43 protein-coding genes and 2 tRNA genes are annotated in these 46,145 nt (G+C 38.0%); 23 read left to right on the top strand and 22 right to left on the bottom strand.

All coding sequences use genetic code 11. The features are described from left to right. Positions 1-228 precede the first annotated feature (228 nt). Positions 229-942 (bottom strand): DUF4294 domain-containing protein, encoded by a 714-nt coding sequence (locus tag ACN0TV_RS16150; protein ID WP_417364253.1) that lies wholly within the window; start codon positions 940-942, stop codon positions 229-231. Positions 943-1,290: 348 nt separating this feature from the next. On the opposite strand from ACN0TV_RS16150, the gene ACN0TV_RS16145 reads away from it, so the two are divergent. The 4 genes from ACN0TV_RS16145 (at position 1,291) to ACN0TV_RS16130 (ending at position 5,591) form a co-directional block, all read left to right on the top strand. Next, a complete protein-coding gene (locus tag ACN0TV_RS16145) occupies positions 1,291-2,379 on the top strand; it encodes a M42 family metallopeptidase (RefSeq protein WP_417364252.1) in 1,089 nt (362 codons plus the stop codon). Positions 2,380-2,385: 6 nt separating this feature from the next. After that, on the top strand, positions 2,386-2,937 hold the full coding sequence (locus ACN0TV_RS16140; RefSeq protein WP_417364250.1) for an NUDIX hydrolase: 552 nt from the start codon (positions 2,386-2,388) through the stop codon (positions 2,935-2,937). 63 nt (positions 2,938-3,000) lie between these two features. Continuing rightward, the gene (locus tag ACN0TV_RS16135; RefSeq protein WP_417364248.1) at positions 3,001-4,920 is read left to right on the top strand and encodes a DUF294 nucleotidyltransferase-like domain-containing protein; all 1,920 of its coding nucleotides are present in this window, start codon (positions 3,001-3,003) and stop codon (positions 4,918-4,920) included. Positions 4,921-4,925: 5 nt separating this feature from the next. Then, positions 4,926-5,591 carry a PolC-type DNA polymerase III gene (locus ACN0TV_RS16130; protein ID WP_417364246.1) on the top strand — a complete coding sequence of 222 codons (666 nt, stop codon included), beginning with the start codon at positions 4,926-4,928 and terminating at the stop codon, positions 5,589-5,591. A 92-nt stretch (positions 5,592-5,683) separates the two neighbouring features. Here the strand turns inward: ACN0TV_RS16130 and acs are convergent, their stop codons facing one another. Then, positions 5,684-7,594, bottom strand: coding sequence for an acetate--CoA ligase (gene acs / locus ACN0TV_RS16125; protein WP_417364244.1), 1,911 nt, complete (start codon positions 7,592-7,594; stop codon positions 5,684-5,686). Positions 7,595-8,131: 537 nt separating this feature from the next. Between acs and ACN0TV_RS16120 the strand changes: the two genes are divergently transcribed. Beyond that, positions 8,132-8,260, top strand: coding sequence for a 30S ribosomal protein THX (locus tag ACN0TV_RS16120; protein ID WP_417364242.1), 129 nt, complete (start codon positions 8,132-8,134; stop codon positions 8,258-8,260). Positions 8,261-8,342: 82 nt separating this feature from the next. Here the strand turns inward: ACN0TV_RS16120 and yaaA are convergent, their stop codons facing one another. From yaaA to ACN0TV_RS16105, 3 genes are all read right to left on the bottom strand, one after another. Further along, positions 8,343-9,104: a peroxide stress protein YaaA gene (gene yaaA / locus ACN0TV_RS16115; RefSeq protein WP_417364240.1), complete on the bottom strand. Its 762-nt coding sequence runs from the start codon at positions 9,102-9,104 to the stop codon at positions 8,343-8,345. A 101-nt stretch (positions 9,105-9,205) separates the two neighbouring features. After that, positions 9,206-10,237, bottom strand: a complete 1,032-nt coding sequence (locus ACN0TV_RS16110) for an RluA family pseudouridine synthase (protein WP_417364239.1) — start codon at positions 10,235-10,237, stop codon at positions 9,206-9,208. A 15-nt stretch (positions 10,238-10,252) separates the two neighbouring features. Continuing rightward, positions 10,253-10,822: a PASTA domain-containing protein gene (locus ACN0TV_RS16105; RefSeq protein ID WP_417364237.1), complete on the bottom strand. Its 570-nt coding sequence runs from the start codon at positions 10,820-10,822 to the stop codon at positions 10,253-10,255. A 1,242-nt stretch (positions 10,823-12,064) separates the two neighbouring features. Here ACN0TV_RS16105 and ACN0TV_RS16100 point away from each other — a divergent pair. From ACN0TV_RS16100 to ACN0TV_RS16080, 5 genes are all read left to right on the top strand, one after another. Beyond that, a complete protein-coding gene (locus ACN0TV_RS16100; protein WP_417364236.1) occupies positions 12,065-13,051 on the top strand; it encodes a D-alanine--D-alanine ligase in 987 nt (328 codons plus the stop codon). Between the two features lie 39 nt (positions 13,052-13,090). After that, on the top strand, positions 13,091-13,558 hold the full coding sequence (gene coaD / locus ACN0TV_RS16095) for a pantetheine-phosphate adenylyltransferase (RefSeq protein WP_417364234.1): 468 nt from the start codon (positions 13,091-13,093) through the stop codon (positions 13,556-13,558). 19 nt (positions 13,559-13,577) lie between these two features. Further along, on the top strand, positions 13,578-15,800 hold the full coding sequence (locus ACN0TV_RS16090; RefSeq protein ID WP_417364232.1) for a PAS domain S-box protein: 2,223 nt from the start codon (positions 13,578-13,580) through the stop codon (positions 15,798-15,800). Continuing rightward, entirely contained in the window at positions 15,787-16,194 is a 408-nt protein-coding gene (locus ACN0TV_RS16085) for a response regulator (protein ID WP_417364231.1), read from the top strand. The genes ACN0TV_RS16090 and ACN0TV_RS16085 overlap by 14 nt, the downstream gene beginning before the upstream one ends. Positions 16,195-16,367: 173 nt before the next feature. After that, positions 16,368-18,101, top strand: coding sequence for a M14 family metallopeptidase (locus ACN0TV_RS16080; RefSeq protein ID WP_417364230.1), 1,734 nt, complete (start codon positions 16,368-16,370; stop codon positions 18,099-18,101). 13 nt (positions 18,102-18,114) lie between these two features. Here ACN0TV_RS16080 and ACN0TV_RS16075 read toward each other — a convergent pair whose 3' ends face one another. After that, on the bottom strand, positions 18,115-18,696 hold the full coding sequence (locus ACN0TV_RS16075) for an NUDIX hydrolase (RefSeq protein ID WP_417364229.1): 582 nt from the start codon (positions 18,694-18,696) through the stop codon (positions 18,115-18,117). Between the two features lie 7 nt (positions 18,697-18,703). Here ACN0TV_RS16075 and pyrE point away from each other — a divergent pair, with 7 nt between their 5' ends. Further along, a complete protein-coding gene (gene pyrE / locus ACN0TV_RS16070; protein ID WP_417364227.1) occupies positions 18,704-19,342 on the top strand; it encodes an orotate phosphoribosyltransferase in 639 nt (212 codons plus the stop codon). Between the two features lie 10 nt (positions 19,343-19,352). Then, the gene (locus tag ACN0TV_RS16065; RefSeq protein ID WP_417364225.1) at positions 19,353-19,748 is read left to right on the top strand and encodes an SRPBCC family protein; all 396 of its coding nucleotides are present in this window, start codon (positions 19,353-19,355) and stop codon (positions 19,746-19,748) included. Positions 19,749-19,834: 86 nt separating this feature from the next. Here ACN0TV_RS16065 and ACN0TV_RS16060 read toward each other — a convergent pair whose 3' ends face one another. The 9 genes from ACN0TV_RS16060 to porV form a co-directional block, all read right to left on the bottom strand. Further along, positions 19,835-21,304, bottom strand: a complete 1,470-nt coding sequence (locus ACN0TV_RS16060; protein ID WP_417364223.1) for a DUF389 domain-containing protein — start codon at positions 21,302-21,304, stop codon at positions 19,835-19,837. 16 nt (positions 21,305-21,320) lie between these two features. Beyond that, positions 21,321-22,382, bottom strand: coding sequence for a mannose-1-phosphate guanylyltransferase (locus ACN0TV_RS16055; RefSeq protein WP_417364221.1), 1,062 nt, complete (start codon positions 22,380-22,382; stop codon positions 21,321-21,323). 3 nt (positions 22,383-22,385) lie between these two features. Continuing rightward, on the bottom strand, positions 22,386-22,985 hold the full coding sequence (locus ACN0TV_RS16050) for a SprT-like domain-containing protein (RefSeq protein ID WP_417364220.1): 600 nt from the start codon (positions 22,983-22,985) through the stop codon (positions 22,386-22,388). 11 nt (positions 22,986-22,996) lie between these two features. Next, entirely contained in the window at positions 22,997-23,680 is a 684-nt protein-coding gene (locus ACN0TV_RS16045) for an SDR family NAD(P)-dependent oxidoreductase (RefSeq protein ID WP_417364218.1), read from the bottom strand. Positions 23,681-23,683: 3 nt separating this feature from the next. Next, the gene (locus ACN0TV_RS16040; RefSeq protein WP_417364216.1) at positions 23,684-24,637 is read right to left on the bottom strand and encodes a M28 family metallopeptidase; all 954 of its coding nucleotides are present in this window, start codon (positions 24,635-24,637) and stop codon (positions 23,684-23,686) included. An 81-nt stretch (positions 24,638-24,718) separates the two neighbouring features. Next, a complete protein-coding gene (locus tag ACN0TV_RS16035; RefSeq protein ID WP_417364214.1) occupies positions 24,719-26,362 on the bottom strand; it encodes a pyruvate dehydrogenase complex dihydrolipoamide acetyltransferase in 1,644 nt (547 codons plus the stop codon). 5 nt (positions 26,363-26,367) lie between these two features. Further along, positions 26,368-27,366: a pyruvate dehydrogenase (acetyl-transferring) E1 component subunit alpha gene (gene pdhA / locus ACN0TV_RS16030; RefSeq protein ID WP_417364212.1), complete on the bottom strand. Its 999-nt coding sequence runs from the start codon at positions 27,364-27,366 to the stop codon at positions 26,368-26,370. A gap of 149 nt (positions 27,367-27,515) precedes the next feature. Further along, positions 27,516-28,007 carry a cytidine deaminase gene (locus ACN0TV_RS16025; RefSeq protein ID WP_417364210.1) on the bottom strand — a complete coding sequence of 164 codons (492 nt, stop codon included), beginning with the start codon at positions 28,005-28,007 and terminating at the stop codon, positions 27,516-27,518. 48 nt (positions 28,008-28,055) lie between these two features. Continuing rightward, positions 28,056-29,213 carry a type IX secretion system outer membrane channel protein PorV gene (gene porV, locus ACN0TV_RS16020; RefSeq protein ID WP_417364208.1) on the bottom strand — a complete coding sequence of 386 codons (1,158 nt, stop codon included), beginning with the start codon at positions 29,211-29,213 and terminating at the stop codon, positions 28,056-28,058. 384 nt (positions 29,214-29,597) lie between these two features. On the opposite strand from porV, the gene gldJ reads away from it, so the two are divergent. Further along, complete coding sequence (gldJ, locus tag ACN0TV_RS16015) at positions 29,598-31,241, top strand: gliding motility lipoprotein GldJ (protein ID WP_417364206.1); 1,644 nt, start codon at positions 29,598-29,600, stop codon at positions 31,239-31,241. A gap of 65 nt (positions 31,242-31,306) precedes the next feature. Further along, on the top strand, positions 31,307-32,596 hold the full coding sequence (locus ACN0TV_RS16010; protein ID WP_417364204.1) for a UDP-N-acetylmuramoyl-tripeptide--D-alanyl-D-alanine ligase: 1,290 nt from the start codon (positions 31,307-31,309) through the stop codon (positions 32,594-32,596). 129 nt (positions 32,597-32,725) lie between these two features. On the opposite strand, the gene ACN0TV_RS16005 is transcribed toward ACN0TV_RS16010, so the two are convergent. Both ACN0TV_RS16005 and ACN0TV_RS16000 read right to left on the bottom strand, forming a co-directional pair. Then, on the bottom strand, positions 32,726-34,396 hold the full coding sequence (locus ACN0TV_RS16005; protein WP_417364202.1) for a SulP family inorganic anion transporter: 1,671 nt from the start codon (positions 34,394-34,396) through the stop codon (positions 32,726-32,728). A 257-nt stretch (positions 34,397-34,653) separates the two neighbouring features. Then, positions 34,654-34,727, bottom strand: a tRNA-Met gene (locus ACN0TV_RS16000). Between the two features lie 138 nt (positions 34,728-34,865). Between ACN0TV_RS16000 and ACN0TV_RS15995 the strand changes: the two genes are divergently transcribed. Together ACN0TV_RS15995 and ACN0TV_RS15990 are read left to right on the top strand one after the other, a co-directional pair. Beyond that, entirely contained in the window at positions 34,866-35,249 is a 384-nt protein-coding gene (locus ACN0TV_RS15995) for an START-like domain-containing protein (RefSeq protein WP_417364200.1), read from the top strand. A gap of 55 nt (positions 35,250-35,304) precedes the next feature. After that, positions 35,305-36,150, top strand: coding sequence for an aminotransferase class IV (locus tag ACN0TV_RS15990; protein ID WP_417364198.1), 846 nt, complete (start codon positions 35,305-35,307; stop codon positions 36,148-36,150). On the opposite strand, the gene ACN0TV_RS15985 is transcribed toward ACN0TV_RS15990, so the two are convergent. The 3 genes from ACN0TV_RS15985 to fmt form a co-directional block, all read right to left on the bottom strand. Continuing rightward, positions 36,147-36,707 (bottom strand): YqgE/AlgH family protein, encoded by a 561-nt coding sequence (locus ACN0TV_RS15985; RefSeq protein ID WP_417364196.1) that lies wholly within the window; start codon positions 36,705-36,707, stop codon positions 36,147-36,149. The two genes, ACN0TV_RS15990 and ACN0TV_RS15985, sit on opposite strands and share 4 nt — an antisense overlap. A gap of 135 nt (positions 36,708-36,842) precedes the next feature. Beyond that, on the bottom strand, positions 36,843-37,115 hold the full coding sequence (locus ACN0TV_RS15980) for an HU family DNA-binding protein (RefSeq protein WP_008990993.1): 273 nt from the start codon (positions 37,113-37,115) through the stop codon (positions 36,843-36,845). A gap of 187 nt (positions 37,116-37,302) precedes the next feature. Then, positions 37,303-38,256: a methionyl-tRNA formyltransferase gene (fmt, locus tag ACN0TV_RS15975; RefSeq protein ID WP_417364193.1), complete on the bottom strand. Its 954-nt coding sequence runs from the start codon at positions 38,254-38,256 to the stop codon at positions 37,303-37,305. Positions 38,257-38,521: 265 nt separating this feature from the next. Here fmt and ACN0TV_RS15970 point away from each other — a divergent pair, with 265 nt between their 5' ends. From ACN0TV_RS15970 to ACN0TV_RS15940, 7 genes are all read left to right on the top strand, one after another. Then, positions 38,522-39,748 (top strand): Glu/Leu/Phe/Val dehydrogenase dimerization domain-containing protein, encoded by a 1,227-nt coding sequence (locus ACN0TV_RS15970; RefSeq protein WP_417364191.1) that lies wholly within the window; start codon positions 38,522-38,524, stop codon positions 39,746-39,748. A 28-nt stretch (positions 39,749-39,776) separates the two neighbouring features. Continuing rightward, positions 39,777-41,150: a sodium:proton antiporter NhaD gene (nhaD, locus tag ACN0TV_RS15965; protein WP_417364189.1), complete on the top strand. Its 1,374-nt coding sequence runs from the start codon at positions 39,777-39,779 to the stop codon at positions 41,148-41,150. Positions 41,151-41,202: 52 nt separating this feature from the next. Continuing rightward, entirely contained in the window at positions 41,203-41,892 is a 690-nt protein-coding gene (locus ACN0TV_RS15960) for a MotA/TolQ/ExbB proton channel family protein (protein ID WP_417364187.1), read from the top strand. An 86-nt stretch (positions 41,893-41,978) separates the two neighbouring features. Beyond that, positions 41,979-42,365, top strand: coding sequence for an ExbD/TolR family protein (locus ACN0TV_RS15955; RefSeq protein WP_417364186.1), 387 nt, complete (start codon positions 41,979-41,981; stop codon positions 42,363-42,365). A 1-nt stretch (position 42,366) separates the two neighbouring features. Then, positions 42,367-43,293: a cell envelope integrity protein TolA gene (locus tag ACN0TV_RS15950; protein ID WP_417364185.1), complete on the top strand. Its 927-nt coding sequence runs from the start codon at positions 42,367-42,369 to the stop codon at positions 43,291-43,293. Between the two features lie 3 nt (positions 43,294-43,296). After that, positions 43,297-44,505 (top strand): bifunctional folylpolyglutamate synthase/dihydrofolate synthase, encoded by a 1,209-nt coding sequence (locus ACN0TV_RS15945; RefSeq protein WP_417364184.1) that lies wholly within the window; start codon positions 43,297-43,299, stop codon positions 44,503-44,505. 71 nt (positions 44,506-44,576) lie between these two features. Beyond that, a tRNA-Val gene (locus tag ACN0TV_RS15940) sits at positions 44,577-44,654 on the top strand. Between the two features lie 98 nt (positions 44,655-44,752). Here ACN0TV_RS15940 and ACN0TV_RS15935 read toward each other — a convergent pair. Together ACN0TV_RS15935 and ACN0TV_RS15930 are read right to left on the bottom strand one after the other, a co-directional pair. Further along, positions 44,753-45,739 (bottom strand): ISL3 family transposase, encoded by a 987-nt coding sequence (locus ACN0TV_RS15935; RefSeq protein WP_417364182.1) that lies wholly within the window; start codon positions 45,737-45,739, stop codon positions 44,753-44,755. After that, positions 45,720-46,079, bottom strand: coding sequence for a transposase (locus tag ACN0TV_RS15930; RefSeq protein ID WP_337900737.1), 360 nt, complete (start codon positions 46,077-46,079; stop codon positions 45,720-45,722). The genes ACN0TV_RS15935 and ACN0TV_RS15930 overlap by 20 nt, the downstream gene beginning before the upstream one ends. Positions 46,080-46,145 lie beyond the last annotated feature (66 nt).

Raw genomic sequence — 46,145 nt, 5'->3', positions numbered from 1 at the left:
TTCTACTCTATTCCAAATCTTTTTTGCCTTTATTTTTAAAGTATTTTTAATACGCTTGTAAACCAATCTATTACAACCCAAAATAATTCGAAAAAAGATGAAAATAGCCCTGTACACTATGAAAATCCCCTTATTCAATTGATGAAACACCTTCATGAAAGACTCAAAACCCCATAACTTCACCAGAAAAGGACGACTAAAATAGGTAAAAAAAGTGTTTCCTGCAACTTATTTATCTGGAAATGAGATACTCCCCCACTTATTAGTTAAAGCCGCGTAGTCAAAATCTAGGGCTGAGGGCTGATTCTCCAACGATCCATTAGCAAATGAACGCTGTAATATATCTTCAATCAAGTAATCTTCCAGTACACTTTCGGGATGGTATTCCTCTTTTAAACTAATATCAAACATGCTCGCTGTAGTATTATACCAAAAGGCACGCCACCCGCTTTTGAGTTCCTTGACCAGATCAAAAGTCGTTACTCCTGTTTGCCTGTGAATTAATTTAACCAAAATCTGTCCTTCAGTTCTAGTGAGCTTTTTCAACTCTGCAGTAAATTCTTCTTCTATATAGCGCTGAATAACTCTAGTGTATTTCCTTTTGTCGGACTTCCGTTTAATGGTAGCAAGGCGTTTATTGAGTTCAGTCAAACGCTCGGCTGCTAATTTGGAGTACGGATACACCTTTTTAGTTTTCCTCTTTAATATAGAATACAGAACTCTGTCCTTATAGGAATCAAAGCGCAATGGTTGGGCAATAACAACTGGTGCTAACTCAATAGCCTTTTTTGGAATTGAATCACCATCAAAAAAGTAGTAATACAACTCTGAGCTATCCACTACAGAATCCTTCTCTACCTTCAACGTATCCTTTTCTTTGGTTTGCGACCAAAGCACATTGATGCTTATGAGTAAAACTGCTGTTAAAATTCCTCTATTCACAACTCCTAATTCGATTCCTGTTTTAATTGGGTTTCTTTATCCTATATAATGGTTAACATAAACGAAATGTAGTAACAAATTATTTTACATCACTACACCAGCCCAAATTTAACGTGATATTAATGATACTCACAAACTAAATTGTCAAAATATCGTGTAGTAATTCAATGAACAGAGACTTAAACGCTGTATACAATATTAAGAATTTTAGGGTTAGTGACAACCCTTTCTACGCCAAGGTAAGCCATTAGGCTATGCGTTGTGCAGGAAGCTCACACATTTAGTGTGTGGGCAGTTCACAATATGAGTACGAATATTAGTATATTCGTAGACTTAAAAATTATGTCCATGGCAAACAAAAAAATAATGAATGACAAGTCCCTAAAATTTTTAGAGAACTATTTAAACAATGCATCGCCTACAGGTTATGAATGGGAAGGCCAAAAGATCTGGATGGAATATTTAAAGCCCTATGTGGATGAATTTATCACGGATACATACGGAACAGCTGTAGGAGTTATCAACCCCAAGGCAGAATATAAGGTTGTTATAGAAGGGCATTCTGATGAAATATCGTGGTATGTAAACTACATAACAGATAATGGTCTTATCTATGTGATCCGCAATGGTGGAAGTGATCATCAAATTGCTCCTTCTAAAGTTGTACATATACATACTAAAAAAGGTATTGTAAAAGGTGTTTTTGGATGGCCGGCTATCCACACGCGTTCCAATGAAAAAGAAGAGAGTCCTAAATTGGAAAACATTTTCGTAGATATAGGAGCTAAAGACAAAGAAGAGGTAGAAAAAATGGGTGTACACGTGGGATGTGTTATCACATATCCGGATGAATTCTTTATCATGAATAAGGATAAGTTTGTTTGTAGAGCTATTGATAATCGCGCAGGTGGATTTATGATTGCGGAAGTTGCCAGACTACTACATGAAAATAAACAGAAATTACCTTTTGGACTTTATATCACTAATTCTGTACAAGAAGAAATTGGTTTAAGAGGAGCCGAAATGATTACGCATACCATAAAACCTAATGTGGCTATTGTTACCGACGTTTGTCACGACACCAGCACACCAATGATTGATAAGAAAAAGCAAGGTCACACCGAAATCGGTAAAGGACCTGTTATCTCTTATGCTCCTGCTGTGCAGAACAAGCTTAGAGAATTGATTATCGACACTGCGGAAGAGAAGAAAATCCCATTTCAGCGAATGGCATCTTCCAGGTATACAGGAACTGACACGGATGCTTTTGCTTATAGTAACGGTGGAGTCGCTTCAGCTTTAATCTCATTACCACTTCGTTATATGCATACCACTGTAGAAATGGTTCATAAACAGGATGTGGAAAATGTGATTAGACTCATATACGAAACATTGCTAAAAATCAAGGAAAACGAAAACTTTAGCTATTTTAAATAACGTAACTTGGATGAACTCATAGACATACTTGACAAACAAGGCAATTCCACTGGGGATTCAATACTTAAATCGGAGGCTCATAAAAAAGGCTTATTCCACGCCACGGTGCATGTATGGGTATACAATCGAAATGGTGAAATTCTTATTCAAAAGAGAACGAGCTCCAAGGAAACCTATCCTGATAAATGGGATGTTTCCGTTGCAGGGCACATCAGCTCAGGTGAAGACCCAATCACTACGGCTATTCGAGAAACCAAGGAGGAAATCGGCCTAACTCTAAAGGAGTCTGATCTGTATAAGATTGGTCAGCACCGATCCACGGTTATCCATAATAAGGACATGATCGATTGTGAGTTCAACCATATTTTTTTGACAGAATTAAAGGTACCAATGAGTGATCTAAAGCTACAAGCTGAAGAAGTTGCTGCTGTAAAACTTATAGACATCAACATTTACAGAGAATCACTACGGGACTTTACATTATTAAAATCATATGTACCTCATCCACCAGACTATATTGACCTGGTGATTTCTGCTATTAGAAGGCAAACATTGTAACCATTTAAAAGCCTCTGAAATTCAGAGGCTTTTCTGTACCTTAGTAAATCAATTCCGATACAAATGAAAAACACCATAGCCGAACGCATTGCGGATTTTTTAAAACGCTTCCCTCCTTTTGAGTTATTAAAACCTCATCAATTGTTAGAGGTAGCTCAACAGGTAAAGGTTATCTATAAACAAAAAGGCGAATATGTTTTTGAGCAAGGCACCCATGGACATCAACAGTTTTATGTAGTTCAAAAAGGTGCTATAGCCATTGAAAAAACAGAAAACAACCAGGTCATAACATTGGATAAATGTGATGAAGGTGATGCTTTTGGTTTGCGCCCACTCTTTGCCAATGAAAATTATAAGATTAGTGCTGTAGCCGAGGAGGAATCTGTTTTATATGCCATTCCTATTGAAGTTTTCAAACCACTCATCAAGAGAAATTACCGTGTCGGCCAGTTTTTAATAGAAAGTTTTGCATCCAACACCAGAAACCCATACTCTAGAGAACATAGAGGATCGCTATATACGGAAGAGGATGGACTAGAAGAAACTACCCCTGAGCTTTTTGAACTTCAGCCCGTTAAATACGTAAAGAATATCGTAGGGTGTCGTAAAGAGGATCCCGTATCCGAAGTGGCTAAGTTGATGTCCCAAAAGAGGGTTGGATCTATACTTGTACTTGAGAATCAAATCCCAGTAGGCGTAGTGACAGATAAGGATATTAGAAACACCATTGCAGTAGGCAAATACCCTATTGACATTGAAGTTGAAAAAATCATGACTTCTCCTGTGATATGCTATCCTAAAGGACTCACCATTGCACAAGCTCAAGTCGCGATGATCAAACATAACATTAGCCACCTATGTCTCACCAAAGATGGTACGCCCAACACCAAAGCCATTGGAATAGTATCTGAACACGACATTATAGTAAGTCAAGGGCATAACCCTGCAGCGCTTATTAAGGCTATCAAACGTGCAAATAAAAGCAAATCCCTCAGAGCAATTCGCGAACGCGTGATGCACCTGCTCAATGGCTACATCGGACAAAATATTCCAATGACCCATGTTTCAAAAATAATTTTCGAACTCAACGACGCTACCATAAAAAGGGTTATTGAGCGAAGTTTGCAAAAAATGGATCGGGAACCACCAGTGAAATTTGCATGGATGTCCCTAGGCAGCCAAGGAAGAAAGGAACAACTACTCCATACCGACCAAGACAATGCAATCATATTTGAGGATGTTTCGGACAGTGAACTAGAGGCTACCAAAGCCTATTTTAGGGAGCTCGCTAAAATTGTAAACAAAGGCTTGTATGCCATTGGTTTTGATTATTGCCCTGCAGATATGATGGCAAGGAATCCAAGATGGTGTCTACCTTTGAGTCAGTGGAAAGATCAATTTGAGGACTGGATGATTAATCCGGAAAATGAAGACATCTTGCTTTGTTCTATTTTCTTTGACTATGATATCTCCTATGGGGATGTTCATCTGACCAATCAATTGGCTGATCATATTTTTCTACTCAGCGAGAACAATCAAATATTCTTGGCAGCCATGGCCTCGGTATCCCTAAGGAGCCCATCTCCACTAGGATTCTTCCGCCAATTCTTAATAGAAAGAAACGGTGAACACAAAGACTTTTTCGACCTTAAAAAGAGAGCCTTAATGCCAATTACCGATGCCGGGCGTGTATTAATCTTACAGCACAAAATTAAAAACATCAACAATACAGCGGAGAGGTTTGAAAAATTAGCTTCCATAGAACCACAGAACAGTGAGCTTTATCTCTCATGCTCCTATACAGCCAAGGCCTTATTAAAATTTAGGACCAAACAAGGGCTAATGCATAAGGATACCGGTCGTTTTATTTCCTTAGATACCCTTTCAAAAGAGGAGCGAATGAAACTCAAACGCTGTTTTAAAACCATCAGCGAGGTTCAAGAGTTAATCAAATTGCGTTTTAAAGTTTCAAGTTTCATTTAGCAGCTATGTTTTCATTATTTAAAAAAAAGAAGGAATATCCAGAGTTTTGGATGGATTACGAAAAGAAGTTTAAAGACAAAACTCCAGAGACCATTGATGAAAATTCCTTTGTCGTCTTTGACACAGAAACTACCGGATTGGACATAAAGAATGATCGCATACTAAGTATTGGTGCGCTTAAGGTGCAACACAAAAGCATTGAAGTTTCCGATGTATTTGAAAGGTATATCAATCAAAGTACTTTTAATCCGGAGACCGTAGCCATACATGGTATTATTAAAAACGATCTAAATCCAGACACCACAGAGGAAGCTGCCGTTATAGAATTCCTTTCCTATATCTCAAATTCTGTACTTGTGGCACACCATGTCACCTTCGATGTGGCAATGATCAATAAGGTGTTATACAGAATGGGACTGCCTAAATTAAAAAATAAGACTTTGGATACTATGCTGCTTTACAGAGCTAGCAGAATTAATTCCAATCTCATCGATAAGGAACGTAATTATTCCCTTGATGAAGTTGCAGAAAACCTAAATATCTCTGTTAAGGACAGACATACTTCTGCGGGGGATGCTTACATCACGGCCATAGCTTTCCTAAAGATAATCTCCAGAGTAAGTAAACAAAGAAATGGGAGGTTAAAAGATTTGTTCAGGCTTAATAGATAACTACGATCTCATACATTCCCTATTAAAAAAATATCAGGACAAGGGCAGAAGCTCAATCCTGATATTTTTTTATATAAAATCGTTAAAAGAACCTAATCTATTCGGCTTTCAATAACATGATCAATAATTTCCGGATTCAACAAGGTACTTGTGTCTCCCAGATTATTGAGTTCATTTGAGGCAATTTTACGCAATATCCTACGCATAATTTTACCACTTCTGGTTTTTGGAAGTCCACTAACAAATTGGATTTTATCCAATTTAGCTATAGGTCCGATATGATCTACAATCAGTTGATTGATTTCATTTCGTACATTTTCCCTATCTCTGGTTTCTCCAAATTCTTTTAGAATTACAAAACCATATAAGGCATTCCCTTTGATATCGTGTGGAAATCCTACAATAGCTGATTCCGCTACTGCTGGATGTTGATTGATCGCGTCCTCAATAGGTGCCGTTCCAAGGTTATGCCCGGAAACAATTACCACATCGTCAACCCTTCCGGTGATACGATAGTATCCTACGGCATCTCTAAAGGCACCATCACCGCTAAAATACATGTTTTCATAGGTGGAGAAATAGGTCTCTTTATAGCGCTTATGATCATTCCAAATGGTCCTTGCCATACCTGGCCATGGATGTTTCATACACAACCTTCCACTGACGAGATTCCCTTTCAACTCTACACCATCATCATCTACTAAAGCCGGTTCAACACCAGGAAGTGGCAAAGTAGCATAGGTTGGAATGGTAGGAGTCACATAAGGAATTGGAGAGAGCATAATTCCTCCCGTCTCTGTTTGCCACCAGGTATCAACAATAGGGCATTTTCCTTTTCCTACTAAATCATTATACCAATGCCAAGCCTCTTCATTAATAGGTTCACCAACAGAGCCTAATACTTTCAGTGAGGATAAGTCATATTTGGTAACAAATTCTGAGCTTCTTTTTGCCAAGGCTCTAATTGCTGTTGGCGCGGTATAGAATTGGTTGACTCTATGCTTTTCAATAACTTCCCAAAATCTTCCAAAGTCAGGATAAGAAGGTACACCCTCAAACATAATTGAGGTTGCGCCATTAGCTAGTGGCCCGTATATGATATAACTGTGCCCTGTAATCCAGCCGATATCCGCAGTACACCAATAAACATCATTCTCACGATACTGAAATATGTTTTTGAAGGTAAAGGCTGTGAAAACCATATATCCTCCTATGGTGTGCACCATACCTTTTGGCTTCCCGGTTGATCCAGAGGTATACAATATAAATAAGGGATCCTCAGCGTCCATGACTTCAGGCTCACAATCCTTAGATGCAGCATCTAATAATGGTTGCAACCATTGATCTCTTCCCTCCTTCATATTGACATCTCCATTGGTTCTCTTTGCTACCAAAACGCACTCGATACTATCGCAGTGTTCTAATGCCTCATCTGCAATCCCTTTAAGGTCTATTGATTTTTTACCTCTAAACGAACCGTCAGAGGTAATGAGCACCTTACAATCGGAATCGTTAATTCGCATGGAAAGTGCGGTGGATGAAAATCCTCCAAATACAACCGAATGTATTGCACCAATTCTGGCACAAGCCAAAATAGATATGGTTAACTCCGGTATCATTGGCAGGTATATACATACACGATCTCCTTTTCCAACACCCTTAGACTTGAGAACGTTTGCCAATTTACAAACTCGTTCATGCAAATTTTTGTAGGTGATATGTACTGCTGGTTCACTTGGGTCGTTAGGTTCCCATATAATTGCGGGTTTGTCCGCTCGAGTTCGAAGGTGACGATCAATACAATTCTCGGTTATATTGAGCTTTCCGCCCTCAAACCATTTGATCTCGGGCTTCTTAAAATCCCAACTTAGGACCTTATCCCATTTCTTTCTCCAGACAAAATGTTCCTCTGCGACTTCTCCCCAAAAATTTTCAGGATCGCGTACTGATTTTCTATAAACTTGAAAATACTCTTCTAAATGTTTAATGTGATAATTACTCATGCTTACTAAAGTACTTATTTTGATACAAATTACCTAATGTAAAAACTCTTGGCATAGAACCCCTTAGAGTCAATATTTAGGGCAATCTCAACTAATCCTCTGAAAGTCAATCAGAAATAATATTAACCAAAATCTTTACAAATCAGGTAGATTTCAGGCAACTTTTGTCGTTTGTATACACAAAGTGGCTGTTCATACCACTCCGACTGCCGTTTAGAGAATATCTAAATAAAAATACAAGGATATATATTGATCCACAAAATTTCGTACAAATAGTTATCAGATCATCAATAAAAGTAACAAAAATCAGAGTGGATAGCGATCTATTTAAACAACACAATATAATTACAATCCTAAAATGCTTTACTGATACAATTCGCGAAATTCCATAGTTACTATCCAAAATAACCTCAATGCGTTTAAGTTGCCGGTTCAGTCGATAAATAAGACATTGCTTTACGAACTCAAGATAGGATTGAAACTTGAATTTCACCGATAAATTCCTTATATTGAAGAAATTAAAAAATTCATACGTATATGGGAAAAGGAGATGTAAAAACAAGAAGAGGTAAAATTAGTCGTGGCAGCTATGGCGTGCTAAGAAGAAAGAAAATCAAAAAAAGAGCCCCTGTCGAAGAAAAAGTAAGTGTTGACACTAAAAAATAACAGGACACCTAAGTAGTTAATTTTAGCCTGAGGTCAAATTGTGCATCTCAGGCTAGAAAAGTTTATAATGCCACTTGCGCTGTTATCTGACAAAAACAGGTTGATCAGCCTTTAAGGTGTCTTGTTCACTGAATTGATATCCATCAGTATTAAATCCTTTAATAGCTTCCAAACTCTGAGCATTGGTATCTACAATATACCGAACCATTGCTCCTCTAGCTTTTTTAGCAAAGAAACTAATCACCTTGAGCTTGTCATTTTTCCAATCTTTAAATATGGGAGTGATCACCGGTACTTTTAAGCTTTTCTCGTCAATGGCACCAAAGTACTCATTACTGGCTAAGTTGATAAACAACTCATCATCCTCTAACTCCTCATTGAGCTTAGCTGTAATTTTTTTCTTCCAAAACGCATAAAGATCCTTATGAGATCCTACGCGAAGTTTGGTTCCCATTTCCAAGCGATAAGGTTGAATGAGATCAAGTGGTTTTAGCACACCATACAAACCGCTAAGTATTCTAAGTTGTTCTTGTAGTACATTGATTTTATCCTGATCCAGGCTATAGGCATCCAAACCAGTATACACATCACCATTAAAGGCATATACTGCAGGCCGAGCATTTTCCGGGGTAAACGGAAGCTTAAATTCTTGGTTCCTGGTCCAGTTCAACTCAGCCAGGTTGGCAGAAATCCCCATGAGATCCGAGAGTTTCTTTGGCGTTTTTTTCCGAAGTCCGGAATTGATCTTCAAAGATTGTTCTAAAAACTCAGGTTGACTATAATCTTTTACTGGAAGTGCACTTTCAAAATCAAGTGATTTTGCAGGTGAAATTACGATTTTCATTTTACTTAGTTTTTACACTAACAAACATACAACCTTCAGCAGAAATTAACCATTAAAAACGACCACTGTTTTTGATAGTCTGATAACTTTTCTCTATACTGTTAGAGCTCTTGATGTTTGGCATAATTTCGCCATTTTTCCAAACATTGCTCCATATCCTCCGGCAGGGGTGTTTCGAATCTCAAAAATTCACCACTAACAGGATGTTCAAACCCTAAAGTTTTGGCGTGCAGAGCCTGTCTTGGCAGTATTGAAAAGCAATTTTCTACGAATTGCTTATACTTGGTAAAAGTCGTTCCTTTCAAAATCCTTTCACCTCCATAACGTGCATCATTAAATAAAGTGTGACCAATAAATTTCATATGAACACGTATTTGGTGTGTCCTACCGGTTTCCAATCTACAAGAAACCAATGTTACATAGCCAAATCGTTCCAGCACCTTAAAATGTGTTATTGCCTCTTTCCCTTGATCTCCATCAGGAAAAACTGCCATCTGCAATCGGTTTTTTGGATGTCTGGCAATATTTCCTTCTACAACACCTTGATCGTCTTTTACATCCCCCCATACCAAGGCTAAATATTCGCGCTCGCTTGTCTTATGGAAAAATTGTTTGGATAGATGACTTAGTGCATGCTCAGTTTTGGCAACCACCAATAGCCCACTAGTATCCTTATCAATACGATGCACTAGTCCCGGTCTTTCGTCACTGTTTAGAGGAAGGTTTTCAAAATGATAGATCAGTGCATTGATAAGTGTTCCTGAATAGTTTCCATGCCCCGGATGCACGACCATTCCAGCCGGTTTGTTTACCACTAAAAGTTGGTCGTCCTCAAAGACAATATCCAATGGAATATTCTCAGGAGTTAGCAAATATTCATGAGGCGGATGCTCAAAGAGTACCTTCACTTGATCATTTGCTTTGACTTTGTGATTGGATTTAACCGTCTGGCCATTGACAAAGATGTTCCCACCTTTTGCGGCCTGTTGGATTTTATTTCTTGTCGCGTTCTCAATAAAGTTCATTAAGAACTTGTCCACTCTTAGCGGTTCCTGTCCTTTTCCGGCAGTAAAGCTATAATGTTCAAAGAGTTCGTCTTGTTGATTGAAATCATCTTGCTGATCTTCTAACATGCATTCCACATTTGTTTATTCTACTACAACTCCGGCCTTATTACCATTTCCGCAAACCAATTCCACCTCCGTGGTTTTTGGTAGCTGAAAACCTGGAAGTATATTTTCATTTTCATATCGGACATAGTAAACCATGTCCTTGCCGATCTCATTAATATAAGTCACCTTACCTACATTCAGACCAACGGCCTTTAACATAGACTCAGCATTTCTACGGGTCACTTGTATAACATTGGGAACGCTTACCTTTCTATATCCGGAAGGGTTGATGGTCAGGTATATTTTTCTTCCTTGCTTAACTTCCTTATCCGCTTTAGGACTCTGTTCTATAACAGAGTACCTTGGGTAATCAGGATTGTAGTTTGTTGAGTCCAGCACAACATATTGCAAATTGACCTTATCCAAGGTTTCTTCTACCTCACGTAGTGATTTTTTGGACAGATCAGGAACTAACACAAACTCACCATGGCTAGTGATCATCTTTAGAACTTGTAATGCCAATAGCACCAAAATAATTAGAGCCACTATGGCCAAGACAATCTGTTTTAGAAAGGTTTTGCTAGTCAAAAATTTTATCAAGCTCATCTGTTATTTTTTTGGAAGTATAAACTAAAAATCAGTCTTTATACCTCATTATGGATTATTAAGAACTTCAACACCTACTGCGTTCTAATTTAGTTATAATCAAACGTAAAACCAGAGCCGAACTCCTTAAGACCTATACTCTTTGCAGGTTTTAAATCATAATAACGCTGACAAATATACAACTAATTTCGAGTTAGAATAGTATTTGTACTGCAAGCAAAATTCAAACATTTTTCACCGCTTAAACATAATTCGGTCCGAATATTCAATGGAGAGACATATGATTATATACAGATATATTTAACGACAAAGGCAACTTTTTCAAAAACCTAACCTTTGTTTCATATGTTGAGAACACGCTCAAATTCCTTAACTGTGAAGGTTATTTTTAATATGTTTCTCTAGCTGTGTTTTCAGGTTGGTTAGTAATGTTGTTTCATTTGAGATACTCACTTTATGGTATCCAATGACTAAAAACTGATCAATCTACTGCCCTCCAATTACGTGTTCTGATTATGTACCCATTTATTTTTGATTATAAAATTTGGTGTTTAGAATAGGTCTTTTGAGATACATAATGATTTCGTATTTTCGCACCGAGTTCATTTCTCATTTGAGAAAAGGAAATCTAAAAACGCAAGCCACAGAAGCGATGCGTTTTTTGCTTTTATTAGGCTTCGCCTTATACTCCCTAAATAACATGTAACAAGATTATCCTTAGGGATTTAGGGCTTTACTCTAGCTATTCAATTTGCTCTTCCATGGCAAGCACTTTCTTGTTAAACAAGGCTAATAATATTTGGGAATTAGCAAAGATAACAAGGATCATAAAGCAAAAGACACACCCTGGGACGCTGTTCTTATGGGTAGCGTGGTGTGTACTGTTACTTCAAATATATCTATTTTATACCAGATTTTACCATAAATTAAAATTTAACAGCCAATGTCGTTTAGTAAAGGAGTGTGTTGAATCCCTTTTTGGGGCTTGTTACTTTGGTGAGATTTGACCAGTTTCTTGAATCTTGACCTATTTAGTTTTGAGAATATTTGTGAAAACAACGTTATATTTACCAGCAGATAAAGTTTTTTTAAACGCTTAAGATGCTATTGGTTTTGTAAAGATTATCAACGATTTTTATGTCGCGTTTCAAATACTAATATTTTTCAATCTTACAGCAATTTTAACGCAGTTTGCAACCCATAATTTAACTAATTTTACAAGTCGATAAACATTATAAGTCCATGAAGAAAAATATAGGAATAGCCATGGGAGGATATTCTTCTGAATATCAAATTTCCTTGAAAAGCGGAAAGGTGGTGTGTGACCATCTCAACCCAGAATTGTACAATATTTTCCCACTGCATATCTTAAAAGAAAAATGGGTCTGTGTGGTTGACGGTAAAGAATACCCTATCAACAAAGGGGATTTCACCGTTGAGATCAACAAGCAAACCATCACATTTGACTGTATCTTTAATGCCATTCATGGAACTCCGGGAGAAGATGGACACTTGCAAGGCTATTTGTCCATGTTAAACATCCCACACACCTCCTGCCCTATGTATCAGGCAGCACTCACCTTTAACAAAAGAGATTTATTGGCAACCTTAAAACCGTTTGGGATTAAATCAGCTACTTCATTTTACGTAAACAAAGGACAGCAAATAGACACTAAAATCATCTGTGAAAAGGTAGGTCTACCTTGTTTTGTAAAAGCCAATAAGGCGGGGTCAAGTTTTGGGGTATCAAAAGTATATAAGGAAGAAGAACTACAGCAAGCAATCGATATTTCGTTTAAGGAAGATGACGAAATTATCATCGAATCGTTTTTAGATGGAACTGAAGTTTCTGTCGGAGTGATTCGCTATCATGGCCAGGTAAGGGTTTTACCTATTACAGAAATCGTATCGGAAAATGACTTTTTCGATTACCAAGCAAAATACGAGGGTAGGTCTAAGGAAATCACCCCTGCCAGAATTAGCGAACAAATGAAAAATACCATCAATGCTATTGCTAAAAACATCTATGAAATCCTTAAAATGGAAGGCTTTAGCAGAAGTGAATTTATAATTGTAGACGGGATCCCTTATCTCCTGGAAATGAACACTATCCCAGGGCTTACCACAGAAAGTATTTTACCACAACAAGCTGCAAAAGCAGGTATTTCCCTAAATGATTTATTTGGCAATGCTGTTGAAGAAGCATTAAAAACAGATAGAAAATTCTAATTTGCTATATTTACATTTTAACTCTTAAAATTAACGCAGATGCGTAAGGCCATTTTCCCCGGATCCTTTGATCCCATTACCTTAGGACACTACGATATTATTACCCGTGGTATTACGCTATTCGATGAAGTTGTAATTGCCATTGGAATCAATGCAGAGAAAAAATATATGTTTTCACTTGAACAACGCAAGGAGTTTATTAAAAAAGCATTTATTCATGAACCTAGAATAAAGGTAATGACCTATCAGGGTTTGACCGTTGATTTTTGTAAAAAAGTGGGGGCACAATTTATACTGAGAGGATTGCGTAATCCCGGAGATTTTGAATTTGAGAAAGCCATTGCGCATACCAATAGAAAACTATCTGAAATTGAAACCGTTTTCTTGCTCACTTCCTCAGGAAAAAGTTATATTTCATCATCCATTGTCCGTGATGTAATTCGCAACAATGGTGATTATACAGGCCTAGTCCCAGATACCGTTCAATTTAAAACTAATCCTAAATAAGAATAAACGTACCTACCATATGATTAACCTACCTTTGGTTGAACACTGCCCAACCCCAATGGCCGTGCTCAATAAGAATAAAGAACTCCTTGTGACCTCAAGAGGTTGGGATGTTTTGTTTAAACATCCGATAGTGGTGAATTCTAATGAAATTCATTTTTCACACCTCCTCCCTCCTTCATTGGAACATACTCGTAGCGCATTGCTCAATTATATCCCTGGCCAGAAACTTAATGGAGAAGACTCTTATGTGGATCAACAGGGCTGTCTTAAATGGATCTCATATCAAATTTATGACACCCCGGAACAAATCATCCTAAACTTACAGGACATAAGCCTTCAAAAAGAAAATCAAAACAATCAATACTTTAGAGACATTCTTGAAAAGAATGCTCAAATAGGTTCCTGGCAGTACGACATAGAAAACGATGTGCTGCAGTGGTCACCAATTACCAAATCCATTTTTGAAGTTGCTCAAGACTATAGACCTAGCTTGGAAGAGAGCTTTTTATTCTTCAAACAGGGTCAACATCTTGAACAAGCACTTAATGCCATCAACCAAATCATTTCAACAGGGGAACCATTTGAATTGGAGTTACAAATTAGAACCAACACCGAAAGAGAAAAATGGGTATGCTTCTCCGGGGGAAAAGCCAAGCATTACTCAGAATCCAACATCATTTACGGTACGATACAAGATATCAACAAGCAAAAGAATACTGCGCTTAGGATTGCGCTTCAAGAAAAGCAATTAAAAAGCACCAAGCGTTCGATGCAGGAAAACAAACGCTTATTTACGAGTATATTTAATTCTACATTTCAATTTACCGGTTTTTTGAATCTCAAAGGTCGCCTTATTGACGTGAATGAACCTGCCTTAAAGTTTGCTGGAATTGAACTTGAAGACGCTCTTAATAAATATTTCTGGGACACCTACTGGTGGCAAAACTCAAAGAAGGAACGCAACAAGCTGAAGAAGAATATCGCCAAGGCTGCCAAAGGAAAGTTCGTACGCTATGAAGCCAAGATATTAGACAAAAATCAAATTCCGATTTATATCGATTTTTCACTAAAACCAGTGTTGGACGAGAACAAACAAGTTGTCTTTTTGATATCTGAAGGGCGAGTCATTCAAGAAATGGTCGAGGCGAGAAAAAAATTAAGTGAGAGTGAAAAGTTACATCGTATGCTATTGGAACTCTCTCCAACCGGACTTGTTTTAAACGATGCCATGTCCGGGGAATTCATGGAAATGAATGGTTCCTTTAAAAGAAGTATCGGATATATTGAAAAGGAGTTCAGAGCTTTAAGGCATCCCGATGTAATTCCTAAGGCTCATAAAACAAAAGAACTTCGTGTTTTAAAGGAGGTGCTTGAAAATGGAATATGTGGCCCCTACCAAGGAGAATATCTCCACAAAAGTGGAGCGAGTGTTCCCTCCCTAATCACTAGAGTGCTAATCACCAATCACGACGGTAGAAAACTTATCTGGTCCGTAGTTCAAGACATTACCCAACTACAAGAAAAAGAGGCTGAACTTCTAGAACTTATCAATGTTGCTAGCGAACAGAATAACAGACTACTTAATTTTGCACATATTGTTTCCCACAATTTAAGATCACATGCCTCAAACTTCTCCATGCTCATTGAGCTTTTAGGTATTGAAGAGGATATCTTCAAAAAAGTAGAAATTATGGAGATGCTCAATACAGCATCTAAAAACATGTTAGATACCATTGCAAACCTCAATGAAATTATTGCAATAAACACCAATTTGAACATCAAAACTGAGGTGGTCAATATACGCCATGAGATTAATGAGGCATTTACCAATATAAGTGAACTCACCAAAAGTGCTTTTGCTGAAATCGAGATTAATGTTCCTGAACAAGTTCAAATTAATGTGGTCAAAGCGTATTTAGAAAGTATATTATTAAATATCTTTACCAACGCCATTAAATATAAGTCCCCTAAGCGTTATCCCAAAATTACCATTGATTATGAAAACACTAAAGGATACTCTATAATCACTATATCGGATAACGGCATTGGAATTGATTTAAAAAAACATGGCCACAAACTCTTTGGTATGTACAAAACCTTTCATGGGAACAGAGACGCCAGAGGAATAGGTCTTTTCATTACAAAAAACCAAATTGAAGCGATGAAAGGAAAAATTGAGGTTGAAAGCAATGTGGACCAGGGGACTAAATTTAAAATTTATTTTTATGAGAACTATTAATTCAATATGTCTAATCGATGATGATCCCATCACTATATTTAGTGTAAAAAAACTCATAGAAATTACCCAGATCACCCAGACCGTTCATTCGTTTCACAACGGGCAGGAGGCGCTAGAACATTTCAATACCATTGACAACCAAAATCATCCGGAGCTAATTTTATTGGATTTAAACATGCCCATTGTAGATGGCTGGGAGTTTATGGACGCCTATTGTAAATTGAATATAAATAACAATGTTGTCATCTATGTTATGACCTCCTCCATAAATCCTTCTGATGCCAATAAGGTCATAGCTTACAATCAAAAATTCCCTTTCGAAGTAAGACATTTAATTAAGCCTATCACTAAGGATAAATTATTAACCGTGGCCAAGGAATACGCTTCATCTTGACAATAAGAATTGTATTTTAATATCTTTTAAGGTTTACACATTCTAGGTTTTTTACTAAGTTTGGGAGCTTACTGTTACTAATTCGCAATTGCCTTGTGTGATATCGCTAAAGCAATGTCTTAAAATTAGCTCGGTAAAGCTTCACTTTAAGTAAAAAATTCATAGCAACCCACATGAAAAAATGTATTTGCCTAACCCTAAACTTTCTGTGCTTTGTAAGCCTTCTGGCTCAAAAGAACGAATTCTCCACAGTCTTCGAACAATCTAATGGAAGCAATACAGCAACCTATGCAGAGGTTATAGATTTTTACAAACGGCTTAGTGAGGCCTACCCCACGATTAAAGTAGTTGAAAAAGGTAATACGGATTCCGGCTTACCTCTACATGTTGTATTATTAAACCCCGATAATAATTTTAATATTGATCAGGTCAGACCTCATAAAGCAATATTACTTATCAACAATGGGATACATCCGGGAGAGCCAGATGGTATTGATGCCACTATGATGCTATTTAGGGATATTGCACAAGGAAAAATTAAAACACCTAAGCATACCCTACTAGCCACTATTCCGATCTATAATATTGGAGGGGCAATGAATCGCAACCGTGATAGCAGAACCAATCAAGATGGTCCCGAGGCTTACGGTTTTAGAGGAAATGCAAAAAATTATGATCTGAATCGTGACTTCATTAAAAGTGACTCAAAAAACGCCTTTTCGTTTGCCCAGATTTATCACGAATTAAAACCTGATGTATTTATTGACAACCACGTCAGTAACGGGGCAGACTATCAATATATACTCACCCATCTCTTCACCCAACACAATAAACTGGGAGGCCAAGCAGGGATCTATCTCAACGAGGAGTTAAAACCTGATTTGATCGCATCCCTAAAAGAAAAGAATTACGACATCACACCTTATGTTAATGTATTTAATCAAGTCCCTGAAAAAGGCTTTGTGCAATTCTTTGACTCACCTCGATATTCCACGGGATATACAAGTCTTTGGAATAGTTTGGGAATGATGGTGGAGACCCATATGTTGAAGTCATACGACAAACGCGTTTACGGCACCTACGCACTTCTCAGTAGCACCATCGCTATCATTGAAAGAGATTATCTAAAAATAAAAAAAGTAAGAGCAAAAAGCCAAGAACATTTTCAAAACAGTAAAAACTACGCACTTACTTGGAAAGTATCCAAAGATACCGCAACTGTATTGAACTTTAAAGGCTTTGAAGGCCGCTACATACCAAGCGAGCTAACAGGTAAAATACGCTTAAAATACGATCGTACAAAACCATTTACAAAAACCGTTAAACACTACAACACTTATGTGCCAATTAAAACTGTTAGCATCCCAGAGGCCTATTTGATTCCAAAAGCATGGGGAAATATAGTGGCACGATTAAAATCAAACCAGATCGAAATGCAACTCTTGGATACCTCCAAGAAACTAGAAGTAGAGGTCTATCACATCGATGACTACCAAAGCGCAAATTCACCCTATGAAGGTCACTATTTACATAAAAACACCACGGTGAGTACAACAAAAGAGCAGGTCACTATAGCGCCGAATACCTATTATAGAGTTCCAACAAATCAAGTCGGAATTCGCTATTTGTTAGAAACCTTAGAGCCGGAGGCGGTAGATTCATTTTTTAACTGGAATTTCTTCGATACAATTCTACAGCAGAAAGAAGGGTTCTCCCCTTACGTATGGGAGGATAAAGCGCTGGAATTCCTCAACGAAAACCCGAAAATTAAAGCGGACTTCGAGGCAAAAAGAAAAGCAGATACAACCTTTGCAAATAACTGGTATGCACAACTGGATTGGATTCATAAAAAATCACCCTACTATGAAAAAGCTCACCTACGCTACCCTATCTACAGAATACCATAGGCGCAACTAACTTTTAAAATAAGGCTTTTATATTTTCGTAAGAATTATTCAATAACTCTGGGATCTGGCTTTTCGGGCGCCATTCCGCCAAAGCGATATTCTCTTCAACTTGAGGCACCAATTTCCCTTGGTAGTTGGTATGCATCGAATACCAATAGGTTTCTTTCAATTTGTAGGTGCCATTTCTCTTAAAGATATGATAGGTCTTTTTTAACAGCGTATCGATTTTAAGATTTTTAACGCCCGTTTCTTCTTCGACCTCCCTAATAGCTGCGTGCTCTATGGCTTCTCCTTTATCCACCTTTCCCTTGGGCAAATCCCACTTATCATTTCTATAAATAAAGAGCGTATCCTCCTTCTTATTTGTTACCATACCGCCGGCAGCAACTACTAAGGGCACCTTTTTAGTGAATTTTTTTAATAGTGTAGATTCATCCTTATAATAAATGTGTGCACATTTTAACCTACCCTTATTGAGTTGCATAATAACATCATCAATATCAACCGTTTCCATAAGGAAGAGTTTAAAGCCGTCTTCTTTTAAGATTTTGTTGGTTAAAATAATACGATGTTCATTAACAAAAACTTCATACATTTGCATCATGGTTTTAGACAAAGATACCGCTAAGAAAACAGCAGAGCTTCTATTGCAAATTAATGCAATAAAGTTGAATCCAAAAAATCCATTTACATGGGCCTCTGGATGGAAATCACCAATTTATTGTGATAACCGCATTGTACTTTCGTTTCCACCGATACGAAATTACATCCGCGAACAAATGGCTCGCCAGTTGGAAGAGCATTATGGAAAACCTGATGTCATTGCAGGAGTGGCCACCGGAGCGATCGGAATTGGCATGCTCGTTGCGGAGTTCATGAGCCTACCATTTGTATACGTTCGGCCTGAGCCTAAAAAGCATGGGCGTGGAAATCAAATTGAAGGTTTCCTGGATCGTGGACAAAATGTAGTGGTTGTAGAAGATCTTATCAGTACTGGTATGAGTAGCTTAAATGCCGTGAAAGCATTAAAGGAACACGGTGCAGCTGTCAAGGGAATGATTGGGATATTCTCCTATGGTTTTGATCTTGCCGTTGAGAATTTTAAAACTCAAAACACCAACTTAATAACCTTGAGCAGTTACGAATACCTACTGCAACAAGCACTAGAGACAAGATACATTAGTGACTCGGAGTTGATTACCTTACAAGAGTGGAGAACAAGTCCAGATACCTGGAAATAAAAACAAGATTATGAGATTAGAAACCCCTAATAAAAACATAAACACATCTTCAGAAGATTTATTTCATTTCTTGGAAGATGTTAAAAACTTTGAGAAACTGATGCCTGAAAACATCAGCAAATTTGAGGTCTTGGGTGAGGATAAATTTCTCTTTGCACTTAAAGGTATGCCGGAGATCGTGTTAAAGATGAAGGAGAAAACGCCTTATGAGAAGCTAGTTTTAGCATCTGCAAGTGACAAAGTACCTTTTACTCTAACCGCTAATATCAACGAAGTTTCAGAGGGTACCTCTGAGGTGAATTTGATTTTTGAAGGAGAATTTAATGCTATGATGGGCATGATGATTAAAGGGCCTATCACAAACTTTATCAATACCCTTACAGAAAATATGGGGAAAGCCCTTTAATAAAATCGTATACGATAATTTAACTTCGAGTTGGTGCGTTCAAATTCTGTAGTACTCAATGCCAGATGTTTTTTGAAATATTTGGCCTAATTGAATTTGCGCACCTCAATCCTCTCACTCTCCATTCTCAAGCTGAGCCATTGCTTTAATTTTTTAAGCTCAGATTGTTGTTGATTCGCTGAAACACCTTTTTTCCACCTCACAAAGAAAACGGGTACCGTGTCGGTTTTGGTAAAGTCCGTTTTAATTTCGTTACCAAATCCTAATTCTGTTATATTGTCGTAATTGATTTTAATTTCTTTACTAATTTCATCAAAAGGAACGGCTTTAATAGAAAACTTACTGAGACGTTCCAATTCTTTTTCCAAAATTTCTATACGCTGATCTTTAGAAACAGTTTCTTTCTTCTTTTGCTCATAGAGTTCTGTAACGTATTGAAATTTATCCTCTGAATTGGAGTTCTCTCCTCCTTTAATTCTCAATTCAGTGGACTGAAGTTTAGGATATTTATCCATTTGAACCCTCCAGGTTTCGACAACGTTGTCTGGAATTGATTCATCTCCAATGATGACAAATTCAATAATAGAGTTCATCCCCTTATTATAATTTATACTATAAGATTTGTCTAAGACAAAACCACTCCCGGAAAATTGATAGGTCTTAATATTATCATTAATAAAATTCTCTGCCTGATTTTTAAATTTAGATTCCTGCAATACGTCATAAAAGGTCTTTCCTGCCGGGATCATTACTAATATACCTATTAGAGAAGCCAGTTGTGCTGTCCGTCTGCGTTTTTGCGAATTAGCATAACGAACCATAGGGAACTTTAAAAACTTTATAATTAGAAAGGTTGCCAATCCTATAAAAATCGTATTGATCATAAAGAGATACATGGCGCCAAAGAAATGATCCATATTCCAATTGGCCAAACTAAAACCAGCGGTACAAAGAGGCGGCATTAATGCCGTTGCAATAGCCACACCAAAAATAACACTAGCCACAGTTCCTCGTTTGGCTCTTGCAATTACAAGTGCAAGCCCCCCGAAAAATGCTATAAGCACATCACGTATATCTGGAGCTGTTCGCGCCAATAGCTCAGAAGATTCATCTCTAAGCGGGAAAAACTTAAAAAACAAGAAAGCCGTGAGTATGCTCAAAACGACCATTACCGCAAAGTTCTTTAATGATCTTCTAAGAGTATCGATATCATTGACCGCCAGGGAGAACCCCATACCTAATATAGGCCCCATCAGTGGAGATATTAACATGGCACCTATGACAACTGCTGTAGAGTTCGCATTTAAACCAACGGAGGCTATAAAGACAGAGCACATCAAAATCCATGATGTATGCCCCTTAAATGCAATATCATCAATGATACTCTCCTTGGTTGCTTTTTGATCCGTGTTGATTCGTATGTCCAAGAGATCCCCAAGAAATATTTTTAAGTTTCCTAGAAATCCACTTAAGTCGTTTTTCCCTTGATCACCGTTGGTGTTACCACCGAGTTGCGAATTGCCTTGCGTCGCGCCATTGCTATTTGTATTCTCCATGTATAACCTTTAAAGTCTATTTTGATTTACTAAACTTGTCAATTACGTTTTTAACCTCTTGCTCCTTTGCTTTAGGATAAATTAGTAGTTTGTCATCGCGATCAATGATAATATAATCATCCAAGTCGCGTACCACTACCAACTTTTCACCAGAGGTATGGATTATATTTCCATGGCTGTTTTCTAGTTTAGCCTGGGCTCCTACGACCACATTTTGCTGCTCGTCCTTGTCTAACTCTTGGTAGAGTGAACCCCAAGTACCAAGATCGTTCCAATCAAAATTCGCAGGCAATACATAAATGTTTTCTGAGCGCTCCATCACCGCGTAATCAATTGAAATTTTATCCAAATCCGGATAGGCCCGATCTATAAATTCTTTTTCCTTATCGGTATTCAATACCTTAATTCCTGCTTCCAATTGTTGATACATCTTTGGTTGGAATTTCAGAAATGCATTTAACACACTTTGCACATTCCAGATAAATATACCCGCGTTCCACAGAAAATTACCTTCGGCTAAAAACGATTTTGCAGTTTCATAATCAGGCTTTTCTCTAAATTGATCTACCTTCTTAATGGGATTATTCGATTTCTCATATTGAATATACCCAAAGCCTGTGTTGGGGAAGGTAGGTTTTATCCCTAAGGTCATTAGTACGTCCCTATCTTGACAATGATCAAAACATTGCTCCAGATCTCCTAAAAATTTTATTTCGTCTTCAATCCAATGATCACTTGGTGCTACCACCAAAACGGCGTTAGGATCCATTTTTTTTATTTTCATTGAAGCATACAAAATACAAGGTGCTGTATTGCGCATGGCTGGTTCTAATAGGAGCTGATGATCTTTTACGTCTTCTAATTGCTCTTTTACCAGTCCGCCGTACTGCGCATTGGTAAGTATAAAAATATTCTCACTTGGAATAATCTTTTTCAGACGCCTATAGGTAGTTTGGATAAGGGTCTCCCCTGTACCTAAAATATCGTGAAACTGTTTAGGTAATTCTGAGGTGCTTAATGGCCAAAATCTGGACCCTATACCTCCTGCCATTAATATTGCGTAGTAGTTACTATTCATCAATCAGTTACTAATTAATTCAACTTCAGCATTGGGCTGAAACAAATATACTTTCCCAGTCGCCATTTCAACACATTCGTAACGCTTTATGCGTTTGTTCCCTTTTTTAAAAATCTTTCCATTATACAATCTAAACACACTGCCAGTAGGGAGTTCAAATATATAATTTTTATCAGTACCCGGATCATATTCTTTTAATGCTACAGATAAATGAGCATCGGTATCACTGCTGGCCTTAGGGTTTTTAAAATGCCTGGCAAGCAGGGGTAATAAAGTAGCTGGAAACACACTTGGATTGATAAAGGGAAGCATTAGCTTTTGAAAGGTCATCTTCCACTCCACTCCATGTGGTTTTATACGGCGCCCGTAGGTTTCAAAAGCTGCCAAGTGCGCTATTTCATGAATAAGGGTGATCAAAAAACGATACTTGTTTAAGTTTGAATTCACCGTGATCTGATGGCTACCATCAGGATACCTCCTATAATCGCCATGTCGGGTTACACGCTCATTGACAATCTTCAAATGCACTTGATGCTGCTTGACAAGTTCAATACAAGGATCTACCGCTCGCTCAGGAAGGTATTTTAGTAAAACATCCCTCATAGAAATTATCTTTAGGGCGTACTATTACTCACTTGGAGTAATTTACCATTGTAAAGCTGATGTGCAGTGAGTGAAAATTCGGCGATATACTTTGCCATATCCACAGCAGAGGTGTCTACTTGATAACCTGGAAAGGCTTCCGCTAACATCTCTGTTTGCACTGCTCCGAGAGCCAACACATTAAAACTTGGACCTGATTCTTTATATTCTTCAGCCAAAAGCTCTGTAAGGGTAATCACGGCACCTTTTGATGAACTATATGCTGCCAAACCCGGGAACTTCATACTCCCTTGCACTCCTCCCATACTGCTTATACTTACCACATGTCCATGCTTTGGCATATAAGGTATTACGAGTTGAGTCACACTGGCCAGACCTATAATATTGACATCAAAAACCTTTTTAAAATCTGATCTACTAAGTTGGGCAAATGGTTTATTGATTAAAGCGCCTGCATTATTTATCAATACATCCACACTTGTCCATTGTTCTTTGATAAAGTTATCTAGGGTTTTTAAATCACCATCTTCACATAGGTCAAATTCAAAGGCTACAACTCCATCGAGACCTAGGGCATTTACTGGCTTAGAATTTCTTGACAATGCTAATACCTTATGTCCTCTAGAGGCTAAAGTTTTTACCAATTCTAATCCTATACCACGGCTACTCCCCGTAACAATAATATTTTTAACCATAAATTAATACTCTTTTGGATCATTAAACTTAATCTCGTGCTGTTCTGCATTGGTCATTTGCTTCAAAACAGGAAGGCTTGTATTAATCACAGTTGCCATATGGTTGAAATCCATCTCACTGATTTCGTCATCCACATGATGATAGTAGGGATAATTTTCAAAATCAAAGGTACATACCGTCTGTGCTGGAACTTTAAACTGCTCGTAAAATGGATAATTGTCAGAACGCTTAAAAAGGTTAAACTCAGCCGCCTTTGGCAAGAAGCCATATGCTTCTTTACCGGCATAGCCATTCATCACATCGGCCATGTTTGTCTCTTTATATCCAGTGATATAAGTAAGCTCTTCTCGTTGCATAGGTACCCCTATCATTTCAAAATTCAGCATAAAGTAAAGGTCCATACCTTGATCCTTTAATTTTTCAGCCAAATGTTTTGAACCTAACAGACCTTTTTCCTCTGCAGAAAACAATACAAACAACATACTTCGCTTGTTGGTTTTATGCGTGCCAAAATACTTGGCAAATTCAATTACTGCTGAAGTACCAGACGCGTTATCATTTGCCCCATTTGCCAAAGAATCTCCGTTTACTGGTTTTCCTTGACCAATATGATCGTAATGTGCACCAACAATAACAAATTCATTTTTCAACTTAGGATCATTCCCTTGAACCCAACCGACAACATTAAAAGCAGGTTGATCAAAATTAGTGAGGGTATCGCCATAAGTTTCAAAATAAGGCTTCACCCCATTGTTGCTAAAAATATCTTCAATATAAGCTGCCGATTCAGCGATTCCTTCACTTCCGGTATCCCTTCCTCCTCTTTCGTCAGAGGCTAAGAAATTTAAATGCTTGGCAACCTGTTCTGCGGTTACTCGGTAGTCTTTCTCAGACACAGCAGTCGTGCTTTTGCACCCTATAAGAAGTAGTGCAAGTACAATTATAATTTTATTCATCTGTAGTGTTCTTATGATTTAAATATACCAAAAATCCCGCATTAAGCGGGACTTTGTATCATTTATTAAAATGGTTCTCCATTAAGCCAGCATGGTCACTGGGTTCTCAATATAGGCTTGCAAGGTTTGCAAGAACTGAGCTCCAGTAGCACCGTCAACAGTTCTGTGATCACATGCCAAGGTTAATTTCATGGTATGACCTACAACAATTTCACCATTTTTCACCACTGGTTTTTCTACGATGGCACCTACTGATAAAATTGCTGAATTAGGTTGATTGATAATTGAGGTGAATTCCTGAATTCCAAACATACCTAGGTTAGAAACTGTAAAGGTACTACCCTCCATTTCTTGAGGAGTAATTTTTTTGTTTCTTGCCTTACCTGCCAATTCTCTAACGTTTCCGCCAATTTGGGTCAGGGACATTTGATCTGCGAATTTTAATACAGGTACTAAAAGTCCTTCTTCAACTGCCACGGCAACACCGACGTGTACATGAGAATTATATAAGGTAACATCATCCTTCCATGTAGTATTCACTTGTGGATGTTTTTTCAATGCCATTGCACAAGCCTTAACAACCATATCATTAAATGACACCTTAATATCAGGCAGTGCATTAATTTGAACTCTGGAAGCCATTGCATTGCTCATGTCAACCTCTATAGTAAGGTAATAATGTGGCGCTGTATATTTAGACTCACCCAAACGTCTTGCAATGGTTTTACGCATTTGAGAGTTTTTCTTCTCTTCAACATGCTCTTCTCCAGCAGGCACAAATGCCATAGGAGTTGCTGTCGCTGTACTTGATGTAGGAGCTTTCGCCTCAGGAGCTTTTGCAGCAGGAGTATAATTCTCTACGTCTTTTTTAACAATTCTTCCGTTTTCTCCACTTCCTTTAATTTGACTAAGTTCAATGCCTTTTTCTTCAGCAATTTTCTTAGCTAGCGGAGACACAAAAATTCTTCCTCCAGTGGAGCTGTCAGCGGCTACCTTTGGCTGTTCTTCTTTAACTTGTTCTGCTGGCTTATCAGCTGCTTTCTCAGTCTTGGGAGCAGCAGCAGCGCTACCACCTCCTTTAACTGAAGCAAGAACTGCATCTACATCAGTACCCTTAGGTCCTACTATAGCCAACACGTCATCAACTGGTGCAGATTGGCCTTCTTCAATTCCGATATACAATAAAGTACCATTGTAGAAGGATTCAAACTCCATAGTCGCTTTATCGGTCTCAATTTCTGCAAGGATATCTCCTTCTTCAACTTCATCTCCAACTTTCTTAAGCCATGAAGCTACTGTCCCCTCTTCCATGGTGTCACTTAAACGCGGCATGGTAACAACTTCAACACCTTCTGGTATCGCGCCAGCTGACGCCTGCGCCTCTTCTGAAGGAGCTTCTGTTGATACCTCTTTAGCAGCTTCTGCTGTAGCTTCCTGTTTTGGTGCTGCTGCAGCTCCTCCGGAGATTAGTGCTGAGATATCTTCTCCTTCCTCTCCGATAATAGCTAAAAGTGAATCTACCGGAGCACCATCTCCTTCTTGAATACCAATATGCAATAAGGTACCTTCATAAAAAGATTCAAACTCCATGGTCGCCTTATCGGTTTCTATTTCTGCGAGGATATCACCCTCTTCAATTTTGTCTCCTACGTTTTTCAACCACTTAGCAACAACACCTTCCTCCATGGTATCACTGAGTCGTGGCATATTAATTATTTCTGCCATTATTCTTAAAGTTTATGTGGTAAAAATGGATAATCTTCTTGTTCGTACACAGCGTCATACATCACGTTCTTTTCTGGGAACGGAGACTCTTCAGCGAACTTCTCACATTCACTAACTCTGTTTTTCACACTTTTATCAATCTCTTTTAAGTCTGCTTCAGAGGCATACTTCTTTTTCAGAATAACATCCTTAACCACTGTGATCGGGTCTATTTTTTTGTATTCCTCAACTTCTTCTTTTGTACGATAGTGTTGTGCATCACTCATGGAGTGTCCACGATATCTATAGGTCTTCATCTCCAAGAATGTTGGACCGCCACCTTTACGTGCTCTCTCAACAGCTTCGTGTATAGCTTCTGCAACTTTAACAGGATCCATACCATCAACCGGCCCACAAGGCATATCAAATCCTAGTCCTAGTTTCCAGATTTCTTGCTCTTTAGAAGTTCTTGCGACAGAAGTTCCCATGGCATACCCGTTATTCTCACAAATGAATACAACTGGTAAGTTCCACAACATAGCAAGGTTAAAGGTTTCGTGTAATGATCCTTGACGAACTGCTCCATCTCCCATGTAACACAAAGTAACTCCTTCTCTCTTAAAGTATTTATCAGCAAATGCAAGTCCAGCCCCTAGTGGTATTTGCCCTCCGACAATACCATGTCCACCATAAAAATTATGCTCCTTTGAAAAGATATGCATAGAACCACCCAACCCTTGTGAAGTCCCCGTTGCCTTTCCAAATAATTCAGCCATCACCCTTTTTGGATCTACACCCATTCCGATTGGTTGCACGTGATTCCTATAAGCCGTTATCAATTTGTCGGTTTTGGGATTAATGGCGTGTAAGGTACCAGCTAAAATAGCCTCTTGTCCATTATACAGATGAAGAAATCCTCGAACTTTTTGCTGAATGTATACAGCTGCTAATTTATCCTCAAACTTTCTCCAAAACAGCATATCCTCATACCATTTCAAGTAAACTTCTTTTGTAACTTTTTTCATTTATATTTTTCTTTTTGCAAAAACATGAATACTCCATAAATGGAGGTGAATCACTTTTAAATTAACATAGGTTTTTCAAAAGCACTACAAAAGTAGCGTTTTAAGTACAAAGAGTAAAAATGAATTCCCCCTTTTATCTAAGATTTTTGTTAAATAAGATTTAAAGTGGCTTTTCCGAAGGTAAGTGGAAGTAAATCTTTAATAGAATCCGCCTTTACAACCTTACCGGTTTCTCCCATAAAATAAATGGCAATAGGCTGATTTTGATTTTCTTCGTATTCAAAAATGGATTGACGGCAACCACCACAAGGTGGTGTCGGAGTCAACACTGTAAAATTATCAGAGGCCGCAGAAACGGACAAACTCACGATTTTAACTCCTGGATATAAGGTACCTGCCTGATTTATGGCCACGCGCTCGGCACACATTCCTGATGGAAACACTGCGTTCTCTTGGTTTGTCCCAAGTACGACCTCTCCATTTTCTAGTTCTATGGCTACACCTACTCTAAATTTGGAGTATGGAGCATAGGCTTTACCTCTAATATTCACTGCTTTGACCATTAGCTCTCGCTGATCAGCAGAAAGCTCGTCTATGGATTCAAACACCGTAAGGGTGGTGTTAATTTCAAGTTTTTTCATTCTAACGCTTTAATATGTAAAGCAAATTACGAAATATTTCCTTTAACTTTAATTATAATAGTTATCACCAAAATTAAAACTAACCGAAAACCGCAAGGTATTCTCCAAAGGATTGCGAATTTCCGAAGTAGAAAATAAATATGAAAAATCAATTACAGCAGTCTTAAACTTAAAGCCTGCACCTAGGGTGAAGAATTGTCGAAACCCTTTGAGATCATTCTCGTGAAAATAACCGGTGCGGAGTGAAAATGCGTCATTATAGCGGTATTCAACACCAAGTGCCCATGTAATTTCTTTTAATTCTTCACTAAATCCGTCCTGGGCATCATTAAAAGAAGAAAACATCCCGTTAAGGAAACTCTTGTTGTAAAAATCGTCATCGATATCGATGTCTCCATCCCCGTCTGAATCACTAGGTGAAGGCACCAACAACTTATTGAATTCAAGATGAACGCCCAATTCACTCATCGGGCTAAAAATAAAATCAAAACCTCCACCTAATTTTAAATTTGTAGGCAGGTAACTTTCTCTCCCCTCTTCATCATATTTTAGTTTCGGCCCTACGTTAGACAGATTAAATCCAGCCAGCCAACGACCGTTGAAACTTTGGTAGGCGACTTCCCTTGATCGAAAATATCCGGCCACATCCACTGCTCCGGAACTCGCCGCTGTAGCATCAATGTTTTCTGTTTGTATTTTTAAATCGGACCTCAGGTATCGCGCTGCGACCGCCATTGAAAATGTTTCACTCAATTTAAGCGAATATGAGACATCAAATGCCAACTCATTAGGTTGTTCAATAATAGGTGTCAATCCAGCATGATAACCTGCTTCGGTGATTGTTTCAATATCACCAAGACTAAAGTACCTCAAACTCGTTGCCCAAGAACTACGATCATCAATCTTCTTATAAAAGGTCACATTTAAAAGTGCGATATCATTAACTAATTTACTTAGATATGGGGTATAACTCATACCCGCACCCATAGCTTGTGTAGCAAAAGCATATTTAGCCGGATTCCATTGTTGAGAGAAAACATCGGCTGTGGTGGTAATACCGACTTCACCCATTCCACCGGCTCTTGCATCCGAGGCAATGGCCAAAAATGGAACTGCGGTACTTATGACGCGATATTCAGTATTATCTTGCGCTTTTACAGTGGCTGCAAATAGCAATAGACTGATTAGTAGGAGGATATATTTCATTAGGTTGTTGGGTTTCTTAAAACAAATATAATTTTTAATTGGCGGTTCGCAAATCACAATTTTAAGTAAACAACATTTAAGTAACGAAAAAACTGTAATTTTCTTATCGCTAACAATTTAATACCCCCGTAAGTTCTTTCCTTTAGGAGCTCCTGCCAAAAAATTCCGATAAGTGCCATTAAAATCGTGTTGAGTTTGATATCTAGTTCACATGACCATACACATCCTGTAAATCTTCTATATACTAAAATCGCATTTTTTTCGTTTTGACAACAGACACACCAACTTTGACAACATTATAGTTACAAATTCTATGAAAAAAATTGGAATAATTTACTTAATTGCTATATTGCACACATATTTAAGACAACTCAAATCTTAACCATGAAGAAGTATCTAATTAACCCATACGTATTATGTTTGGTTGCGTTGGCGGGGTTTACTAGCTGTAGTAATTCCTCAAAAAACACTTCCAGAGCTACTGGTTGGCAGATAAATTCCAACGAGGGCGGCTTTCAATATAACACAAACTTCAAAGAGCAAGAAACCGCTCCAGGACTCGTATTTATAGAAGGGGGAACTTTTGTCAGAGGTAAAGTACAGGATGATGTTATGCATGATTGGAACAACACTCCAACACGTCAACACGTTCAGTCATTTTACATGGATGAAACAGAGGTTACCAACAAAATGTACATGGAATACCTCGATTATCTGAAGAGTGTTTACCCACCGGAAGATCCTGCGTATGCCAACATCTACAAAGGAGCACTTCCTGACACATTGGTTTGGAGAAACCGTTTGGGTTATAACGAGGTAATGACCAACAACTACTTACGTCACCCTGCATATGCCGAATATCCGGTAGTTGGGGTAAACTGGGTACAGGCTGTTCAATTTTCCGAATGGAGAACAGATCGTGTGAATGAGTTAATGCTTGAACGTGAAGGTTACCTGGCAAAAAACAGTAAATACGCCGTGGTTAATGGAGAAACTCAAGGAACTTTCAGCACGGAGACTTACTTAAATAGTCCTGAAAATGTATACGGTGGTCAAATCGACTCACTACAAGGACAAGCAAAAAGAGACTCAACCAATGTATTTGCAAAACGTTCCAGCGGAATTATCATGCCTTCTTATAGACTCCCCACTGAAACAGAATGGGAATATGCAGCAGCGGCTTTGATCAGTTCTAGAGAATACAACAATTACAGAGGACGTAAAAAATATCCATGGGAAGGTGAATACACCAGAAGTGGAAAAAGAAGAAATCGTGGTGATCAATTGGCGAACTTCAAACAAGGAAAAGGAGATTACGGCGGAATCGCAGGATGGTCGGACGATGGCGCTGATATTACTGCTCAGGTAAAATCATATCCTCCAAATGATTGGGGACTTTACGATATGGCTGGGAACGTTGCTGAATGGGTGGCTGACGTGTATAGGCCTATTGTCGATGACGAGGCAAATGATTTTAACTACTACAGAGGTAACGTCTATATGAAAACTTCCATTGGAGAAGATGGTAAAGTAGCTATTGTCGGAAGAGATCAAATTGTATACGATACGTTAAGCAATGGAAGAATCGTTGCTCGTGATCTTCCTGGAGAAATCGCAATGGTTCCGGTGGACGGAGATGATACCTTCTTGAGAACTAACTTTAACACAAGTGACAACAGAAACTATCGTGATGGAGACAAAGGATCTTCTAGATATTATGATATGTTTTCTGAAGAGGGAGAATTGGAAGATTCTAAAAGAATGTACAATGCTCCTGAGAACGTAATCCAAAGAGATTCTTTAGGAAACATCATTAAACAATTTGACGACTCCAACACACGTACCACTATGATTAGTGATGAAGTTCGTGTATACAAAGGAGGATCATGGCGAGACAGAGCTTACTGGCTTGATCCAGCACAGCGCAGATACTTGCCTCAGTATATGGCAACGGATTATATCGGATTTAGATGTGCTATGTCAAGAGTAGGATCAAAAGCCAAAAAAGAGAAGACACCAAGACATTAAAATTAATAGTTGTTATTTATACATGAGCCCTGATTTATTCGGGGCTTTTTTTTACTTTTAACCCCATGGATACAGCAGCACTTCACGAGATCTTTCTCAATTCTACCGGGGTCACAACTGACACGAGAAAAATAGCAAAGAACTATTTGTTTTTTGCACTTCATGGAGAACATTTTAATGGGAATGAATTCGCACAGCAAGCCCTCGATAGTGGCGCTTCTTATGCTGTGATTGATGATCCTAAATTCCATTCTGGGGATCGAACCATTGTAGTCAATAACAGTCTTCAAACTTTGCAAGAGCTTGCTAAATTTCACAGACAATACTTAAATCTACCCTTATTAGCCCTCACAGGCAGTAATGGAAAGACCACTACCAAAGAACTCCTAAATGCGGTGCTGTCCAAAAAGTTCAAAACTGTAGCTACTGTTGGTAATCTCAATAACCATATCGGAGTACCCCTGACCCTTCTCGCTATGGATAAAAAGACCGAATTTGGTGTTGTAGAAATGGGCGCCAATCATCCAAAGGAAATTGAATTTCTTTGCAATATTGCCTTACCTGACTACGGTTATATCACCAATTTCGGAAAAGCTCACCTAGAAGGTTTCGGAAGTATTGAAGGAGTTATACAAGCTAAAAGTGAGTTGTATCAGCATCTCATGCAGCGTGATAAAACAATCTTTTATAATGTAGAAGATCCCGTCCAAAAAAAGAAATTAATGACGCACACCAAGGTATATGGATTTGCCTCACAGAAAAGCAATCTTGTATCGGACGTCAAAATTGATCTTACCCAAAGCCAACCTTTTGTCAGTGTTAATTTCAACAATATCGAAATCCCCACTAAACTTATAGGCGCCTACAACTATACCAATATAGCCGCAGCAGCTTGTGTAGGAAGTTATTTTAAGATTAAGACCATAGACATCAAGGACGCTATTTCGAATTACACACCTTCTAACAACAGGTCACAAATCATTGAAAAAGGTAAGATGAAAATCATTTTGGATGCCTACAATGCGAATCCCTCTAGTGTTCAAGCCGCATTAAATAATTTCGCGCAACAATCCCAAGAGAACAAAACATTAATCCTGGGAGATATGCTAGAGCTAGGGACAGAAGCTGCAGCAGAACACCAGGATATTGTTGACCAGATCACTGAATACGGATTTGAAAATGTCTACTTAATTGGTCAAAACTTCTATAATACGGATGGAGACTATTTAAAGTTCAAAAACTTTGAGGAGTTCAAGATAGTATTTACCAACACTAGAAAAGGCAAACATCCCGAACTGTATTTAATAAAAGGTTCCAGAGGTATGGCATTGGAACGCACTTTAGAGTTGTTCTAATAGCTCTTCCATCAAAAATGAAACACTCCAATCTAACATTCAGATCCAATTAGATCATCAGGTCTGAACGCTGCTGTTTTTCAACCTACCACAATCCCGATATGAGTTCAATGTAAAGCAGCCTCACTCTTACTTGCCAAGGATTTGTTCTGCTCGTTGGACTGCCTGCTCAATGTTGTCACATATATTGTGTTTTCCCAAGTCGTGATAAACGTCCATTGTGAGTAACTCTTTTTTAATATCATCATTGGCTCCTGAGATAATTGTAGTGGTTCCAGAAGAATCTAAATCTGTGTATATTTCTTTCAAGCGTTTAACACCTGTTGCATCTATAAATGGAACGTGCCTAATTCTTAAAATCAAAATTTTTGGCTTATGCTTTATTTTCTTGATGACCTCCTGGAACTTTTGAGAAGCTCCAAAAAACAATGGCCCATTGATCTCATAAATCAAGACATCCTTTGGAATATCCGGAATTTCTTCTTCAAACAGTAGTTCACCATTATCCGCTTCGGTTTTAAAATAGCGCATTGCATTTTTGATGGAAGTCGATTCACTCATTCGTTTCATAAAAATAAAACTTGATAATATCATACCAACTTCAATGGCGATAATCAAATCGAAAAATACAGTTAAAAAGAAGGTTGTAAGCAATACAATGACATCCATTCGATTGCTCCTTAGGAGCGCTCTGAAATGATGCCACTCACCCATATGCCATGAAACAACAACCAAAATACCCGCTAAACATGACAAGGGTATCAATTTGGCAACTGGTGCAAAGAGCAACATAATCAACAACAAAACAATGGCATGTACAATCCCAGAAATAGGCGTCCTACCTCCGTTTTTGATGTTTGTCGCTGTACGTGCTATAGCACCGGTCGCGGGTATACCACCAAATAACCCAGAAAAGATATTTGCCACTCCCTGCCCGATGAGTTCTGTATTAGAACGATGCCTGCCCCCGATCATACCATCTGCAACAACTGCTGAGAGCAGGGATTCTATACTACCCAATAAGGCAATAGCAATTGCGGGTTGAATTAATTCTTGGATGGTATCGAAGTCAATACTCGGAAAGGTGGGCATACTGATGCTGTTAGGTATTTCGCCAAATTTTGTTTCAATGGTTTCAACAGGAAGTTCGAAAAAATAAACGGCAAAGGTACTTATAAGAATAGCTACAATTGAACCTGGTATTTTCGATGTCAATTTGCCAAAGTTAAACGAAATCAAAACCGTCCCGACAGCGATGGCCACTGCAATCCAATTTATATGTTTAAAATTCAGAAAATAAGCCTGCCATTTTTCAATAAAATCCGCCGGAACTTCTCCCATCTCTAACCCCAAGAAATCCTTAATCTGGGAAGAAAAAATAATAATAGCGATCCCACTAGTAAAGCCAACTATCAGCGGGTATGGGATAAACTTTAAATAGTTGCCAAGTCGAGCTAGTCCAAGGCCGATAATGAGAAATCCAGCCATAAATGTGGCAATAGTTAAACCACTAACACCATGGGTTTGTACAATTCCATAAACAATAATAATGAACGCGCCTGTAGGCCCTCCAATTTGCACCCGACTACCACCTAGTACAGAAATGGTCAATCCGGCCACTACAGCCGTGACAAGTCCTTTTTCAGGAGAAACACCTGATGCGATGGCGAAGGCAATTGCCAACGGTAATGCCACTATCCCTACAATTATTCCGGCAGTGACATCTTTGGTAATTTGTTTTCTGCTTATACCTTCTTTGAGGAGGGTAAAAAATTTAGGGATAAACACATTGTTTTTCATCGTATAAATAAAATATCTTATTTAACCCTACATCCAGCAAAATTTTGAACTAAAAGGTTTATAGAGTTAATAATTGAATACCATCCGCACCATCTTTTGGAATTTCACCTCCGGTATCATTAATTTACTGGCTTTGACTTTTTATGAGAATCAAATCGTATTAAACTATGTTAATATACAAAATACAATGCACAAAAAAAGAGGCTCTTAGTAATTTAAAAACCTCTTTATCAAATCTTCAGAATAATTAATTCTTGTAGCGAGATCGGGAATTGAACCCGAGACCTCCGGGTTATGAATCCGACGCTCTAACCGACTGAGCTACCTCGCCTTTTTGCTTTAGCGGGTGCAAATATATAAACAAATTTCGGTCAATCAAATCAAAGTGCGAAAATATTTTAATTAAAAAATAGGTTAAGTTGAACTTAAATAATTATATTGTCGCTTTATATAATATTATGATTTATTTATGGAAGAGAAAGTTAAATACGAGTTAGAATTCCCTATTCATTCATCCCCGCAATTACTTTATCAATATATATCTACTCCATCTGGTCTTTCAGAATGGTTTGCTGATAACGTAAACTCAAGAGGGGAAGTTTTCACCTTCATATGGGATGGGGCAGAAGAAGTAGCAAAATTAATTAGAAAAAAGAGTGGCGAACTTGTAAAATTTAAATGGGATGAAAGTGAAGAATACACTTTTTTTGAAATTAAAATAGTTGTCGATGAAATAACCAAAGATGTTTCCCTAATGATCACCGATTTCACTGATGAAGATGAATTAGAAGAAGCCAAAATGCTTTGGGAAAACCAAATATCTGACCTAAAACAAGTATTAGGTTCCGCTTAGGATTCTTGATTCTTATAAAGTATATTTGTGCCTTGAATTTTCAAGGCATTTTTTTATGGTGAATTTTAACGGAGCATTATTAGAAGAAGGGACGGCATTCCTCGATGAATCCAATCGCGGTCTGCGTTATGGAGATGCATTATTTGAAACTATCCGAGTGGTAAATTCAAAAATATTCTTTTGGGAACCTCATTATTTAAGGCTGATGGCATCAATGCGTATTATGAGATTACCCATCCCCATGATTTTCACCATGGAGCATATGGAAGAAGAGATTTTAAAAACCTTAAAAGCAAATTCCTTGGAAACCAGTGCTGCAAGAATTCGCATTACGGTCTATAGAGAAGCTGGAGGTTTCTATACTCCCACCAATAATCAGGTGTCCTTCATTATAGAAGCATCGATTTTAGAGACACCATTTTACGTCAATAATCAAGAGCGTTATGAAGTGGAGCTTTTCAAAGACCACTACATAAACTCAGGGCTGTTATCTACTTTAAAATCTAGCAACAAATTAGCTCATATACTCGCCAGCATTTACGCCAAAGAAAACGATTATCAAAATTGCCTGCTTTTAAATGATCATAAAAATATCATTGAAACCACCAATGGCAATTTATTTCTAGTCAAGGGCCATACAATTAAAACACCTCCTATTACTGAAGGTTGCCTTAATGGCATCCTAAGAAAACAACTCATTGAAATTATCAAGAAAACACCGGAGTTTGAACTTATAGAAGAACCTATCTCCCCATTTGAATTACAAAAGGCAGATGAGATGTTTACAACTAACGTGATCTCTGGAATCACTTCAGTAAGTAAATACCGTAAAAGGAATTACAATACTACTATTGCTATGACATTACTCGGGCGCCTAAACGCACATGTAAGACTGATTTAGTTTAACAGTGGATTCTCTGGTGCATTAGACCAAATGAGGTAGTCACCCCCAAGTTCCAACATTTTCTCTCTCCAAAAGGACAAGGAGGATTTTTTGATGATATTACTCTTATACCTATTCTCGGATACTACCCAAGAATTGCTAGTGAGCTCCTTATCGAGTTGCATGGTATCCCAACCGGAGTAACCTAGAAAGAACTTAATATCTGAATCCTTTATACGTTTGTTATTGATCAACCCTACAATAGTCTCGAAATCTCCACCCCAATAAATACCGTTAGAAATTTCAATACTATTATTAATTAGTTCCGGAACTTTATGAATAAAGTAGAGGTTATCTTGTTCAACTGGGCCTCCATTATATACCCTAAGGGAGGTGTTCACCTCTGGAATAAGTTCACTGAGATCAAATTCCAGTGGTTTGTTAAGAATAAAACCAATAGACCCTTCACCGTTATGCTCAGCGAGCAATACTACGGAACGATTAAAAGCTACATCGCCAATGATGGAGGGTTCGGCAATTAGCAAATGGCCTTTCTTCGGAGTTAAAGCAACCATAAGCACTAAGTTTTTCTTTTAAATCTATGAAAAAATCACAAACCGTCAAATATTTGTAAGATATTTTTTGTTTTACAAAACAAAAAAGGCACTCGATAAGAGTACCCTTTTCATAATATGAAATAATAAGTTAGATTAGTTTACAGCGTCAGCTAACTCAGAACCAGCTTTAAATTTCACTACATTTTTTGCAGCAATCTTAATTGTTTTACCAGTTTGAGGGTTTCTCCCTTCTCTAGCTGATCTTTTAGATACTGACCAAGATCCAAATCCTACTAGAGAAACACGTCCTCCTTTTTTCAATGTACCTTCTACACTACCTAAAAAAGATTCTAGTGCTTTTTTTGCTGCAGCTTTGGTTATTCCTGCGTCAGCAGCCATTGCATCGATTAATTCTGTTTTGTTCATAATTTAAAGATTTAAAAATGAATATACGGTTAAACATTTATTTAATTCGCTACACAAAATTATACGGATTTCATTCTCACGCAAGTAATATCAAGGGAAATCCTCGGATTTGTTAATAACTTCACTTGATTGTTAATAAAGTGGCTTGCTTTTTATATATTTCTACCACCCTACAGCCGACGCGGGCTTAGCGCATTTTCGCATTGGAATTAAATGAGAAACCATTAAGAACATCTTTGATGACCATTTTTCGTTTACCAGCAAGTTGGATTTCAGTTAAGATCAGAAAGCCATCTGAACTTGCAACTTTCAGTTTTTTATCCTCCACTAAAACTACGCCTGGTTCTAGGGAGTGATCCTTCAACTCTACCTGGCTATCATATACCTTTATATTCATCTGCACATCATCACCATTGTCCAAAACGGTCCATGCCGAAGGATAGGGACTCAGACCTCTTATTAGATTATATATAGCTTTAGAAGTATCATTCCAATTGATCTTGGTGTTCTCCTTATTTAGTTTATAAGCCGTTTTTTCAATTTCCAATTGGGGCTGTTTTGTGGTTTCCACCTTATCTGCCGCAATGTTCTCTAGGGTTTCTATCACCAAAACCGCACCTTCAACCATTAGGCGATCATGTAAAGATCCAGCATTTTCATTTTCCCCAATAGCAACAGTACGATGAGCGATAATCTCTCCTGTATCTATTTTGTCATCAATAAAAAAGGTGGTAACGCCAGTTTGTTTCTCTCCATTAATTATTGCCCAGTTGATTGGAGCTGCCCCCCTATATTCTGGTAATAAGGAAGCGTGAAGGTTAAAAGTCCCATAATTAGGCATATCCCAAACCACCTTAGGTAACATTCTAAACGCAACCACTACCTGCAAGTTGGCCTGTAATGCTTTTAAAGATTCTAAAAAATCTTCATCTTTTAGGTTTGTAGGCTGCAATATGCTCAATCCCCTTTGCTCTGCAAATGTTTTAACTGCGGATTGTTGAAGTTTACGTCCCCTACCTGCTGGACGGTCTGGAGCGGTTACAACACAGACAACCGTAAAGTTGTTATCCAATATATGTTTTAGTGTTTCTACGGCAAAATCCGGAGTCCCCATAAAAACTATACGTAAATCTCTATTCATTGTAGCTGATTTTTTTTCAAAATTACACAATTAATAAAGAACTCTAATGGCTTTTGAAGCCCACATAACCGATAAAAAATAAAACGATTTAAGCATCTAAAAAGCACTAAAATAATGTTCTTTATGACAACGCCATCGCCTTAACATCAATAAAGACACGAGGTTTGGCAGAAATAGAAACTTTTAATTTCTAGTTATAAAGTTTAACGATTTAGCTTTGGAAATTTCAACTTTCTCATATATTTGTAGAACTTTATTCCATTTAATGAAAGAACTACTAAAACAATACGAAGAGAAATCTCCGGAAATTATATTCAACTGGAAAGATTCTGAAACGGATGCCCAAGGTTGGACAGTTATAAATTCATTAAGAGGTGGTGCCGCTGGTGGTGGTACTCGTATGCGTATTGGATTAGATGCCAATGAGGTACTTTCGTTAGCCAAAACCATGGAGGTCAAATTTACAGTTTCAGGACCTGCGATTGGAGGTGCTAAATCCGGAATAAATTTTGACCCTAATGATCCCAGAAAAAAAGGGGTCCTTGAACGTTGGTACAAGGCCGTTTCACCACTGTTAAAAAGTTATTATGGCACTGGTGGAGATTTAAATGTAGATGAAATTCATGAGGTTATCCCGATGACAGAAAACTGTGGGGTATGGCATCCTCAAGAAGGTGTATTCAACGGACATTTCAAACCCACTGAAGCAGATAAAATCAACCGAATTGGTCAATTGCGCCAAGGTGTTATTAAGGTAATTGAAAATAAAAACTTCTCCCCTGATGTTCTTCAGAAATATACTGTTGCTGATATGATAACAGGATATGGGGTTGCGGAGTCTGTAAAACACTATTATCAAATTTATGGCGGCAGTATAAAGGACAAAAAAGCAATTGTCCAAGGTTTTGGAAATGTTGGAGCTGCCGCAGCCTATTACTTATCACAACTTGGTGTTAAAATAGTTGGTATCGTAGATATTAAAGGAGGGCTCATAAAAGAAGAAGGCTTTAGTTTTGCTGAAATTAAAAACTTATTTCTAAGCAAGAAAGGCAATACACTATCAAGCTCAGAGCTCATCCCTTCACAGGAAATTAACCAAAGGATCTGGAAACTTCAAACCGATATATTTTTACCCTGTGCGGCTTCACGTCTAATTACCAAAGAACAAATCGATCAATTAATCGATTTTGGCTTAGAGCTTGTTTCTTGCGGCGCGAATGTTCCGTTTGCTGATAAAGAAATATTTTTCGGCCCTATTATGGAGCATACCGATCAAAGGGTAAGTCTTATTCCTGATTTTATATCCAATTGTGGAATGGCTAGGGTCTTTGCATATTTTATGGAGCGCCGGATTGAAATGACCGACGAGGCTATATTTTTAGATACCTCCAACACCATTAAGAAAGCATTAGAAAACACCCATAAAAAGAATTGCAGTAAGAAAAATATAAGTAATACCGCCTTCGAAATTGCTTTAAAGCAACTAATTTAGATGAACACTAATTCCTAAAAACCACCTTATGGAAACCATCATTATCATACTTTTTGTTCTTGGTTATTTAGCCATTGCAATAGAACACAATTTAAAAATTGACAAACTAATTCCGGCCTTAGTAATGATGGCTGCATTATGGGCTATTGTTGCAACGAGCCATATGGACGTATTTGAAGTCAACGCTGAACTTAAAGAGTTAGAGGCTACCGATATTCAAAGTATTTTACTGCACCATTTAGGAAAGACGGCAGAGATATTAATCTTTTTAATGGGAGCGATGGCAATTGTTGAAATTATAGATTTTTTCGATGGCTTTGGAACTATTAAAAAGTACATTAAAACCAAGAATAAAAGAAAGCTACTATACATTTTTAGCATTTTAGCCTTTATTCTTTCCGCTATTATCGATAACCTTACAACAACCATAGTTCTAGTAACAATCGTTCAAAAAGTTGTAAAAGACAGACAGTTACGCCTCTGGTTTGCTGGTATTGTAGTTATTGCCGCAAATGCTGGTGGAGCTTGGTCACCTATTGGAGATGTTACCACCACAATGCTTTGGATTGGTAATAAGGTAACAACACTTGCATTAATTGAGCATGTATTAATTCCTTCTATTGCTTGTGTTGCCATTCCAACATTCATCGCATCAAGACTCCCTATTTTTAAGGGAGAGATCGAAGGTGAAGAGGATCTTGAAGAAGTTGCTGGAAGTTCATCTAAATACGGCCCTACAATGTTATATTTAGGGCTTGGATTTATCATATTCGTTCCTATATTTAAAACAGTAACCCATCTACCTCCTTATGTTGGTATGATGTTATCCCTAGCTCTAGTAGCGACCTTTGCTGAGATATTCAGTCGTAAGAAGTTTGCACTTACTACCTTCACCCAGGATGATGAAAACCAGGTAGCTTACCATAGCCCATTACACCACTCATTAGGTAGAATTGAGATGCCCAGCATCTTATTCTTCTTAGGTATTTTAATGGCTGTTGCGGCGCTTGAGTCTTTGGGGATGCTTTTTCATTTTGCAGAAACCTTGAGCAACTCTATTCCAATGCTTGGAACTGAATCTGTGGGCGAAAAAGTCTCTGATTTGGTGATTATAATTTTAGGATTTGCCTCGGCAGTTATTGACAATGTACCGTTAGTTGCGGCAAGTATGGGTATGTTCTCTATAAGTATAGATGATCCAGTTTGGCACTTTATAGCTTATTCCGCAGGAACAGGTGGAAGTATGCTTATTATCGGTTCCGCTGCAGGTGTTGTTGCTATGGGCATGGAAAAAATCGACTTCTTCTGGTATTTGAAAAAAATCGGATGGTTAGCCATGATAGGATTCCTTTCTGGAAGCGTTGTTTTTATTTTAATGCGTAATTTAGTTTTAAATGCATAATTTTGGAATGTATTATTCGTTATTAAATTAAACTTAAAAGATCATAAGTTATATGAATTTATTTCAAGAGGCGACCCAAGAGGTTGCTGAGGAGGTCCTTTCTGAAGAGAAGACCCTATCAGTAATAGACCTAATTGTTAATGGTGGAACAGCAAGTATAATCATAATTACTATTCTATTTGTAATGTTATTTATTGCCCTGTATGTCTATTTTGAGCGAAACTTTGCTATTAAGGCCGCATCTAAGATTGATAAAAACTTTATGAATCAGATTAAAGATCATATTTCTAATGGCAAAATTGAGGCTGCTAAAATTTTATGCGCTCAAACAGATTCGCCTGTGGCTCGATTGACAGAGAAAGGGATTTCCAGAATTGGAAAACCATTAGAAGACATTAATAAAGCTATTGAAAATGCAGGCACATTAGAAGTTTACAAACTAGAAAAAAATGTAAGTATTCTAGCAACCATTGCCGGAGCAGGTCCAATGATTGGATTTTTAGGAACTGTTATCGGTATGATTATTGCCTTTCACCAGATGGCAACCAGTGGTGGTCAAGCAGAGATGGGGCTACTAGCAGGTGGTATATATACGGCGATGACTACAACAGTTGCTGGGTTAATCGTAGGGATTATTGCTTATTTCGGATATAACCACTTGGTTGTTCGTACAGATAAAGTTGTGCATCAGATGGAGGCTAATGCTGTAGAGTTCTTAGATTTACTGGACGAGCCGGCATAAAGTTGACATTGTAGCAAAATTGATATCAAACAGATAATCGGCAACTGTCTGGTTATCTGTTCTTTTTAACACCAAATTCAATACAAATGAAACTGAAAGGAAGAAATAAAGTATCAGCAGAATTCAGTATGAGTTCCATGACAGATATCGTGTTTTTGTTGTTGGTTTTCTTTATGCTTACCTCCAATACACCCAATGCACTGGATCTTTTGTTACCAAAAGCCAAAGGAAAATCTACGAATACTCAGAATGTATCTGTAAGTATTAATAAAGATCTTGATATTTATATCGACAAGGTGAAGGTCAATCCTGAATTCGTCGAAACAGAACTAAGACGTAGATTAAAAGACGTTGAGAAACCCACCATTATCCTAAGAGCGGAAAAAAGTGTTCCCATTGACAATGCAGTAAACATTATGGATATTGCAAACCAAAACAATTATAAAGTAATACTAGCGGTAAGGCCTAAATAAGATGTCACTATTCGATACCATACATAAAAGAAAATCATTCACTTTGACTACAGCATTGCTCACAGCATTGTTGCTACTTTTCTTTTATATCGGATTAACTTATTTGGACCCACCTATAGAAAGTGGGATTTCCGTTAATTTTGGGACGACCAATTATGGTAGTGGAAATGTACAACCCAAGGCGCCTGTAAAAAGCCAACCACAGAAACAACCTGAACCTACTGAGGCAGTAACACCTCCCGTTAAGGAAACACAACCTGAGGAAGAAGCCCCTAGTAAACCAGCTGAAGTAAAGACTGAAGAAGTCGTTACCCAAGACAACGAAGAATCCGTAGTGATCAAACAACAAAAAGAAGCTGAGGCAAAGAGAAAGGCTGAAGCTGAGGCAGAAGCCAAACGCCAAGCTGAGGCTGAGGCTAAAAGAAAGGCAGAAGCCGAGGCTGAGGCTAAGCGCCAAGCTGAAGCGCAGCGTATACAAAAAGAACAAGAAGCCAAAAAACAAAGCCTCGACGCCCTTATGGGTGGCTTAAACAGTTCTGAAGGCACTGCAACTGGTAGTGAAGGTGATGATGCCAGAGCAGGCGACAAAGGGCAAATAGATGGCGATCCTTATGCCAATAGTTATTACGGTAGCGCAGGCAGTGGTAGTGGTGGCACTGGATATGGATTAAGTGGAAGAAGCTTAAGGTCTAGTGACAAGTTTGTTCAACAATGTAATGAACAAGGAACTGTAGTAGTGCAAATTGAGGTGAATCAATCCGGAAACGTTGTGAAAGCAACGCCAGGGGTTAAAGGTTCTACCAATACTGCACAGTGTCTTCTAGAAGCAGCAGCAAAGACCGCAAAATCATATAAGTGGAATGCAGACTCTGCTGCCCCACCTCTTCAAATTGGTTTTGTAGTGGTTAATTTCAAATTGGGGGAATAAAACATGACCTATCTTCAGACTTTAGACTGGATGTTCTCCAGGCTACCCATGTATCAAAAACAAGGGCCAACGGCTTTAAAGCCTAAATTAACAAACACCATAGCGTTTTGTGAACATTTAAAAAACCCACATGCGCGTTTTAAAAGTATTCATGTTGCAGGGACCAATGGAAAAGGTTCATCCAGCCACATGCTAGCGTCTGTTTTGCAAGAGGCGGGATATCAAGTTGGACTCTATACCTCCCCTCACCTAGTTGACTTCAGGGAGCGCATTAAAATCAACGGAACACCTATACCTGAACAGACCGTAGTTTCCTTTATAAAACAGCATCAAGAATATTTAATTACTCAGCAGCTGTCCTTTTTTGAAATGACCGTAGGAATGGCCTTTTGGTATTTCGAGCAGCAGCAGGTAGATATTGCAGTTATTGAAGTTGGATTAGGTGGACGATTTGACTCTACCAACATCATTACTCCTGAGGTAGCGCTAATCACTAATATCGGGTTGGATCATACAGACATCTTAGGCGATACTATTGAACTCATCGCAGCGGAAAAAGCAGGGATCATCAAACCAAACATTCCAGTGGTTATCAGTGAATATAATCCATTAAGTTTTCCGGTATTTGAAAGTGTAGCCCAGCAAAAGAATGCTCCATTAACTTTAGCTGCAAACCTAGAGGTCAGCCACGAAAGTGACTTACTAGGAAGTTACCAATTAAAAAATATTAAAGGTGTCGTTGCAACATTAGCCCAGTTAAAGGAGTTCAACATTAATGAAACACACCTAAAAGTAGGACTTTTAAATACTGTTAAAAACACCCAACTCCTAGGACGCTGGCAGAAAATAGGAACGAAACCAACAATCCTTTGTGATACTGCGCATAACAAAGAGGGGTTAGCCATAGTGGTCTCACAAGTTCAACAAGAAACTTACGAGGTACTCCACATCGTTTTAGGCTTTGTAAAGGATAAGAAATTAGAGAACATCCTTCCTTTATTCCCGAAAAATGCCATTTATTATTTTTGTGCACCAAATCTTTCCAGGGGACTATCCGCAAAAGTTCTCAAAGAGAGAGCTGCCGAATTCGAGTTAGAAGGATCTGTATATGATTCAGTTTCAGAAGCCTTAGCGGCAGCACGAGAGAAGGCAACAGAAAATGATTTTATATACGTTGGCGGCAGCACCTTTGTAGTAGCAGAAGTACTCTAATTTTTTAAAACTTTTTCTTTGCTCATATAAAAAACTGTTCTATATTTGCAACCGCAATCGAGTAAATGAAAGGGCGATTAGCTCAGTTGGTTCAGAGCACCTGCCTTACAAGCAGGGGGTCACTGGTTCGAATCCAGTATCGCCCACCACTTACAAACAAAGCCATTCAAGAAATTGAGTGGCTTTTTTAATTTTGTACAGGTCACGCTATAGGTCACTAAACTTGGATCATTCCCAAAAGTTGTGTTTATGCAAAAATTGTGGTTAATCTGAATAAGAAGAATTCTACATTTTTGACACCTCTAAACTGGGCTCTAAAAGCTTTTATTTTAGCATTAAAAGATTCTGCTGAAGCATTAGTACTTCTGTTTATAAAATAATTCAAAATCGATTTATAGTTAATAGTTATCGTATTTGCTATGGTGTTAAAGGCTTTAAATCCTGTTTGTTCTACATCCTTATACCAGTGTGCTAACTTAGTGTAAGCAGTTTGTATAGAGGTAGCTGTATTGAATATGTTTCTTAATCCTTGCACTAAATCGTATGCTCTTTTGATATCGGGGTATTGTTCAAAGAGGATTTTGGATCGTATATATTGATTTTGTGTCCAATTGTTTGGCGCTTTATAAAGCAGATACCTGCTTCTAGCCAAGAGTTGTTTTCTAGTATCTCCATTAGGAAAGGTCTCTGGAATGAATCCTTTTTGCACACTCTTAGTTTGTTTAATTTGTTCATTTTCTAAGTCTATAGCTTCCCACCGATGTTTGATTCTAATGTCTTGTAGTGCCTCTAGGGCTAGTTTTTGTACATGAAAACGATCTGTTACTTGTATGGCTTTAGGAAAGCATTTTTTGACAATCATTTTCATTGAATGTGCCATATCCAAAGTAATTTCTTTTACCTTATCTCTAAGTGTCTTTGGGATTTTAAGTAGTTGCTCTATAATAGGTTCAGCTTTGGTTCCCGCAAGTATAGCTACAATAGCTCCTTTTTTACCTTTAGCTTTTTTATTAGTAATGATAGTGTAGAGTTCTCCTTTGGATAGAGCGGTCTCGTCAATAGATAAATACTTGCCCATATTCTCAGGAAAGATTAACCAGTCTTTAGCGTGGGACTTTTGCTTCCACTCTTTAAACTCACTTAGATAATCTCGATAGTGTCGTTGTAACTTCTTGCCATTAACTCCGTAAAACCCACCTATGGTGTGGCAATCATTAGTCTTGGTACTGACCAAGTACTTTTAAAAAAGCAGCAAACTCTACTGTCATACGAGTTCCCTGCGCTACCAAATCCCAATTTCGATGCACGGCTTGCCCTGTGGTTTTATCAAGCCATCGACGGCGCTTGATATGTAAATAAACATTCTTGCCACGCAATGGAAAGTCCTGAACAACAAGCTCTTTATGAAAACCATGAGCTATCAAGATCCTGTGCTTTTCTTCTCTAGGAGTATCTTTCTTTTCTTCAAAATACAAATGAAGCGTTCCTTTTTCTATTTCGTGGGAAGCTATGGTAAAGTGACTGACTAATAATTCAGGGAGGATAAAACGTAATAGGTCTAATGATAATTCCAATGCAAGTCTTTTTTTTGCAAAGATCGAATTTTACTTCTATTTACACACAACTTTTTGACTTGATCC

Origin of the sequence: Galbibacter sp. (assembly GCF_048266365.1) — a bacterium.
GTDB lineage: Bacteria > Bacteroidota > Bacteroidia > Flavobacteriales > Flavobacteriaceae > Galbibacter.
This window is presented reverse-complemented; position numbering and strand designations above follow the sequence as displayed.

Excerpts from the sequence above, each read along its gene's own strand:
- ACN0TV_RS16145 (WP_417364252.1), top strand. The coding sequence starts at position 1,291 with ATGGCAAACAAAAAAATAATGAATGACAAGTCCCTAAAATTTTTAGAG.
- ACN0TV_RS16135 (WP_417364248.1), top strand. The coding sequence starts at position 3,001 with ATGAAAAACACCATAGCCGAACGCATTGCGGATTTTTTAAAACGCTTC.
- ACN0TV_RS16130 (WP_417364246.1), top strand. The coding sequence starts at position 4,926 with ATGTTTTCATTATTTAAAAAAAAGAAGGAATATCCAGAGTTTTGGATG.
- acs (WP_417364244.1), bottom strand. The coding sequence starts at position 7,594 with ATGAGTAATTATCACATTAAACATTTAGAAGAGTATTTTCAAGTTTAT.
- ACN0TV_RS16120 (WP_417364242.1), top strand. The coding sequence starts at position 8,132 with ATGGGAAAAGGAGATGTAAAAACAAGAAGAGGTAAAATTAGTCGTGGC.
- yaaA (WP_417364240.1), bottom strand. The coding sequence starts at position 9,104 with ATGAAAATCGTAATTTCACCTGCAAAATCACTTGATTTTGAAAGTGCA.
- ACN0TV_RS16110 (WP_417364239.1), bottom strand. The coding sequence starts at position 10,237 with ATGTTAGAAGATCAGCAAGATGATTTCAATCAACAAGACGAACTCTTT.
- ACN0TV_RS16105 (WP_417364237.1), bottom strand. The coding sequence starts at position 10,822 with ATGAGCTTGATAAAATTTTTGACTAGCAAAACCTTTCTAAAACAGATT.
- ACN0TV_RS16100 (WP_417364236.1), top strand. The coding sequence starts at position 12,065 with ATGAAGAAAAATATAGGAATAGCCATGGGAGGATATTCTTCTGAATAT.
- coaD (WP_417364234.1), top strand. The coding sequence starts at position 13,091 with ATGCGTAAGGCCATTTTCCCCGGATCCTTTGATCCCATTACCTTAGGA.
- ACN0TV_RS16090 (WP_417364232.1), top strand. The coding sequence starts at position 13,578 with ATGATTAACCTACCTTTGGTTGAACACTGCCCAACCCCAATGGCCGTG.
- ACN0TV_RS16085 (WP_417364231.1), top strand. The coding sequence starts at position 15,787 with ATGAGAACTATTAATTCAATATGTCTAATCGATGATGATCCCATCACT.
- ACN0TV_RS16080 (WP_417364230.1), top strand. The coding sequence starts at position 16,368 with ATGAAAAAATGTATTTGCCTAACCCTAAACTTTCTGTGCTTTGTAAGC.
- ACN0TV_RS16075 (WP_417364229.1), bottom strand. The coding sequence starts at position 18,696 with ATGTATGAAGTTTTTGTTAATGAACATCGTATTATTTTAACCAACAAA.
- pyrE (WP_417364227.1), top strand. The coding sequence starts at position 18,704 with ATGGTTTTAGACAAAGATACCGCTAAGAAAACAGCAGAGCTTCTATTG.
- ACN0TV_RS16065 (WP_417364225.1), top strand. The coding sequence starts at position 19,353 with ATGAGATTAGAAACCCCTAATAAAAACATAAACACATCTTCAGAAGAT.
- ACN0TV_RS16060 (WP_417364223.1), bottom strand. The coding sequence starts at position 21,304 with ATGGAGAATACAAATAGCAATGGCGCGACGCAAGGCAATTCGCAACTC.
- ACN0TV_RS16055 (WP_417364221.1), bottom strand. The coding sequence starts at position 22,382 with ATGAATAGTAACTACTACGCAATATTAATGGCAGGAGGTATAGGGTCC.
- ACN0TV_RS16050 (WP_417364220.1), bottom strand. The coding sequence starts at position 22,985 with ATGAGGGATGTTTTACTAAAATACCTTCCTGAGCGAGCGGTAGATCCT.
- ACN0TV_RS16045 (WP_417364218.1), bottom strand. The coding sequence starts at position 23,680 with ATGGTTAAAAATATTATTGTTACGGGGAGTAGCCGTGGTATAGGATTA.
- ACN0TV_RS16040 (WP_417364216.1), bottom strand. The coding sequence starts at position 24,637 with ATGAATAAAATTATAATTGTACTTGCACTACTTCTTATAGGGTGCAAA.
- ACN0TV_RS16035 (WP_417364214.1), bottom strand. The coding sequence starts at position 26,362 with ATGGCAGAAATAATTAATATGCCACGACTCAGTGATACCATGGAGGAA.
- pdhA (WP_417364212.1), bottom strand. The coding sequence starts at position 27,366 with ATGAAAAAAGTTACAAAAGAAGTTTACTTGAAATGGTATGAGGATATG.
- ACN0TV_RS16025 (WP_417364210.1), bottom strand. The coding sequence starts at position 28,007 with ATGAAAAAACTTGAAATTAACACCACCCTTACGGTGTTTGAATCCATA.
- porV (WP_417364208.1), bottom strand. The coding sequence starts at position 29,213 with ATGAAATATATCCTCCTACTAATCAGTCTATTGCTATTTGCAGCCACT.
- gldJ (WP_417364206.1), top strand. The coding sequence starts at position 29,598 with ATGAAGAAGTATCTAATTAACCCATACGTATTATGTTTGGTTGCGTTG.
- ACN0TV_RS16010 (WP_417364204.1), top strand. The coding sequence starts at position 31,307 with ATGGATACAGCAGCACTTCACGAGATCTTTCTCAATTCTACCGGGGTC.
- ACN0TV_RS16005 (WP_417364202.1), bottom strand. The coding sequence starts at position 34,396 with ATGAAAAACAATGTGTTTATCCCTAAATTTTTTACCCTCCTCAAAGAA.
- ACN0TV_RS15995 (WP_417364200.1), top strand. The coding sequence starts at position 34,866 with ATGGAAGAGAAAGTTAAATACGAGTTAGAATTCCCTATTCATTCATCC.
- ACN0TV_RS15990 (WP_417364198.1), top strand. The coding sequence starts at position 35,305 with ATGGTGAATTTTAACGGAGCATTATTAGAAGAAGGGACGGCATTCCTC.
- ACN0TV_RS15985 (WP_417364196.1), bottom strand. The coding sequence starts at position 36,707 with ATGGTTGCTTTAACTCCGAAGAAAGGCCATTTGCTAATTGCCGAACCC.
- ACN0TV_RS15980 (WP_008990993.1), bottom strand. The coding sequence starts at position 37,115 with ATGAACAAAACAGAATTAATCGATGCAATGGCTGCTGACGCAGGAATA.
- fmt (WP_417364193.1), bottom strand. The coding sequence starts at position 38,256 with ATGAATAGAGATTTACGTATAGTTTTTATGGGGACTCCGGATTTTGCC.
- ACN0TV_RS15970 (WP_417364191.1), top strand. The coding sequence starts at position 38,522 with ATGAAAGAACTACTAAAACAATACGAAGAGAAATCTCCGGAAATTATA.
- nhaD (WP_417364189.1), top strand. The coding sequence starts at position 39,777 with ATGGAAACCATCATTATCATACTTTTTGTTCTTGGTTATTTAGCCATT.
- ACN0TV_RS15960 (WP_417364187.1), top strand. The coding sequence starts at position 41,203 with ATGAATTTATTTCAAGAGGCGACCCAAGAGGTTGCTGAGGAGGTCCTT.
- ACN0TV_RS15955 (WP_417364186.1), top strand. The coding sequence starts at position 41,979 with ATGAAACTGAAAGGAAGAAATAAAGTATCAGCAGAATTCAGTATGAGT.
- ACN0TV_RS15950 (WP_417364185.1), top strand. The coding sequence starts at position 42,367 with ATGTCACTATTCGATACCATACATAAAAGAAAATCATTCACTTTGACT.
- ACN0TV_RS15945 (WP_417364184.1), top strand. The coding sequence starts at position 43,297 with ATGACCTATCTTCAGACTTTAGACTGGATGTTCTCCAGGCTACCCATG.